Annotated in this window: 58 protein-coding genes and 1 pseudogene (1 of these 59 running past the window's edge); 36 read left to right on the forward strand and 23 right to left on the reverse strand. The window is 70.9% G+C overall.

Translation table 11 applies throughout. The annotated features are described in order from the left end of the window. Nucleotides 1-202: 202 nt before the first annotated feature. Nucleotides 203-769, reverse strand: a complete 567-nt coding sequence (locus F0L68_RS08340; RefSeq protein ID WP_149848902.1) for a DUF4245 domain-containing protein — start codon at nucleotides 767-769, stop codon at nucleotides 203-205. A 215-nt stretch (nucleotides 770-984) separates the two neighbouring features. Between F0L68_RS08340 and glpX the strand changes: the two genes are divergently transcribed. Both glpX and F0L68_RS08350 read left to right on the forward strand, forming a co-directional pair. Then, entirely contained in the window at nucleotides 985-2061 is a 1077-nt protein-coding gene (gene glpX, locus F0L68_RS08345) for a class II fructose-bisphosphatase (RefSeq protein ID WP_149848903.1), read from the forward strand. Between the two features lie 199 nt (nucleotides 2062-2260). Next, nucleotides 2261-3031, forward strand: a complete 771-nt coding sequence (locus tag F0L68_RS08350; RefSeq protein ID WP_149848904.1) for a S1 family peptidase — start codon at nucleotides 2261-2263, stop codon at nucleotides 3029-3031. A 247-nt stretch (nucleotides 3032-3278) separates the two neighbouring features. Here the strand turns inward: F0L68_RS08350 and F0L68_RS08355 are convergent, their stop codons facing one another. Further along, nucleotides 3279-4262 (reverse strand): NAD(P)/FAD-dependent oxidoreductase, encoded by a 984-nt coding sequence (locus F0L68_RS08355; protein WP_149848905.1) that lies wholly within the window; start codon nucleotides 4260-4262, stop codon nucleotides 3279-3281. Nucleotides 4263-4371: 109 nt separating this feature from the next. Here F0L68_RS08355 and F0L68_RS08360 point away from each other — a divergent pair, with 109 nt between their 5' ends. Beyond that, the gene (locus F0L68_RS08360; protein WP_149848906.1) at nucleotides 4372-5769 is read left to right on the forward strand and encodes a class II fumarate hydratase; all 1398 of its coding nucleotides are present in this window, start codon (nucleotides 4372-4374) and stop codon (nucleotides 5767-5769) included. Nucleotides 5770-5838: 69 nt separating this feature from the next. Here the strand turns inward: F0L68_RS08360 and F0L68_RS08365 are convergent, their stop codons facing one another. The 3 genes from F0L68_RS08365 to F0L68_RS08375 form a co-directional block, all read right to left on the reverse strand. Further along, nucleotides 5839-6327 (reverse strand): methylated-DNA--[protein]-cysteine S-methyltransferase, encoded by a 489-nt coding sequence (locus tag F0L68_RS08365; protein WP_149849005.1) that lies wholly within the window; start codon nucleotides 6325-6327, stop codon nucleotides 5839-5841. A gap of 11 nt (nucleotides 6328-6338) precedes the next feature. Further along, on the reverse strand, nucleotides 6339-7820 hold the full coding sequence (locus F0L68_RS08370) for an AlkA N-terminal domain-containing protein (protein WP_149848907.1): 1482 nt from the start codon (nucleotides 7818-7820) through the stop codon (nucleotides 6339-6341). Between the two features lie 83 nt (nucleotides 7821-7903). Then, nucleotides 7904-8413: a MarR family winged helix-turn-helix transcriptional regulator gene (locus tag F0L68_RS08375; protein ID WP_223198601.1), complete on the reverse strand. Its 510-nt coding sequence runs from the start codon at nucleotides 8411-8413 to the stop codon at nucleotides 7904-7906. A 60-nt stretch (nucleotides 8414-8473) separates the two neighbouring features. On the opposite strand from F0L68_RS08375, the gene F0L68_RS08380 reads away from it, so the two are divergent. Further along, entirely contained in the window at nucleotides 8474-9304 is an 831-nt protein-coding gene (locus tag F0L68_RS08380) for an NAD(P)H-binding protein (protein WP_223198602.1), read from the forward strand. A 169-nt stretch (nucleotides 9305-9473) separates the two neighbouring features. Then, on the forward strand, nucleotides 9474-10553 hold the full coding sequence (gene ychF / locus F0L68_RS08385; RefSeq protein WP_149848909.1) for a redox-regulated ATPase YchF: 1080 nt from the start codon (nucleotides 9474-9476) through the stop codon (nucleotides 10551-10553). On the opposite strand, the gene F0L68_RS08390 is transcribed toward ychF, so the two are convergent. Beyond that, complete coding sequence (locus F0L68_RS08390) at nucleotides 10550-11116, reverse strand: Uma2 family endonuclease (protein WP_149848910.1); 567 nt, start codon at nucleotides 11114-11116, stop codon at nucleotides 10550-10552. The genes ychF and F0L68_RS08390 overlap by 4 nt on opposite strands. A gap of 116 nt (nucleotides 11117-11232) precedes the next feature. Between F0L68_RS08390 and F0L68_RS08395 the strand changes: the two are divergent. Both F0L68_RS08395 and F0L68_RS43410 read left to right on the forward strand, forming a co-directional pair. After that, nucleotides 11233-11415 (forward strand): annotated as a pseudogene (locus F0L68_RS08395) (type II toxin-antitoxin system Phd/YefM family antitoxin); the annotation flags it as partial. After that, nucleotides 11394-11516, forward strand: a complete 123-nt coding sequence (locus tag F0L68_RS43410) for a type II toxin-antitoxin system YoeB family toxin (protein ID WP_223198616.1) — start codon at nucleotides 11394-11396, stop codon at nucleotides 11514-11516. The pseudogene F0L68_RS08395 and the gene F0L68_RS43410, both read left to right, overlap by 22 nt. A 7-nt stretch (nucleotides 11517-11523) precedes the next feature. Here F0L68_RS43410 and F0L68_RS08400 read toward each other — a convergent pair whose 3' ends face one another. Beyond that, nucleotides 11524-11838 (reverse strand): hypothetical protein, encoded by a 315-nt coding sequence (locus tag F0L68_RS08400; RefSeq protein ID WP_149848912.1) that lies wholly within the window; start codon nucleotides 11836-11838, stop codon nucleotides 11524-11526. Between the two features lie 54 nt (nucleotides 11839-11892). Between F0L68_RS08400 and F0L68_RS08405 the strand changes: the two genes are divergently transcribed. Continuing rightward, the gene (locus F0L68_RS08405) at nucleotides 11893-13254 is read left to right on the forward strand and encodes a mannosyltransferase (protein ID WP_276313840.1); all 1362 of its coding nucleotides are present in this window, start codon (nucleotides 11893-11895) and stop codon (nucleotides 13252-13254) included. Nucleotides 13255-13264: 10 nt separating this feature from the next. Here F0L68_RS08405 and F0L68_RS08410 read toward each other — a convergent pair whose 3' ends face one another. After that, nucleotides 13265-13558, reverse strand: a complete 294-nt coding sequence (locus tag F0L68_RS08410; protein ID WP_149848914.1) for a 4a-hydroxytetrahydrobiopterin dehydratase — start codon at nucleotides 13556-13558, stop codon at nucleotides 13265-13267. Between the two features lie 230 nt (nucleotides 13559-13788). On the opposite strand from F0L68_RS08410, the gene F0L68_RS08415 reads away from it, so the two are divergent. From F0L68_RS08415 to F0L68_RS08425, 3 genes are read left to right on the forward strand one after another with little or no spacing between them, the layout of a single operon-like run. Continuing rightward, nucleotides 13789-14862 carry a thiamine ABC transporter substrate-binding protein gene (locus tag F0L68_RS08415; RefSeq protein WP_438672256.1) on the forward strand — a complete coding sequence of 358 codons (1074 nt, stop codon included), beginning with the start codon at nucleotides 13789-13791 and terminating at the stop codon, nucleotides 14860-14862. Between the two features lie 25 nt (nucleotides 14863-14887). Further along, complete coding sequence (locus F0L68_RS08420) at nucleotides 14888-16498, forward strand: ABC transporter permease (RefSeq protein WP_223198603.1); 1611 nt, start codon at nucleotides 14888-14890, stop codon at nucleotides 16496-16498. Next, nucleotides 16498-17532 (forward strand): ABC transporter ATP-binding protein, encoded by a 1035-nt coding sequence (locus tag F0L68_RS08425; protein WP_149848915.1) that lies wholly within the window; start codon nucleotides 16498-16500, stop codon nucleotides 17530-17532. The genes F0L68_RS08420 and F0L68_RS08425 overlap by 1 nt, the downstream gene beginning before the upstream one ends. Before the next feature lie 52 nt (nucleotides 17533-17584). Here F0L68_RS08425 and F0L68_RS08430 read toward each other — a convergent pair whose 3' ends face one another. From F0L68_RS08430 to F0L68_RS08440, 3 genes are all read right to left on the reverse strand, one after another. Further along, complete coding sequence (locus F0L68_RS08430; RefSeq protein WP_149848916.1) at nucleotides 17585-18448, reverse strand: ABC transporter permease; 864 nt, start codon at nucleotides 18446-18448, stop codon at nucleotides 17585-17587. A 292-nt stretch (nucleotides 18449-18740) separates the two neighbouring features. Continuing rightward, nucleotides 18741-19745, reverse strand: a complete 1005-nt coding sequence (locus tag F0L68_RS08435) for an ABC transporter ATP-binding protein (RefSeq protein ID WP_149848917.1) — start codon at nucleotides 19743-19745, stop codon at nucleotides 18741-18743. Continuing rightward, entirely contained in the window at nucleotides 19742-20845 is a 1104-nt protein-coding gene (locus tag F0L68_RS08440) for a LolA family protein (protein WP_149848918.1), read from the reverse strand. The genes F0L68_RS08435 and F0L68_RS08440 overlap by 4 nt, the downstream gene beginning before the upstream one ends. A gap of 132 nt (nucleotides 20846-20977) precedes the next feature. Between F0L68_RS08440 and F0L68_RS08445 the strand changes: the two genes are divergently transcribed. Genes F0L68_RS08445 through F0L68_RS43415 form a run of 3 tightly spaced genes read left to right on the forward strand, consistent with a single transcriptional unit; the run spans nucleotide 20978 to nucleotide 23937 of the window. Further along, nucleotides 20978-21724 (forward strand): response regulator transcription factor, encoded by a 747-nt coding sequence (locus F0L68_RS08445; RefSeq protein WP_149848919.1) that lies wholly within the window; start codon nucleotides 20978-20980, stop codon nucleotides 21722-21724. Continuing rightward, complete coding sequence (locus F0L68_RS08450; RefSeq protein ID WP_149848920.1) at nucleotides 21721-23046, forward strand: sensor histidine kinase; 1326 nt, start codon at nucleotides 21721-21723, stop codon at nucleotides 23044-23046. Before F0L68_RS08445 ends, F0L68_RS08450 begins: the two co-directional genes overlap by 4 nt. Nucleotides 23047-23070: 24 nt before the next feature. Then, on the forward strand, nucleotides 23071-23937 hold the full coding sequence (locus tag F0L68_RS43415; RefSeq protein ID WP_149848921.1) for a (deoxy)nucleoside triphosphate pyrophosphohydrolase: 867 nt from the start codon (nucleotides 23071-23073) through the stop codon (nucleotides 23935-23937). 195 nt (nucleotides 23938-24132) lie between these two features. Here F0L68_RS43415 and trpS read toward each other — a convergent pair whose 3' ends face one another. Beyond that, nucleotides 24133-25098, reverse strand: coding sequence for a tryptophan--tRNA ligase (gene trpS / locus F0L68_RS08460; protein WP_149848922.1), 966 nt, complete (start codon nucleotides 25096-25098; stop codon nucleotides 24133-24135). A gap of 204 nt (nucleotides 25099-25302) precedes the next feature. Here trpS and F0L68_RS08465 point away from each other — a divergent pair, with 204 nt between their 5' ends. After that, the gene (locus F0L68_RS08465) at nucleotides 25303-25605 is read left to right on the forward strand and encodes a YciI family protein (RefSeq protein WP_149848923.1); all 303 of its coding nucleotides are present in this window, start codon (nucleotides 25303-25305) and stop codon (nucleotides 25603-25605) included. Between the two features lie 121 nt (nucleotides 25606-25726). Here the strand turns inward: F0L68_RS08465 and F0L68_RS42235 are convergent, their stop codons facing one another. Then, nucleotides 25727-25894 carry a hypothetical protein gene (locus F0L68_RS42235; protein WP_188316459.1) on the reverse strand — a complete coding sequence of 56 codons (168 nt, stop codon included), beginning with the start codon at nucleotides 25892-25894 and terminating at the stop codon, nucleotides 25727-25729. Nucleotides 25895-26079: 185 nt separating this feature from the next. On the opposite strand from F0L68_RS42235, the gene typA reads away from it, so the two are divergent. The 9 genes from typA (at nucleotide 26080) to F0L68_RS08510 (ending at nucleotide 37792) form a co-directional block, all read left to right on the forward strand. Continuing rightward, entirely contained in the window at nucleotides 26080-27993 is a 1914-nt protein-coding gene (typA, locus tag F0L68_RS08470; protein ID WP_149848924.1) for a translational GTPase TypA, read from the forward strand. 228 nt (nucleotides 27994-28221) lie between these two features. Continuing rightward, on the forward strand, nucleotides 28222-29979 hold the full coding sequence (locus F0L68_RS08475; RefSeq protein ID WP_223198604.1) for an ABC transporter family substrate-binding protein: 1758 nt from the start codon (nucleotides 28222-28224) through the stop codon (nucleotides 29977-29979). A gap of 286 nt (nucleotides 29980-30265) precedes the next feature. Continuing rightward, nucleotides 30266-32086, forward strand: coding sequence for an ABC transporter family substrate-binding protein (locus F0L68_RS08480; protein WP_149848925.1), 1821 nt, complete (start codon nucleotides 30266-30268; stop codon nucleotides 32084-32086). Nucleotides 32087-32214: 128 nt separating this feature from the next. Next, nucleotides 32215-33222: an ABC transporter permease gene (locus F0L68_RS08485; RefSeq protein WP_149848926.1), complete on the forward strand. Its 1008-nt coding sequence runs from the start codon at nucleotides 32215-32217 to the stop codon at nucleotides 33220-33222. After that, nucleotides 33215-34168, forward strand: a complete 954-nt coding sequence (locus F0L68_RS08490) for an ABC transporter permease (RefSeq protein ID WP_149848927.1) — start codon at nucleotides 33215-33217, stop codon at nucleotides 34166-34168. The genes F0L68_RS08485 and F0L68_RS08490 overlap by 8 nt, the downstream gene beginning before the upstream one ends. Continuing rightward, entirely contained in the window at nucleotides 34165-35343 is a 1179-nt protein-coding gene (locus F0L68_RS08495; RefSeq protein ID WP_149848928.1) for an ABC transporter ATP-binding protein, read from the forward strand. The genes F0L68_RS08490 and F0L68_RS08495 overlap by 4 nt, the downstream gene beginning before the upstream one ends. Continuing rightward, nucleotides 35340-36389 carry an ABC transporter ATP-binding protein gene (locus F0L68_RS08500; RefSeq protein ID WP_149848929.1) on the forward strand — a complete coding sequence of 350 codons (1050 nt, stop codon included), beginning with the start codon at nucleotides 35340-35342 and terminating at the stop codon, nucleotides 36387-36389. The genes F0L68_RS08495 and F0L68_RS08500 overlap by 4 nt, the downstream gene beginning before the upstream one ends. Nucleotides 36390-36467: 78 nt before the next feature. Further along, nucleotides 36468-37346, forward strand: coding sequence for an N-acetyl-1-D-myo-inositol-2-amino-2-deoxy-alpha-D-glucopyranoside deacetylase (gene mshB, locus F0L68_RS08505; RefSeq protein WP_149848930.1), 879 nt, complete (start codon nucleotides 36468-36470; stop codon nucleotides 37344-37346). Continuing rightward, on the forward strand, nucleotides 37343-37792 hold the full coding sequence (locus F0L68_RS08510; protein WP_149848931.1) for a hypothetical protein: 450 nt from the start codon (nucleotides 37343-37345) through the stop codon (nucleotides 37790-37792). Before mshB ends, F0L68_RS08510 begins: the two co-directional genes overlap by 4 nt. A gap of 30 nt (nucleotides 37793-37822) precedes the next feature. Here the strand turns inward: F0L68_RS08510 and F0L68_RS08515 are convergent, their stop codons facing one another. Then, the gene (locus F0L68_RS08515; protein ID WP_223198605.1) at nucleotides 37823-38605 is read right to left on the reverse strand and encodes a GNAT family N-acetyltransferase; all 783 of its coding nucleotides are present in this window, start codon (nucleotides 38603-38605) and stop codon (nucleotides 37823-37825) included. Between the two features lie 166 nt (nucleotides 38606-38771). On the opposite strand from F0L68_RS08515, the gene fdxA reads away from it, so the two are divergent. Both fdxA and dapC read left to right on the forward strand, forming a co-directional pair. Further along, entirely contained in the window at nucleotides 38772-39092 is a 321-nt protein-coding gene (gene fdxA / locus F0L68_RS08520; protein WP_149848933.1) for a ferredoxin, read from the forward strand. 21 nt (nucleotides 39093-39113) lie between these two features. Next, nucleotides 39114-40223: a succinyldiaminopimelate transaminase gene (dapC, locus tag F0L68_RS08525; protein ID WP_149848934.1), complete on the forward strand. Its 1110-nt coding sequence runs from the start codon at nucleotides 39114-39116 to the stop codon at nucleotides 40221-40223. A 22-nt stretch (nucleotides 40224-40245) separates the two neighbouring features. Here the strand turns inward: dapC and F0L68_RS08530 are convergent, their stop codons facing one another. The 4 genes from F0L68_RS08530 to F0L68_RS08545 all read right to left on the reverse strand — a co-directional run bounded on the left by F0L68_RS08530 (nucleotide 40246) and on the right by F0L68_RS08545 (nucleotide 42851). Beyond that, nucleotides 40246-41196: a CHAD domain-containing protein gene (locus F0L68_RS08530; RefSeq protein ID WP_149848935.1), complete on the reverse strand. Its 951-nt coding sequence runs from the start codon at nucleotides 41194-41196 to the stop codon at nucleotides 40246-40248. A gap of 85 nt (nucleotides 41197-41281) precedes the next feature. After that, nucleotides 41282-41536: a hypothetical protein gene (locus tag F0L68_RS08535; protein WP_149848936.1), complete on the reverse strand. Its 255-nt coding sequence runs from the start codon at nucleotides 41534-41536 to the stop codon at nucleotides 41282-41284. A 40-nt stretch (nucleotides 41537-41576) separates the two neighbouring features. Continuing rightward, nucleotides 41577-42266, reverse strand: coding sequence for a RelA/SpoT domain-containing protein (locus tag F0L68_RS08540; RefSeq protein WP_149848937.1), 690 nt, complete (start codon nucleotides 42264-42266; stop codon nucleotides 41577-41579). A 123-nt stretch (nucleotides 42267-42389) separates the two neighbouring features. Next, entirely contained in the window at nucleotides 42390-42851 is a 462-nt protein-coding gene (locus tag F0L68_RS08545; protein WP_149848938.1) for a DUF6640 family protein, read from the reverse strand. 96 nt (nucleotides 42852-42947) lie between these two features. On the opposite strand from F0L68_RS08545, the gene F0L68_RS08550 reads away from it, so the two are divergent. Next, complete coding sequence (locus tag F0L68_RS08550) at nucleotides 42948-43589, forward strand: TetR/AcrR family transcriptional regulator (protein ID WP_149848939.1); 642 nt, start codon at nucleotides 42948-42950, stop codon at nucleotides 43587-43589. Nucleotides 43590-43678: 89 nt separating this feature from the next. Here F0L68_RS08550 and dapD read toward each other — a convergent pair whose 3' ends face one another. Together dapD and F0L68_RS08560 are read right to left on the reverse strand one after the other, a co-directional pair. Further along, a complete protein-coding gene (gene dapD, locus F0L68_RS08555) occupies nucleotides 43679-44671 on the reverse strand; it encodes a 2,3,4,5-tetrahydropyridine-2,6-dicarboxylate N-succinyltransferase (protein ID WP_223198606.1) in 993 nt (330 codons plus the stop codon). Between the two features lie 47 nt (nucleotides 44672-44718). Then, complete coding sequence (locus tag F0L68_RS08560) at nucleotides 44719-45117, reverse strand: hypothetical protein (protein ID WP_149848940.1); 399 nt, start codon at nucleotides 45115-45117, stop codon at nucleotides 44719-44721. A 65-nt stretch (nucleotides 45118-45182) separates the two neighbouring features. On the opposite strand from F0L68_RS08560, the gene dapE reads away from it, so the two are divergent. Together dapE and F0L68_RS08570 are read left to right on the forward strand one after the other, a co-directional pair. Next, a complete protein-coding gene (gene dapE, locus F0L68_RS08565; protein ID WP_149848941.1) occupies nucleotides 45183-46262 on the forward strand; it encodes a succinyl-diaminopimelate desuccinylase in 1080 nt (359 codons plus the stop codon). A gap of 35 nt (nucleotides 46263-46297) precedes the next feature. Continuing rightward, nucleotides 46298-47089 (forward strand): LOG family protein, encoded by a 792-nt coding sequence (locus F0L68_RS08570; RefSeq protein ID WP_223198607.1) that lies wholly within the window; start codon nucleotides 46298-46300, stop codon nucleotides 47087-47089. Nucleotides 47090-47176: 87 nt separating this feature from the next. On the opposite strand, the gene F0L68_RS08575 is transcribed toward F0L68_RS08570, so the two are convergent. After that, a complete protein-coding gene (locus F0L68_RS08575) occupies nucleotides 47177-47512 on the reverse strand; it encodes a hypothetical protein (protein WP_149848942.1) in 336 nt (111 codons plus the stop codon). A 421-nt stretch (nucleotides 47513-47933) separates the two neighbouring features. On the opposite strand from F0L68_RS08575, the gene F0L68_RS08580 reads away from it, so the two are divergent. After that, nucleotides 47934-48482 (forward strand): LOG family protein, encoded by a 549-nt coding sequence (locus F0L68_RS08580; RefSeq protein WP_149848943.1) that lies wholly within the window; start codon nucleotides 47934-47936, stop codon nucleotides 48480-48482. Between the two features lie 116 nt (nucleotides 48483-48598). After that, a complete protein-coding gene (locus tag F0L68_RS08585) occupies nucleotides 48599-49876 on the forward strand; it encodes a S53 family peptidase (RefSeq protein WP_149848944.1) in 1278 nt (425 codons plus the stop codon). Nucleotides 49877-49936: 60 nt separating this feature from the next. Here the strand turns inward: F0L68_RS08585 and F0L68_RS08590 are convergent, their stop codons facing one another. After that, complete coding sequence (locus tag F0L68_RS08590) at nucleotides 49937-51535, reverse strand: CocE/NonD family hydrolase (protein ID WP_149848945.1); 1599 nt, start codon at nucleotides 51533-51535, stop codon at nucleotides 49937-49939. 159 nt (nucleotides 51536-51694) lie between these two features. On the opposite strand from F0L68_RS08590, the gene folP reads away from it, so the two are divergent. From folP to F0L68_RS08615, 5 genes are all read left to right on the forward strand, one after another. After that, nucleotides 51695-52564, forward strand: a complete 870-nt coding sequence (gene folP, locus F0L68_RS08595; protein ID WP_149848946.1) for a dihydropteroate synthase — start codon at nucleotides 51695-51697, stop codon at nucleotides 52562-52564. A 2-nt stretch (nucleotides 52565-52566) separates the two neighbouring features. Next, a complete protein-coding gene (locus F0L68_RS08600) occupies nucleotides 52567-53496 on the forward strand; it encodes a glucosyl-3-phosphoglycerate synthase (protein WP_149848947.1) in 930 nt (309 codons plus the stop codon). Between the two features lie 70 nt (nucleotides 53497-53566). After that, complete coding sequence (locus tag F0L68_RS08605; protein WP_149848948.1) at nucleotides 53567-53893, forward strand: PadR family transcriptional regulator; 327 nt, start codon at nucleotides 53567-53569, stop codon at nucleotides 53891-53893. A gap of 61 nt (nucleotides 53894-53954) precedes the next feature. Beyond that, a complete protein-coding gene (locus F0L68_RS08610; protein WP_149848949.1) occupies nucleotides 53955-54344 on the forward strand; it encodes a DivIVA domain-containing protein in 390 nt (129 codons plus the stop codon). A gap of 133 nt (nucleotides 54345-54477) precedes the next feature. Next, complete coding sequence (locus tag F0L68_RS08615) at nucleotides 54478-55056, forward strand: DNA-3-methyladenine glycosylase I (protein WP_149848950.1); 579 nt, start codon at nucleotides 54478-54480, stop codon at nucleotides 55054-55056. Between the two features lie 122 nt (nucleotides 55057-55178). Here F0L68_RS08615 and F0L68_RS08620 read toward each other — a convergent pair whose 3' ends face one another. Next, on the reverse strand, nucleotides 55179-55649 hold the 3' portion of the coding sequence (locus F0L68_RS08620) for an enoyl-CoA hydratase-related protein (protein WP_149848951.1). The gene runs 336 nt beyond the window's last position; only the last 471 of its 807 coding nucleotides appear in the window; its start codon lies beyond the right edge, outside the window; the stop codon is at nucleotides 55179-55181.

A 55649-nucleotide genomic window follows, 5' to 3' on the forward strand; every position in this document is an offset into this window, starting at 1 on the left:
GCTAAGTAAGTGGCATTGCCCTGGGGGGCCGTGCCCTTGGCCAGCCTATCGGCGATCATCGGCAGACGGCGGCGAAGTCCGGTCGGCTGTGGACAACCAGGTGTGTTGTGGACAACCACGCTGTGGACAAACCAAGCTGCGGATAGCCAACCAGTGGGCAAACCAACCAGTGGGCAAACCAAGCTGTGCGCGACCAAGCTGGCTACCGGGTGCTCGGCAGCACCGTGGAGTCCTGGACGGCCGAGGCGAGGGCCCGCACCTCGTCCTGCGTGCCGCTGCCGGTGATCAACACCCGCACGCCGTCCAGGTCGGTCGCCCAGGCGCGTTCGTCGTGCTGGCCCGGGTAGCCCGTCCAGGTCCGGCCGGCGACCTGGAGGCTGCCGTCGGCCGGCACGGCCGCGTTGCGGTCCAGGCCGCCCTCGAACCGCACCAGCTCGTCCAGCGGTGCCGAGGACTGCGCCAGCCGCAGGTAGCGGCCGCCCGCGGTCAGCCAGCCGACCTGCACCGAGGACGCGCCCGACGGGGTGGCGGCCGTCTGCGCGCTGTTGACCCGCCAGCCGGCGGGCGCGTTCGGGTCGCGCACCGGGAAGCCGACGATGCCGGCCGCGTCGCGCAGCTCCGCGTGCTGGTCGACGGTCGGCACCGCCTTCGGGTCGACCTTGGGGCCACCCGGGCTGAACGCGCAGCCACGGCCGAGGCTGCCGAGCGCGATGAGCACGACGATCAGCGCGACGAGCGACAACACCATGTCGCGCGCCGTTTTGGCCATCCGGCTGCGCGTCGGCGTAGGCGAACTCGGCTGGGGGGACTCGTCTGACGGCGCCTGAACCACCCGTACATCGTCTCAAGTCGTCTGGATCGGTGCTGCTCACCCCCGGGTGGGCGGACCCGTCCCTGGCAGGGACGATCTGGGAGGATTCCAATACGGTCCAGTACCGATCGAGCCGGTCAGCAGTGATCTGCCGAACCGACCCAGGAGGCGGAATGAGCACGTCCAGCAGTAGTTCCGAGGCCCGTTCCACGGGCGCCGAGCGCCGTAGGGAAGCGCCCGACAGGAACCTGGCGCTCGAACTCGTCCGGGTCACCGAGGCGGCCGCGATGGCCGCCGGCCGCTGGGTCGGCCGGGGCGACAAGATCGGCGGCGACGGCGCGGCCGTCGACGCGATGCGCAAGCTCATCGGCACGGTCTCGATGCGCGGCGTCGTGGTGATCGGCGAGGGCGAGAAGGACGACGCGCCGATGCTCTACAACGGCGAGCAGGTCGGCAACGGCGACGGCCCCGACTGCGACGTCGCGGTCGACCCGATCGACGGCACGACGCTGATGGCCAAGGGCATGCCGAACGCGCTCGCGGTGCTCGCGGTCGCCGAGCGGGGCGCCATGTTCGACCCGTCCGCAGTGTTCTACATGGAGAAGCTGGCCGTCGGGCCGGAGGCCGCCGACGTCATCGACCTGACCGCGCCGATCGCGGAGAACATCCGCAGGGTGGCCAAGGCCAAGCACAGCGGGGTCTCCGACGTGACGGTCTGCATCCTGGACCGGCCAAGGCACGAGCAGTTGGTCGCGGACGTGCGGGAGGCTGGCGCGCGGATCCACTTCGTGTCCGACGGCGACGTCGCTGGCGCGATCTCGGCCGCTCGGCCCGGCACCGGCGTCGACCTGCTGGTCGGCATCGGCGGCACCCCGGAGGGGATCATCGCCGCCGCCGCGCTGAAGTGCATGGGCGGCGCGATCCAGGGCAGGCTGTGGCCCAAGGACGCCGACGAGCGGCAGAAGGCGCTCGACGCCGGCCACGACCTCGACCGGGTGCTGGACACCAACGACCTGGTCGGCGGCGACAACGTGTTCTTCTGCGCCACCGGCGTGACCGACGGCGACCTGGTGCGCGGCGTGCACTACCGGGCGGGCGGCTGCACGACCCAGTCGATCGTGATGCGGTCCAAGTCGGGCACCGTGCGGATGATCGACGGGTTCCACCGGCTGACCAAGCTGCGCGAGTACGCCTCGGTGGACTTCGACCGGTTCAGCGAGGACGAGAACGCGCTGCCCCCGCTGCCGTAGGGCAGGGCTGCTGCCGTAGGGCAGGGAAGCGGCACAGTCAACGCCGGGTGAACAAGATCGTTCACCCGGCGTTGACTGTGTAAAGACAAGTAAAATTCAACATAACTTACCTACCAACGTAGGTTCACGTCCCGAAGGTCGGCTGAATATCTTTCTTGGCACCCGGCCACCCTGCGCCGGGCAGGAAAGGACAGTGACCATGCGGGCACGTTCTCTGGTAATCGGAGTCTTTGCGGCGGCGACCGCGATTCTCGGCCTCGCGGCGCCGGCCTCGGCGGCGGGCGGCAACCATCCGCACATCGTCGGCGGCAGCGACGCCGACCAGACGTATTCATTCATGGTGTCCCTACAGAACGCCAGCGGCGACCATTTCTGTGGCGGTTCCCTGATCAAACCGGACTGGGTGGTGACCGCGGCGCACTGCGTGGTCAACGAGTCCGCAGGCAACGTGCAGGTGCGGATCGGCAGCACGGACCGCACCCAGGGCGGCGAGGTCGCCCAGGTGTCCGACCTGATCCCGAACCCCAACTACGACGGCCAGGGCGCCGGCAACGACATCGCGCTGGTGCACCTCGCCGCGCCGGTGCAGGCCGCGCCGATCTCGATCGCAGGCAGCGCGCAGGTCGGCACGCAGTCGCGGATCATCGGCTGGGGCCAGACCTGCTCGCAGCCCGGAGCCTGCGGCGCCCCGCAAACCCTTCAGCAGCTGGACGTCTCGGTGCTGGACGCCGGTCAGTGCACCGGCATCGACGGCTCAGTCGAGCTGTGCACCAGCAACCCCGGCGGCACCGCGGGCGCCTGCTACGGCGACTCGGGCGGCCCGCAGATCGTGCAGGCAGGCGGCGGCTGGCAGCTGATCGGCGACACCAGCCGCAGCGGCAACGGCGACTCCACCTGCGCCACCGGTCCGTCGATCTACACCAACGTCACCGCCTACGTGGACTGGATCACCCAGACCACCGGCGGCTGAGTCCGACCGGCGGCCGGCCCGCGCCCCGTGCCGAAGCCGCCGGGCCTGCTCCATCGGACCTTCTCGGCAGACGGAAAGATCCCCGCACCACGGATAATCCCTGCACAACGGAAACCCTGCACGGTCGACCAGCCCGGACCAGTCGTCGGGCGGGTCGGCGTGCGCATTCTCCGTGTCGATTTCGGCACAGCATTTCGGTTGTCCTCGGCCGCGCGGTGGAAAGCCGCCGAAAATCCGGTCCGGTGCGCTATCCGGCGTTGCTGGAATGGCCGGGGAACAGGTGCGCCTCGGGATTGAGCGCGACGGCGATGTTGTTCACCGCGGTGGCCGCCTCGCCGAAACCCGTGGCGATCAGCTTCACCTTGCCGGGATAGGCGGCGACATCCCCGGCCGCGTAGACGCGGTCCCGCGCGGTCCGCATGGTGGTGTCCACCCGCACGGCGCGGTGGTCCAGTTCGATGCCCCAGGTCTCGATCGGCCCGAGGTCGGTGGTGAACCCGAGGGCGGCCACCACGGTCTGCGCCGGCAGCACCTTGTGGTCGGCGCCGCCGACCACGACCTCGACCTCGCGCAGGCCTGTGTCGTCGCCGCGCAGGGCCGTCACCTCGGCGTCGGTGATGATCGGCACGCCAAGCTCCCGCACCTGGCTCACCGTCGCCGGGTGTGCCCGGAACTTCGCCCGCCGGTGCACCAGGCTGACGCTGGCCGCGATCGGGTGCAGCGCCAGCGCCCAGTCGAACGCCGAGTCGCCGCCGCCGACCACCACGACGTGCTGGTCGCGGTGCGCCTCGAGGACGGGCACGAAGTTCACGACGCCCCGGCCGAGCCAGCCGTCGCCAGCCGGCAGCGGGCGGGGCGTGAACTCGCCCATGCCGGCGGTGATCAGCACCGCGCCGGTCCGGACCACGCTGCCGTCCGCGAGGCCGACGTGCAGCCGGTCGTCCACAGTGGACAGTGTGCGAGCTTGGCGGCCCAACAGATAGGTGGGGTCCCACTGGCTGGTCTGCTCGACCAGCGCGTCGATGAGATCTCGGCCACGCACGGCGGGGAAGCCGGCCACGTCGAGGATCATCTTCTCCGGGTACATCGCGGTGACCTGTCCGCCGGCCTCCGGCAGGGCGTCGACCAGCGCGACCGACAGCTCGCGGAACCCGGCGTAGTAGGCCGCGAACAGGCCGGTCGGCCCGGCGCCCACGATGAGCAGGTCCACATCCAGAGCCTCTGCGCCCACGAGGATCCGCCTTTCTGCCAAGCGGTGGATGGCAGTGCAGGAACAACATCGACCTTAGGTGGTCAAGGCCACCGCGCACAGCGGATTCGAAGGGTCCAAACTCGGAGGTATGGCTGAACAGGAGTACCGCGTCGAGCACGACACCATGGGCGAGGTCAGGGTGCCGGTCGACGCGCTGTGGCGGGCGCAGACCCAGCGCGCGGTGGAGAACTTCCCGATCTCCGGGCGCGGCCTGGAGCGGGCGCAGATCAGGGCGCTCGGGCTGCTCAAGTCCGCGGCCGCGCGGGTGAACGAGCGCCTCGGCGTGCTCGAACCCGAGCTGGCACAGGCGATCGCGGCCGCAGCCGACGAGGTGGCGCGGGGCGACCACGACGCGCACTTCCCGATCGACGTGTTCCAGACCGGCTCCGGCACCTCGTCGAACATGAACGCCAACGAGGTCATCGCGACCCTGGCCAGCAGGCGGCTCGGCCGCGAGGTGCACCCCAACGACCACGTCAACGCGTCGCAGTCGTCCAACGACACCTTCCCCACCACCATTCACGTCGCCGCGACCGAGGCCGTCGTGACCGACGTCGTGCCGGCGCTGCGGCACCTGGCCGACGTCCTGGCCGCGCGGGCGCTGGAGTGGGCCGAGGTGGTGAAGTCGGGCCGCACGCACCTGATGGACGCCGTGCCGATCACGCTCGGCCAGGAGGCGGGCGCGTGGGCGGCGCAGGTGCGCTACGGCGTGGAGCGCCTCGAGGGCACGCTCGGCAGGCTAGGCGAGCTGCCCATCGGCGGCACCGCCGTCGGCAGCGGCCTGAACGCGCCGGAGGGTTTCGGCGCCGCGGTCGCCGCGGAGCTGGCCGGGCTGACCGGCCTGCCGCTGACCGAGGCCCGCGACCACTTCGAGGCGCAGGCCGCGCAGGACGGGGTCGTCGAGGCGTCCGGTCAGCTGAAGACGGTCGCGGTGAGCCTGTTCAAGCTCGCGAACGACCTGCGCTGGCTGGGTTCCGGCCCGAGGACCGGGCTCGGCGAACTGGCGCTGCCCGACCTCCAGCCCGGCTCGTCGATCATGCCGGGCAAGGTGAACCCGGTGATCCCCGAGGCGACGATGATGGTGGTGGCTCAGGTGATCGGCAACGACGCCGCGGTCACCTTCGCCGGCACGCAGGGAAACTTCCAGCTCAACGTGATGCTGCCGGTGATCGCCCGCAACGTGCTGGAGTCGGCGCGGCTGCTGGCGGCGGTGGCGCGTCTGTTGGCGGACAAGGTGATCGAGGGCATGCAACCGCAGGTGGTGCGGATGCGTGAGCTGGCGGAGTCCTCGCCGTCGATCGTCACGCCGCTGAACCGCTACCTCGGCTACGAGGAGGCCGCGTCGATCGCGAAGCAGTCCCTCAAGGAGCGCAGGACGATTCGCGAGGTGGTGCTGGAGCGCGGTCACGTCGACGCAGGCCGGATCACCCTCGACCAGCTGGACACGGCACTGGACGTCCTGCGCATGGCGCACGGCGGCCGCTGAGCCGGCCCAAGGGTTTCGGCGGTCGACCGCGTGCCCGGGTCGACCGCCGAACCCCGTCGGCTACGCGGCCTATGCGGCGCTCTCGTGCGCGAGCAGCCACTGCTTCGCGTCCAGCCCCCACCGGAAGCCGCCCAGCTTGCCGCCGAGCCGCAGCACCCGGTGGCACGGCACGAACAGCGCGGCCGCGTTCCGCGCGCACGCCGAGGCCGCCGCGCGGATCGCCGAGGGCCGCCCGGCCAGCGCGGCGTAGTCCGAGTAGGTGATCGGCCGCCCGGCCGGCACGGTCCGCAGCACCGTCCAGGCGGCCTCCATGAACTCCCCGGACCGCTGCCGCACCTCGATGCCGTCCACCGCACCGAGATCGCCCGCGTGGTACTCCCGCACCGCCGTGGTCACCGCGCCGAGCTCGGGACGCACCGACAGCACCGAGGGTCGCAGCTTCGGGGACACCTGCGGCAGCAGCTCGTCCGCCGTGTCCGTCCAGCCGCTGGCCAGCACCGCGCCGTCCTCGGCGACGATCGCGGTGAACGGGCCGATCGGAGTGTCCACAGTGGACATACTTGCCTTGCTCACGCTGTCCTCCTGATGTCGGTGGCGGCGGCCGCGCCGGCCCGCCACAGATGCATGCCTGCGTAGGAACGCCACGGCCGCCAGCCGCGCGCGTGCCGCGCGAGACCGTCGGGGGTGGCCGGCAGGCCAAGTGTCTCGGCGCCCTTGCGCAGCGCCAGGTCCGAGGTCAACAACACGTCAGGGGCGCCGAGCACCCGCAGCTGCACGTACCCGGCCGTCCATGGGCCGATACCGGCGAAGGACACCAGGTCGGCCCGCAACTCGTCGGGATCCCGGCCGACGTGCACGGCCAGGCTGCCGTCCGCGATGGCGGAACTCACCGCCAGCACGGTATCGATGCGCCGCTTCGGCCCGCGCAGCACCTCCGCGCCGCGCTCCGCGATCGCCGCCGCGGTCGGGAACAGCGTGGTGAGCTGCCCCTCCGGTGTCTCCAGCTGCTCGCCGAGCGCCATGGTCAGGTGGGCGAGCGCCGTGCGCGCCGCCGCGACCGAGATCTGCTGCCCGATCATCGCGCGCAGCACGATCTCCTGGCCGTCCACGCTGCCGGGCACCCGGATGCCGGGCACGGCCGCGACCGACGGCGCCAGCGCGGGATCCCTGCCGAGCACCTCGTCGACGGCGGCCGGGTCGGCGTCCAGGTCGAGCAGCCTGCGCAGCCTGGACACGGCGCTGCCGAGATCGCGCAGGTCGTGCAGGCGCAGGGTGGTGTCGACGTGCCCGTCGACCGGGGTCAGCAGCGCGGTGGCCGGGCCGTGCGGCAGCCGCAGCGTCCTGCCGTAGCTGCCGTCCGCCACGTGCTCGACACCGGGCACCGCCCGCGCGGCCAGGAACGCCAGCAGCCCGTCCGCGTCCAGAGGCGGCCGGTAGGGCAGCCGCAGCGAGATCCGGCCGGCCGTCGGCCCCGGCCCGTGACCGCGCCGGCTCGCCGTGCTGCGCAGCTCAGACGGGCTCGCCGCGAACACCGCGCGGATGGTGTCGTTGAACTGCCGGATGCTGGCGAAGCCCGCGGCGAACGCCACGTCGCCGAAGGCAAGGTCGGTGGTCTCGATCAGCAGCCTGGCCGCGTGCGCGCGGTGCGCCCTGGCCAGCGCCAACGGTCCAGCGCCGAGTTCGGTGGTGAGCACCCTGGTGAGGTGCCGCTCGGAGTAGCCGAGCCTGGTGGCCAGGCCGGGCACGCCGTCGCGTTCCACCACGCCGTCGGAGATCAGCCGCATGGCGCGCGCGGCCAGGTCGGCGCGCAGGTCCCACTCCGGCGAGCCGGGCACGGCGTCGGGCAGGCAGCGTCGGCAGGCCCGGTAACCGGCGGACTGCGCCGCGGCGGCGGTCGGGTAGAACTCGACGTTGCGCTGCTTGGGTGTCACGGCGGGGCAGGACGGCCGGCAGTAGATCTTGGTGGTCCGCACCGCCGTGATGAAGCAGCCGTCGAAGCGGGCGTCGCGGGCGCTGACGGCCCGGTAGGCACGTTCGGTATCGACAAACACAACACGATCGTGCCAGCACCGACGCGGCCAGGCTGGCGGAAATCAGACACGGCGGTTTTGTGGCGGGGCGGCGACCGCCGCCGTCAGTCCGCGGGGCCGGGCGACTGCCAGTGCCGAACCTCGTGGGCCCAGGCGGTGAGGCCGGCGACGAACCCGGCGCGGTCCCTCGGCGACAGGTCAGCCAGGACGCGGATCAGCGGCGCTGCGCGCACCGCGACGAAGCCCTCGACGACGCCGCGCTGCGACTCGGCCAGGGACACCAGCGTGCGCCTGCGGTTGGCCGGGTCCTCGCGCCGTTCCACCAGCCCGGCCCGGCTGAGGTCGCCGACCAGCTCGCTGGTCGTCGACAGCGACAACCCCATGCGCTCGGCCAGTTCACCGACGCTCAGCCCGGCGTCGACCACGAGTTGCGGCAGCACCGCGCCGTGCCGCGCGGTGAGCCGGTGGCTCTGGAAGATCCCGGTCAGCTCCTCGGGCATGTCGCTGTGCGCGCGCCGGAAGTAGGCCGCCAGCAGCGGCACGAAGCCGATCGCCTCCCTGACCTCGTCGGGCCGGGGAACTCGGGGCTCGGCGGGGGAGTCGTCGGGCGTCACGGCGTCAGTGTAATGTTTCGGATATCCGAAGTGTTTGGATAGCCGAACATTGGAGCGATCGTGATCCTGGTGACTGGGGCGACCGGCAACGTCGGTCGGAACGTGCTGGCACAACTGCTCGACGCGGGCGAGACGGTCCGCGTGACCAGCCGGAACCCGGCGGGGGCCGAGTTCCCGAGCGGCGTCGAGGTGGTGCGCGCCGACCTGACCGAGCCCGCGACGCTGCCCGCCGCGCTGAACGGCGTCGACCGCGCCTTCCTGTTTCCCACGCCCGGCCACGCTGGCGGCTTCCTCGACGCGGCGACCGCCGCCGGGCTCGAGCGCGTCGTGCTGCTGTCCGCGGCTGCGGTGTCCGACCAGGACGGCGGCGCCCTCGGCGACCGGCACGCCGCCGTCGAGCAGGCCGTGACCGCGTCGGGGCTGGCGTGGACCTTCCTGCGGCCGGGGCCGTTCATGGTCAACGACCTGCGCTGGGCCCCGGCGATCAGGGCGACCGGCGTGGTCCGCGCGCCCTACGGCAGGGCGGTCAGCGCGCCGATCGACGAGCGAGACATCGCCGCCGTCGCCGTCCACGCGCTGCTGGAGGACGGGCACGAGGGCAGGGCGTACGAGCTGACCGGCGGGGAGCCGTTGAGCACGCAGGAGCGGGTGCGGATCCTCGGCGACGTGCTCGGCCGCGAGCTGACCTTCCAGGAGCAGCCGACCGAGGAGGCCAGGCAGGAGCTGCTGGACTCGCACGTGCCCGTCGAGGTGGCGAACGCCGTGCTGGCGCTGTTCGCCGCGATGGTGGACGCGACGCCGGAGCTGTCGCCGTGGGTCCGCGAGGTGACCGGCCGCGCGCCGCTCGGCTACGCGGACTGGGCGGCCAACCGCGCGGCGGACTTCCGCTGACCACGGCGCGAGCGGGGACGCCCAGCGGGGACGCCGGGCGGGACGCGCTGTCAGGCCGGGCCGGTGCCGGACCATCGGCATTGGCCCGGCCGCGTCCCAGGCCCCGGCGCGCCCCGAATCGCGGTCGCCTCGGCCGGCGGTCCCGGCCGACGCCGTAGACTCGCCCGACGTGAGCCTCACCCTCGGTATCGTCGGGCTGCCCAACGTGGGCAAGTCGACCCTGTTCAACGCGCTGACCCGCAACGACGTGCTGGCCGCGAACTACCCGTTCGCGACCATCGAGCCCAACGTCGGCGTCGTGCCGCTGCCCGACGAGCGGCTGGCCAAGCTGGCCGAGGTGTTCAGCTCGGAGAAGCTGGTGCCGGCCGTCGTGTCCTTCGTGGACATCGCCGGCATCGTCAAGGGCGCGTCCGAGGGGGCGGGGCTCGGCAACAAGTTCCTCGCCAACATCCGCGAGGCCAACGCGATCTGCCAGGTCATCCGGGTGTTCGACGACCCGGACGTGGTGCACGTCGACGGCAGGGTTGACCCGTCGAGCGACATCGAGACGATCAACACCGAGCTGATTCTCGCCGACCTCCAGACGCTGGAGAAGGCGATCCCGCGCATCGAGCGCGAGGCCCGCACGCAGAAGGACCGCCGTCCGATGCTGGAGGCGGCGCAGCAGGCGAAGGCGCTGCTGGACGCCGGCAGGACGATGTTCCAGGCGAGGTCCGAAGTGGACGGCGAGCTGCTGCGCGAGCTGAACCTGCTGACCACCAAGCCGTTCCTGTACGTGTTCAACGCCGACGAGGCCGTGCTCACCGACGAGGCCAGGCTCAAGGAGCTGCGCGAGCTGGTCGCCCCGGCCGACGCGGTGTTCCTGGACGCCAAGGTCGAGGCCGAGCTGCTGGAGCTGGACGAGGAGTCCGCGCGCGAGCTGCTCGAGTCGATCGGCCAGCACGAGCCGGGCCTGTACTCGCTGGCCAGGGCGGGCTTCCACACCCTCGGTCTCCAGACCTATCTGACCGCGGGCCCCAAGGAGTCGCGGGCCTGGACCATCCCGCAGGGCGCGACCGCCCCGCAGGCCGCCGGCGTGATCCACACCGACTTCGAGCGCGGTTTCATCAAGGCGGAGGTCGTCTCGTTCGCCGACCTGACGGAGGCCGGTTCCATGGCGGCGGCCCGCTCGGCCGGCAAGGTCCGCATGGAGGGCAAGGACTACGTGATGGCCGACGGCGACGTCGTCGAGTTCAGGTTCAACGTCTAGAGCAGCGCGTCCAGGTCCAGCCGCAGCGGGAACGGCACGGTGAGTTCCAGCATGCCGCGAACGATGGCGACCGGCACGTAGGAGCTGGTCGGGACATCCAACTCGTACACGTGCACTACTGGCCGGTCGTTCTCGTCCTCGACCAGCCAGTAGTGTGCGATGCCCGCCTCGGCGTACTTGCGCAGCTTGACGGTCCGGTCGCGGTGCTCTGATTCCGGCGAGATCACTTCCACGGCGAGGAGAACGTCAGCCGGGTCGAACCACGTGCGGTTGTAGTCGACCGAGGCGGTCGTCACGATGATGTCCGGCTCTGGTCGATTTCGTTCGTCCAGCCGGATGGTCACTTCCCTGTCGACCTCGACGCCGTCGGGCCGCTGAGCGGCAAGCGCAGTGGTGAGGGCGGTGACGACGCGGGCATGCCAGATCCGCTGCGGCGACATCATGAAGACGAGGGCTCCATCGATCAGCTCGGTGTGACGCGGCGCTTCCGGGAGGTGGTCGAGATCCTCCGCGAACCACCCTTCCTCGTGAGGAGGGCGCATCCAGTCCGGCAGTGCGGTCATGGCTAAACGATAGCGATTCGGGCGAGTCAGAGCACGAGGTCGGAGGTCGGCCGGTGGCTGGCCCGGCCGCTGCCAGAGTGGCACGGTATTAGGTGTCACTAGGTGGAGGTGTCGTCGTGTCCATTACCGCGAGCGAGGCGCGCAGGGAACTGTTCTCGCTACTCAAGAAGGTCAACGACGACCGCGAGGCTGTCGAGATCGTCTCCAAGCACGGGAACGCCGTCCTCGTCCCCGCCGAGGACTACGCCGCTCTGCGTGAGGGCTCCTACCTGTTGCGATCGCCGGCGAACGCGCGCCGCCTGCTCAAGGCGTACGAGAACGCACTCAGGAGGCCTGCCGCGATCCGTTCACCGGGATCGGCAAGCCGGAGCCGCTGAGGTACCACCTGCCCGGCGGCTGAGGCGCGCTCAGTGGTTGTGGCGGGTGCGGGCGGTGTGCCAGAGCACCGCGCCGGCGATGCTGAGCATCACGATGGCCGCGAGGCCGCCGACCACGATGTCCCCGTTGGAGCTGTGCACCGCCTTGACCGTGCCGTCGGCGACCTGACCCGGCGTGGTCGTGGTCGGCGCGGTGGTGTCGGCCATCGCGGGCAGCGCGGCGGCGCCAAGCAGCAGCGCGACCATCGCGACCATGAGCCCGAGCGTGGCGGCCAGGGCGGCGATCCGGCCGGCGCGCGGCTGGTCGACAACGTTGACATCGGCGGCGTTGACGGTGTTGATCATGTTTTCCCCTTGTTCACTGACTCCCACCTCTGAAGACGCCGCGGCCACCGCTTCGTGCTGCGAAAGTCGGCTACTTCACAGTTCCGGCATGTCGGACAACCCGCTGGCCACCGCCTGTGCCGGGGCGCCACCGCCCGGACCGGTACCGTGACACGCGTGAATCTGCGTGCCGTCGAAGCTCGCGTGCTCGCCGTCGCGCCGTGGCTGCTTGCCCTGTCCGTGCTCGGCCACCTCGTGATGGTGACGTTCCAACAGAAGATGACCATGGTCGACCTGATGGTCTACCGGAACGCCTCGCCCGAGATCTTCACCGGCCAGCTCTACGACTGGCGGCTGCGGGAGTTCTCCGACCAGTTCGCCCTCCCGTTCACCTACCCGCCGTTCGCGGCGCTGGTGTTCGTGCCGCTCTCCGTCGTCTCCTGGACGGTCGCGCGCTGGTTCTGGCAGCTCGTCTCGCTCGCCTGCCTGTGGTGGCTGGTGCGCTGCGCGCTTCGGCTGATCGCCAAGAGCACCGGGAGCACCGCGGACGTCGGGGACGTCGGGGACGTCGACCCCGACCTGTGGCGGCGGCGCGCGATGCTGTGGACCGGGCTGTCCGTCTGGATCGAGCCGGTCCGCACCACGCTGAACTACGGCCAGATCAACCTGGTGCTCGCCGCCGTGCTGCTCGCCACGATGGCCAGCAGGCGCGCGAGCCTGGCCGGGCTCGGCGTCGGCGTGACCGCCGGCATCAAGCTCACCCCGGCCATCTCGGGCCTGTACTTCCTGGTCACCAGGAGGTTCGCGGCCGCGGCCTGGTCCGTCGCGGCGTTCCTGCTCACCGTCGGGCTCGGCTACCTGGTCACGCCGGGGCAGTCCAACCGGTTCTGGTTCCAGCTGCTCGGCGACGCGACCAGGGTCGGACCGGTCGGCTCCGCGATCAACCAGTCGCTGCGCGGCGCGCTGTCCAGGACGCTGGGCTACGACGTCGACAGCGGACTGCCGTGGCTGCTCGCGGTCGCCGTGTCCGCCGTGCTGCTCGGCTGGGCGCTGCGCGCGGCGCTGCGGGTCGGCGACACCCTCGCCGGCATCGTGGCGGTGCAGATCTTCGGCCTGCTGGTCTCGCCGATCTCCTGGAGCCACCACTGGGTGTGGATGGTCCCCGGCCTGATGTGGCTGCTGTACGGGCGGGCGCGCGGACACCGGCTGGTCGCCTGGACCGCCGGCCTCTGGGTGCTCGCCGTCGGCAGCTACCTGATCTCGTTCCTGCTCAAGGCGCAGCCGTCGATCTGGATCATCCCGCGCCCCTGGTACTTCTCGGCGCTGGGCTGGGTGTACCCGGCGTGCGGCCTGCTGACGCTGGTCGCCGTCGCGGTCGGCCTGCGGGCCAGGACGTCCTCGGACCAGCAGGCCGCCGCCACGGTGTCTAGCGCCTAGCTGAGGGCGCCTAGCTGAGGGCGTCGAGCACGCCGTCGATCTCCTCGGCCAGCGAGACGTCCGACGCGGTCACCCCGCCGATCGAGTGGGTGCTGCACCGGAACACCAGGGTGCGCCAGCGGATGTCGATGTCAGGGTGGTGGTTGTCGTTCTCGGCGATCTCCGCGACCCGGTTCACCACGCGGATCGCGTCGGGGAAGCTCGCCAGCTCGGCGCTGCGCACCAGCGCTGCGTCCACGCACCGCCACTCCGGGAGCGCGCCGAGGGCGTCGTTGATCTGGTCGTCGCTCAGCAGTTCGGCCATGCGTTCATCCTGGCCCGACGCGCCCGCGCACGCGAGGCGTAAGCTGCCCGTTTGCCACGGGAGTCCGGTGCGCCGGGCTGAGAGGAAGGCGGCACGAGACCTGCTTGCAGGGTCGAGCCATTAAACGCGAGCCTTCGACCGTCCATACCTGATCCGGGTCATGCCGGTGTAGGGAGGGCTCGGTGTCGGTTCGCGCTGTCAGCGTTTGTTCACGACACCGGGAGGACCCCTTGATTCGTCGCACCATGATCGCCGCGGCTGCCGCGTCGGCGCTCGCGCTGGTCGCCGGCTGCTCGTTGTCAGGCGGTTCCGGTAGTTCCAGCAGCTCGGGGAACTCGCCGCAGAGCACCGACCACTCGGTCACGCTGGTCACGCACGACTCCTTCGTGGTCAAGCAGGAGGTGATCGACGAGTTCCAGCGCAGCTCGGGCATCAAGGTCACCGTGCTCAAGAGCGGCGACGCGGGCGCGCTGACCAACAAGCTCGTGCTCACCAAGGGCAATCCGATCGGCGACGCCGCCTACGGCGTGGACTCCACCTTCGCCTCCCGCGCGCTCGGCGAGGGCGTCTTCCAGGAGTACCAGAGCCCCGAGGGCGACAAGGGCCCGCAGCGCTACGCCGCCGACGGCAGCCACAAGCTGTCCGCCGTCGACGTCGGCGACGTCTGCGTGAACGTCGACACCGGGTGGTTCGCCGCGAAGAACCTGCCGGAGCCGAAGACCTACCAGGACCTGGCCGACCCGAAGTACCGCGACCTGCTCGTGGTCGAGGACCCGGCGACCTCCTCGCCCGGCCTGGCCTTCCTGTTCGGCAGCATCGGCAAGCTCGGCGAGTCCGGTTGGACGGACTACTGGACGAAGCTGAAGGCCAACGGCGTCAAGGTGGTCAGCGGCTGGGAGGAGGCCTACAACCAGGACTTCTCCGGCTCGGCTGGCAAGGGCCCCCGGCCGATCGTGGTGTCCTACGCGTCCTCGCCCGCCGCCGAGATCGGCCAGGACGGCACGCCGCGCACCAAGGCGCTGCTGGACACCTGCTACCGCCAGGTCGAGTACGCGGGCGTGCTGTCGGGCGCGAAGCACGTCGACGACGCGAAGAAGGTCGTGGACTTCCTGCTGTCGGAGAAGTTCCAGGCGCAGGTCGCCGACCAGATGTACGTCTACCCGGCGCGCGAGGGTGTCGCGCTGCCGGAGGCGTGGACCAAGGCGGCCCCGCTGCCCAAGGACTCCGCCGCGCTGCCGGCCGACAAGATCCAGGCCAACCGCGAGCACTGGGTCCAGCAGTGGCGAACCCTGGTCCAGGGCTGAGCGCGCCGCCGGAGGCGAGGCTCCGTTGACGCGACGAGCCGCCGTCGGCCTTGGCCTCGCGGCCCTGCTGCCGCTGGGTTTTCTCGGGGTGTTCTTCGCCTGGCCGGTGCTGGCGATCTTTCGGCTCGGGCTGGCGAAGGGCGGCGTGCTCGACGCGCTTGGCCAGTCCGAGACCTGGCGGCTGGTCGGGTTCACGCTCGGCCAGGCCGCCGCCTCGACGGTGTTGGCGCTGCTGGCCGGCCTGCCGGTGGCGTTCCTGCTGGCCCGCTGCGCGTTGCGCGGGATCGGGCTGGCCAGGACGGTCGTGATGGTGCCGTTCGTGCTGCCGACGGTCGTGGTTGGACTGGCCTTCCGGGCGCTGTGGCCGGACGGCGGCGTGCTGTCGATCGTGCTGGCGAACGCGTTCTTCAACGTGGCGGTGGTGGCCCGCACGGTCGGCGGCCTGTGGTCGCACACCGACCGCAGGGCCGAGGACGCGGCGCGGGCGCTCGGCGCGTCGCGGTGGCGGGCCTTCACCTCGGTGGTGCTGCCGGCGATCGCCCCGGCGGTCGCGTCGGCCGCCGCCGTGGTGTTCCTGTTCTGCGCCACCAGTTTCGGCGTGGTGCTGGTGCTCGGCGGCGGCCGGTTCCGCACCCTGGAGACCGAGATCTACCTGCGCACCGTGGAGCTGTTCGACCTGTCCGGAGCGGCGGCGCTGTCGCTGCTTCAGTTCGTCGCCGTCGTCGCGGTGCTGCTGCTCGGCGCGGCGGCGCGCAGGCGTCGGGAGACCGCGCTTCGGTTGCGCCGCAAGGCCGAGACCGCGCGCCGGCCGACCGGCGGGGAGTGGGCCGTTGTCGCGGCGGCCTTCGCCGTGGTCGCCGCGCTGCTCGTGCCGGTCGTCGGGCTGGTGCTGCGCTCACTGTCCACATCGGACGGTTGGAGTCTGGCGGGCTACCGGGCGCTGTCGGGCACCGGGCAGAACGGCACGCTCGCGGTGTCCGGGCTCGACGCCGCGATGAACTCGCTGCGCACCGCCACCGACGCCACGCTGTTGGCACTGTTCGTCGGGGTGTTCGCCGCGGTCGTGTTGGTCGGCCTGCGGCGGGGGAGGACCGGGCACGGCCTCGGCACCGCGCTGGACACCGCGCTGATGCTGCCGCTCGGCGTGTCCGCGGTGACGGTCGGCTTCGGCTACCTGATCACCATGGACGCGCTGCCCGGCGACCTGCGCACGTCCCCGCTGCTGGTGCCGTTCGCGCAGGCGCTGGTGGTGACGCCGCTGGTGGTGCGCATGGTGCTGCCGGTGCTGCGCGCCATCGACGAGCGGCTGCGCCAGGCCGCGGCCACGCTCGGCGCGAGCCCGCTGCGGGTGTGGCGCGAGGTGGACCTGCCGCTGGCCGGCCGGTCTCTGCTGGCCGCGGCCGGTTTCGGTTACGTGATCGCGCTCGGCGAGTTCGGCGCGACCAGCTTCCTGGTCCGGCCGGACGCGCCGACGCTGCCGGTCGTGGTGGCGAGGCTGATGGCCCGCCCCGGCGGGCTGAACGGGCAGATGGCCTATGCCGCCTGCACTCTGTTGATGGTGGTCACGATCGTCGCGGTCGTGGTGATCGAGAAGCTGCGGGTGCCGACCCGCGCCGGTGCGGTCGGGGAGTTCTGATGTCCTTGCAGATCGACGAGCTGACCGTGCGATACGGCTCATTCACCGCTGTGTCCACAGTGGACCTGACGGTCACCGACGGCGAGGTCGTCGCGCTGCTCGGGCCGTCCGGCTGCGGCAAGTCCACACTGTTGCGCGCGGTCGCCGGCCTGGAACGGCCCAGCGGCGGCGCGGTGCGCTGGGACGGGGCCGACCTGTCGGGTGTGCCGGTGCACCGGCGCGGGTTCGGGCTGGTGTTCCAGGACGGCCAACTGTTCCCGCACCGAGACGTCGCCGGCAACATCGCCTTCGGGCTGCGGATGCGGGGGGTGGGCGCGGAGGAGCGGTTGCGCAGGGTGGCCGAACTCCTTGCTCTGGTCGGGCTTTCCGGCTACGGGCGGCGGCGGGTCACCGAGCTGTCGGGCGGCGAGCAGCAGCGGGTCGCGCTGGCCAGAGCGCTTGCGCCGCGCCCGAGGCTGCTGTTGTTGGACGAGCCGCTGTCCGCGCTGGACCGGGCGCTGCGCGAGCAGCTGTCGGTGGACCTGGCCAGGGTGCTGCGGGCGGCCGGGGCCACCGCGCTGATGGTCACGCACGACCACGACGAGGCGTTCACGCTGGCCGACCGGGTCGCCGTGATGCAGGCGGGCCGGATCCGGCAGGTCGGCCCGCCCGCGCGGGTGTGGGCGCGGCCCGCCGACGAGGAGGTGGCCAGGTTCCTCGGTTGCGGCACGGTGCTGCCGGCCGAGGTCCGCGCGGGGATGGCGCGGTCGGCGCTCGGCGCGGTCCGGCTGCGGGACGTGCCGGACGGTCCGGTCGAGCTGGGCCTGCGGTCGGCCGCGCTGCGGGTGGACCCGTCCGGCGGGCTGACCGGCGAGGTGCGCGAGCGCGTGCACCGCAGGGACCACGTCCGCCTGCTGGTCCGGCTGGCCGGAGCCGGGGCCGGGCCGGAGCAGGTGGAGGCGGTCGCCGCCGTGGCGGGCGCGCCGGGTCCTGGCGACGTCGTCCGGCTCGCCCTCGATCCCGAGGGCATCGCCGTCCTGACCGCAGCCCCCTGATCGTTCCTGAACGCCGTTCCTTGATCACTTAACGACGTTAAGGAGCCCCGCGTCAGGCGTCCTTCGTCGCCATGCGGGCGGTGGCCAGCGACAGGCCGACCACGATGTAGCAGACCGCCCGCCACGTGCCGGTGGTCAGGCTCGACATGTCCAGCGGGTCGCGCACCAGGTCGACGATCGAGCCCCAGCTGTCCGGCAGCAGGTACGGCTGCAGCCAGCCAAGGCTGCTGATGCTCTCCAGCACCGTGCACACGATCAGCCCGGCCAGCGTGGACGCCATCGCGATCAGCGGGTGCTCGGTGCAGGCCGAGATCGCGAGCGCGATCGCGCCGACGGCCCAGATCTGCACGGTCACCCAGAGCACGGCGAGCAGGACGCGGCCGAGGCTCGGCAGCACTGTCAGCGTCGTCCCGGACAGCGTCAGCATCGACGTCCCGCCGAGCAGCAGCGGCCCCGCGATCGCGCCGACCACGGCGATGATCGCGACCGCGATCAGCGTGACCGTGGCCACCCCGAACGCCTTCACGCCGAGCAGCCGCACCCGGCTGACCGGGGCCAACAGCAGCCCGCGCAGCGTCCCGTTGGCCGACTCGCCGGCCAGCGCGTCCGCCGCCGACATCGCGCCGACCAGCGGCAGCAACAGCGGCATCGACAGGAACAGCGTGAGCAGCGGCAGCAGCAGGCCGTTGCCCTTCAACAGCCCGAACAGCGCGTCCGGTCCGTTCCGGCCGGAACCGGTGGCGAGCGAGATGCCGATCCCGATCACCACCGGGGCCAGCCCGAGCAGGCCGAGCCCGATCAGCGTCCTCGGGCGGCGCAGCACCCACCGCAGCTCCGACCGCAGCAGCCGGGTCAGCGGCGCGCGCGGCGCGCGGCCCTCGGTCGGGGCCGACGCCTCGGCCAATGTCGCCGTCATGCTGGCTCCCCTGAATCGATGGCGGCTGGTGTCCGGTGGGTGGTCCGCGCCGATGTGACGGTGGCCGATATGGCCGATGTGACGGTCGCAGATATGTCAGCCGCAGATGTGTGAGCCGCGGATGTGTGAGCCGCACATGTGTAGGCCGCAGATGTGTCAGCCGCCGATGTGTGAGCTGCGGATGTGTCAGCTGCGGATGTGTCAGTCGCGGATGTGTGAGCCGCAGATGTGTAGGCCGCAGATGTGTAAGCCACAGATGTGTCAGTCGCCGGTGTGCCGGCCAATGTCGCCGTCATCTCGGCTCCTCCGCGTCGATGGCGGCCGGCTCCGACTCGGTCAGCCTGGCGAACAGCTCCTCGAGCCCGGCCCGGTGCCGGCGGGCCTCCTGCACCGCGACCCCCGCCTGCACCAGCGTCCGCAGCACCTCCGGCGCGGTCGTGCCGGTCAGCTCCACCCGCAGGCCATCGCCCTCGGCGCGGGCCGAGACCTTGGCCGCCCGCAGGGCGTTGAGCGCCGTCGAGATGTCCTCGGTGGACACCTGGAGCGCGGGACTGCCCGCCTGCAACAGCTCGGCCAGCTCGCCCTGCGCGACGACGGTGCCCTGGTGCAGCACGGCGACGTGCGTGCAGGTCGCCTCCACCTCGGCGAGCAGGTGCGAGGAGACCAGCACCGTGGCGCCTGCCGCGTGCAGGTCGGCGATCACCTGGCGGACCTCGCGGGTGCCGGACGGGTCGAGGCCGTTGGTCGGCTCGTCGAGCACGATCAGCCTGCGCGGCACCAACAACGCGGCGGCGAGGCCGAGTCGTTGTTTCATGCCGAGCGAGTAACCCCGGTAGTTACGGCCGGCCGCGGCGGCCAGCCCGACCCGTTCGAGCGCATCGTCCACAGCCTTGCGGATCGAGCCGGTGGCGAGCAGCGGTTCCGCCGCCCCCACCCGGCGCAGGTTCTCCCTGCCGGACAGGAACGGGTGGAAGCCGGGCCCCTCGACCAGCGCGCCGACGTGCGGCAGCGCGTGCCCCGCCCCGCCGGGCAGCGCGTGCCCGAGCAGCTCGACCTCGCCCGCCGTCGGCTGGGTCAGCCCGAGCAGCATCCGGATCGTGGTGGTCTTGCCCGAGCCGTTGGGGCCGAGCATGCCGAGCACCGCGCCCTCCGGCAGGTCGAGATCGACCCGGTCGACCGCGACCGTCCTGCCGTAGGTCTTGCGCAGCCCCCTGGTCCGCGCAGCGAGCACGCGGGCGGGGGTGGAGCCGGCGACCGCCGACTCCACCCCCGCCCGCTCGTTGGCCTCGACGGTCACTTGACCTGTCCAATGGCCTCGTACAGCACCTGCTCCGGCACCGCACCGACGGCGAACCGGCCGTCGTCGGTGAGCAGTCCGGTGCCCACCTTGGTGCTGATCTTGATGCCGCTGCCCCACGCGCCGCTGACCGGCATGCCGAACTGCTTGAGCAGCGCGGCCGGGTTCTGGCCGTTGTGCTTGGTCGACCCGTTGGGCGCCGTGGCGTTCCCGGACAGGAGGCCCGCCGGCACGCGGCCGACCAGCGTGGTGTCCCAGCCGTCGCCGACGACCTGCGGCGACACCTGGTCCTTCGCTTCCTCTGCGGTCTTGCGGTCCTTCGCGGTGAGGTTCTTGTCCTCGACCTTCGTGCCGGCAGGGGGCGTGAACGTGAACAGGCTCGCGTCCTGGCTCCCGACGGTCAGATCCGCGAACGCCACCTGCACGGCGGGCTCGTTGGTGCCGTTGGTCAGCACCTCGGCGCGCAGCGGGATCCGCAGCTCCGAGTCGACCGCGACGCGCACCTCACGCAGCAGCGTCCGCTCGTCCGGCTTCGGCGACAGCACCAGCTCGTAGGCGGGACGACCCGCCACCGTCGCCGTGCCGTCGACCGCGATGTTGCTGGTCTTGCGCAGCTCGGTGATCAGGTCGGCGGCCGCCGTCACCGGGTTCGCCGCGCGGTCGCCGTGCTGGTCGAGCGGCGTCTTGCCGGCGCCATCCTTGGCGGCGTCCTTGGTCGACTTGGTGGCCGTCTTCTTGGCCGAGTCGTAGGACCACACGGTCTTGCCGTCCTCGACGAAGACCTGCTCGGACTGCGCCGACGGCAGCGACAGCCGCGCCCTGCCCTGGCCGTCCGACCACACCCGCGCCTTGTTGACGCCGTCGGCGGTCAGCGGGATGCCGGGAAGCGCCGGCAGCCCAAGGTTGTTGGTCACCTCGACGGAGCCGGCGAACGCGGCCGGCTTCGCGGTGAGCACCGACTGCACCAGCGACTCGGCACTGACGCTCGGCAGCGTCGGAGCCGGGCCCGCGCCGGCCGGGTTGGCCACGATGCCGAGCCCGACGACCCCGGCGACCACACCCGCGGCCGTCACGGCCAGCGTCACCTTCCTGTTGTTCATCCGTTTGTCCCCTCCTCCTGTCGGCCGGCTCGATGCCGCCGACATCACAAAGCCTGCCCACCCCAAGCTGAGATGGCGCTGAGAAGCTGAGATCGCGCTGAGAGGGCGCGCGGATTCGAGGTGGTGGGCGGCATGCTGTGGGGCGTGAGGCCACGGGTGCTCGTTGTAGACGATGAGGTCGGAGTGCGCAGGGCGCTTGAGCGCGGCCTCGCCGCGGAGGGCATGGAGGTGGTCACCGCCGCCGACGGACCCAACGCGCTGCGCGTGGCGCTGACCGGCGCGTTCGATGTCGTGCTGTTGGACATCATGCTGCCGGGCCTGTCCGGATACCGCGTGCTGCAACGGATGCGCGCCGACGGCGTGCGCACCCCGGTGCTGATGCTCTCGGCCAAGGACGGCGAGGTCGACCAGGCCGACGGCCTCGACCTCGGCGCGGACGGCTACCTCGTCAAGCCGTTCTCCTTCGTCGTGCTGGTCGCGCAGGTCAGGGCGCTGCTGCGGCGGCACTCCACCGGCGGCGGCCGGCGGCGGCTGCGGCTCGGCGAGCTGGTCGTCGACCAGTCCGTGCGCGAGGTCAGCTGGGGCGGCGCGCCCGTGGCGCTGAGCCCCCGCGAGTACGCGGTGCTCGACGTCCTCGCCGGCCGGGCGGGGTCCGTGGTCACCAAGGACGAGCTGCTGCGCATCGTGTGGGGCGACGAGCAGGCGGCCACCCGCAACGCCGTCGAGGTCTACGTCGGCTACCTGCGGCGCAAGCTGGAGGCGGTCGGCGCAGGCGAGGTCGTGCGCACGGTCCGGGGGCACGGCTACATCGCGTCCACCCCCGAACTGGACGCCGCGCTCGGCGGGGCGACGCGGCTCGGCGGGGCACCGCGACGATGAGGCAATCACCGAGGGGCTGGTGGCTGCGCCGCACCCTCCGGTTCCGCATCACCGTCGTGGCGACCGGCGCGACGCTGCTGTGCCTGCTCGCGGTGACCGGTCTCAACGGCAGCATCATCGGCACGGTCATGATCGACGCGACGGACGACGTGCTCCAGCCCAACCTGGCCGCGGCCGTCGCCAGCGTCGAGGCGGGCCAGCCGCTGCCGCAGGAGCAGTTCGGCGGCCAGCTGCGGCTGCTGAACACGGCGGGCGAGCCGCTGGACGGCAGGCCGAGCCCGCCGCTGGAGCCGAGGGAGGTGCGCGCGCTGCTGGCCGGCGAGTCGGTGCTCAAGGACGTCGGCAACACCCGTTACCGCTGGCTCGGCCGGGTGGCGATCGCCCAGAACGGCACGCCGAGGCTGGTCGCCGCGGGAGCCGGGGTGGTCGGTTTCTACGGCTCGATCGACCGCGGCACCCGCTGGCTGGCGCTGGCCGCGATGCTGGTCGCGGCGCTGGTCGGCCTCGCGACCTGGCTGGCCGTGCGGTCCTCGCTGCGGCCGGTCGAGCGCATGCGCGTGGCGGCAGGTGCGCTGCCGACCGGCCAGCGGCTGCCGATTCCCGAGGCGCGCGACGAGCTGCGGGCGTTGGCCGAGGAACTCAACGCCCTGCTGATCCGCCGGGACGTGGCCACCGAGCGGCTCCGGCGGTTCACCGGGGACGCCGCGCACGAGCTGCGCAACCCGGTCGCCTCGGTGCGCGCGCAGGCGGAGGTGGCGGTCGCGCATCCCGACCCGGACTTCTCCCTCGAGGTGCTCGAGTCGGTGGTCGAGGAGTCGGAGCGGCTGTCCGACCTGGTCGACGCGTTGCTGAGGCTGGCGCGCGCCGACGCGGGCGAGCTGCCGAGGGCGGAGCCGGTCGACCTGGTGCTGATCGCCACGGCCGTGATCGAGCGGCAGGACGCGGCGAGCGTCCGGCTGGACGCGCCGCTGTCGGCGTGCCTGGTGCAGGCGACCCCGGCCGAGGTCGAGCTGGTGGTGACCAACCTGCTGCGCAACGCCGTCCGCTACGCCGAGGCGACCGTCCGGGTGTCGGTGCTGCCGGCGGGGCGCGAGGTGCGGCTGCTGGTCGACGACGACGGCCACGGCGTGCCCTCGGAGCACCGCGAGCGAGTGTTCGACCGGTTCTACCGGGTCGAGGACGACCGGGGCAGGTCGACCGGCGGCTCGGGCCTCGGGCTCGCGCTGGTGGCGCAGATGGTGCGGCGCCGGGGCGGCACCGTCCGGGCCGGGGAGTCCCCGGAGGGCGGGGCCCGGTTCGAGGTGCGCTGGCCGGCGTTCTGACGCGATCCTGGAAAGATCGGTGAGGTGTCCGTCTTTCGATCGACCGCGCTGGTCGACGCCCCGCCGAGAACCGTCGCCGCCGCACTGCTCGACGGCGGGCAGGTGGTCGCCTCGGCTGCCCGCGCCGGCGTGCGGCTCCGGCTCGCCGACAGCGTTGGCGGCGGGGCCAACGGCAGCGGTGACGCGAACAGCACCGTCCTCGCGCCAGGCGACGAGCTGTCGGCGTGTCGGCTGCGGCTGCGGGTGGTGCGGGCGGACGAGCGGCAGGTCGCGCTGCGGCTGGTCGGCGGTCCGCTGCGGTCGCTCGACGTGCACGCCGAGCTGGTGCCGACCGGAGCCGACACGTTGCTGGTGTTGTCGGCGGAGTGGGTTTCCCCGGCGGGGGCGCTCGGCAGGCTGGCGAACATCACGGTGGTGCGGCGGGCAATGCTGCGGCTGCTGACCGAACTGGTCGCCGGCGCGCGGCGGCGCGCGGAAGACCTGGCGCTCGGCCGGGTCGTGGTCGGCGCGGCGATCGTCCGCGCGGGACGGTTGTTGGCGCAGCAGCGCGGTTTTCCCGCCGTCCACGCGGGACGGTGGGAGCTGCCGGGCGGCCGGGTCGAGCCGGGGGAGTCGGAGCGGGACGCGGTCGTCCGGGAGTGCGTCGAGGAACTGGGCGTGCGGGTGCGGCCCGGCGAGCCGGTCGGCCCGGATCTGCCGCTGCGGGAGGCGCTGTTGCTGCGCGTGTACGCGGCCGAGCTGGTGGACGACGCCGAGCCATCGGCGCGCGAACACCGCGCGGTGCGGTGGATCGACGCGGGCGAACTGTCCGAATTGGACTGGTTGCCCGCCGACCGGGTGCTGCTGCCCGCGCTGCGCGAACTCCTCGGAGCAAACTCCGGTCGCACCTGAGGCCCGTCCACCGAGCCGCGACGGGTTTCGGTGTCGTGGACCCGACGCTGGCAGATCCACGACACCGAAACCACCAGCAGACCTTCAGCCGATGCCGGACAGCCGCAGCGCGGCGGCGAGCCGGTGCTGCGACGGTGTTCGATGTCGCGGACCCGACGCTGGCAGATCCACGACACCGAAACCGCCAGCCGACCTTCAGCCGATGCCGGACAGCCGCAACGCGGCGGCGAGCCGGTGCTGCGATCGTTCCCGCGCCCGAACCGCCCCGGCAGCCCTGATCCGGTCCAGCTCCGCCGGATCGTCGAGCAACGCCATGGTCGCCGCCCGGATCGGGCGCAGCTCCTCGACCACGGCCTCGGCGACCGCGTTCTTCAGCTCGGCGTAGGACCCGACCGAGTCGGCCAGCTCGGCCGGCGCCTTGCCGGTGCACGCGGCCAGGATCTCCAACAGGTTGGCCAGTCCCGGCTGCGTTTGCGGCGCGTACCTGAGCTGCCCGAGGTTGTCGGTCACCGCCCGTCGGACCTTGCGCTCGACCAGCTCCGGCGGGTCGAGCACGAAGACCACCCCGGCCGAGTCCTCTGCCGACTTCGCCATCTTGCGGCTCGGGTCGGACAGGTCCCGCACCCGCGCGGCCGATGGCGGCGTGACCGGGTTCGGCACCACGAACACCTCTCCGTAGGTGCCGTTGAACCGCCTGGCCAGCGCCCTGGCCAACTCGACGTGCTGGGCCTGGTCCTCGCCGACGGGCACCTCGTCGGCCCCCTGCAACAGGATGTCCGCGGCCATCAGCACCGGATAGGTGAGCAGCCCGAGTCGCACCGAAGACTGCCCCGCCGCCTTCTCCCTGAACTGGATCATCCTGGCGGCCTCGCCGTAGGTGCAGGTGCACTCCAGCACCCAGGTGAGCGCGCCGAGTTCGCGCACGAGATCGGACTGCACGAACACGCTGCGCGGTTCGACGCCGGCCGCGAGCAGCACGGCAAGCTGTTCTCTGGTCAGCGATCGGAGCCGTTGCGGGTTGTGCGGTGTGGTCATGCCGTGCAGGTCGCTGATGAAGTACACGTCCTGCTCGGTGCCCTGCGTGGCCCAGCGGCGTACGGCCCCGAGGTAGTTGCCCAACTGCACGTGGCCGGACGGGGTGATGGCGGACAGGCGGGTCATTGGAAGGTCCTTCCGGGCTGGTTCGCGACCACCCGAGGGAGCTGCCCCGCAGAAACACCACAGGCCGCCTCATCGGGCGGCCTGTGGTCGAGTCAGAGCACAGTCTCAGGGCCGCCGGTCGACGGCCCACCAGAACGTGTGAAGACTGCGCATAGCCAAGCAGCATACCGTGTTTCGGGGCCGGCACGGGGCTACCGTCGAACCATGTACATCGTGCTGATCACCTACACCAAGCCGCTCGACGAGATCGACTACGCGCTGCCTGACCACGTCGAGTGGCTCAAGCGCCAGTACGACGCGGGGTACTTCCTTGCCTCGGGTCGGCGGCAACCCAGGGTCGGCGGCGTGATCATCGCCAGGCCCATGGCCAGGGGGAAGCTGGATGCCCTGCTGGCGACCGACCCCTTCGCCGTCCAGCACCTCGCCGACTACGAGGTGATCGAGTTCCACGCGACGATGACGGCCGCGGAGCTGGCCAGGGTCAACGAGGCCTCGCCCGTGGTGTGAACGGACCGGATCGACGAACCAGTGCCCGCTTACCGATCACCCGGCCGCGGCTCACGTCCTCGGTAGGCGGGCCCCGAACCACCGGCAGGCGTTCGCACCGGTAGGCGTTCGCAACCGAAGGTCAGTGCGACTTCTTGCCCGCTTTGTGCTTCTTCGCGGCTTTCTTATCGGCCTTCTTGGCCGCCTTCCGAGCGGCCTTGTCCCTCGTCGCCTTCAGCGCGAGCACCGGGCACCGTGCGCAGCGCGGCTGGGACCGGCAGCACTTCTTCTTCACTTTGATCTTGCCCACTGCCTGGCTCCTGAGGGGTTGACTGCCCTGTCAGGATAGGTGAGGCTGGCCTCACAAACGGGTGAGGCTGACCTCACTGCGGCAACTGCGTGATAACGGTCGCCAAACCGGTACCCTTGGTAGGGCCACGAGCGGTGTTTCCGCCGGAGCCCCCTCTTCCTGTCTTCCAGTTCTAGGAGTCCCGCGTGCCCACGGCCACCGCGTCGGTCCAGGCATCATCCGCGCAGCTTCGGACCGACCTGCGCAACGTCGCGATCGTCGCGCACGTCGACCACGGCAAGACGACCCTGGTCGATGCCATGCTGCGGCAGTCCGGTGCGTTCGCCGCCCGGGCCGAGCTGGTCGACCGGGTGATGGACTCCGGCGAGCTCGAACGCGAGAAGGGCATCACCATTCTCGCCAAGAACACCGCCGTGCGTCGCCAGACGCCCGACGGTGTGGTCACCATCAACGTGGTCGACACCCCGGGCCACGCCGACTTCGGCGGCGAGGTGGAGCGCGCGCTGTCGATGGTGGACGGCGTGGTGCTGCTCGTCGACGCCAGCGAGGGCCCGCTGCCGCAGACCCGGTTCGTGCTGCGCAAGACCCTGGCCGCCGGCCTGCCGGTGATGCTCGTGGTGAACAAGGTCGACCGACCCGACGCCCGCATCGCCGAGGTCGTCGAGGAGGCCCACGACCTGCTGCTCGACCTGGCCACCGAGGTCGGCGCCGACGAGTCCGTGCTCGACCTCCCGGTCGTCTACGCCTCGGCCCGCGCCGGCAAGGCCAGCCTGAGCCAGCCCGACGACGGCGGCATGCCCGACAGCGAGAACCTCGACCCGCTGTTCGACACCATCCTCCGCCACGTGCCGCCGCCCACCGGCGACCCGAAGGCCCCGCTGCGCGCCCTGGTCACCAACCTGGACGCGTCCTCGTTCCTCGGCCGTATCGCGCTGTGCCGGATCCACGCCGGCCAGATGCGCAAGGGCCAGACCGTGGCCTGGTGCCGCGAGGACGGCTCCACCCAGCGCGTCCGCATCACCGAGCTGCTGATCACCGAGGCGCTCGAGCGGATCCCGGCCGAGGAGGCGCACGCTGGCGACCTGGTCGCCATCGCGGGCATCCCGGATATCACCATCGGCGACACGCTGGCCGACGCGGAGAACCCCGAGCCGCTGCCCAGGATCACCGTGGACGAGCCGGCGATCTCGATGACCATGGGTGTGAACACCTCGCCGCTGGCCGGTCGCGGCGGCGGCACCAAGCTGACCGCCCGCCTGCTCAAGTCCCGGCTGGACTCGGAGCTGATCGGTAACGTCAGCGTCCGCGTGCTGCCGACCGAGCGCCCGGACACCTGGGAGGTGCAGGGCCGAGGCGAGCTGGCCCTGGCCATCCTGGTCGAGCAGATGCGCCGCGAGGGCTTCGAGCTCACCGTCGGCAAGCCGCAGGTGGTCACCCGCACCATCGACGGCAAGCTGTGCGAGCCGTTCGAGCGGCTGACCGTGGACGCCCCCGAGGAGCACCTCGGCGGCCTCACCCAGCTGCTGGCCGCCCGCAAGGGCCGCATGGAGCACATGGACGGGCACGGCACCGGCCGCGTCAAGCTGGACTACGTCGTGCCGTCGCGCGGCCTGATCGGCTTCCGCACGGAGTTCCTCACCGAGACCAGGGGCACCGGCATCGCCAACGCGGTGTTCGACGGCTACTTCCCGTGGGCCGGCGAGATCCGCACCCGGCACACCGGCTCGCTGGTGTCCGACCGGGCGGGCGCGATCACCAGCTACGCGATGATCCAGCTGGCCGACCGAGGCACCTTCTTCGTCGAACCGACCGCCCAGGCGTACGAGGGCATGGTCGTCGGCGAGAACCCCAGGTCCGAGGACCTGGACGTGAACGTCTGCCGCGAGAAGAAGCTCACCAACATGCGCTCCTCCTCCGCCGACGTGACGGAGGTGCTGGCCCGTCCCCGCAAGCTGTCGCTTGAGGAGGCCCTGGAGTTCTGTGCCTCCGACGAGTGCGTCGAGGTGGCCCCCGAGGTCATCCGCGTGCGCAAGCTCGTGCTGGACAGCAACCTGCGCGGCCGCGAGCGCGCCAGGTCCAAGGTCCGCGACGCCAAGTAGGGCTCGCTGGCTGAGAGCTGCGTTACGTAACAAAGCCGGAACCCGGACCGGGGCCCGCACGTCCACTTACCTGGACGGGCGGGCCCCGTCCGTTTTGGGCCGTGCGCTCCTGCCGAGGGGCCGCGGATGCGCTTTCGACGCTGTCTGGCAATCTCGTGGTGACATCACGGTTGCCTGTCCCGCGCGCGGGCGGCATTGCCGGGGTGATCACGACGGGAGGTGGCCTGCGTGGGCTGGTCCGGGGGGACGGCTGCACGACCGGGACGAACGACGCGTGGGGGCAGGCACAGGCTGGCCCCGATCGCGGCGCTCCTGACCGCGCTGGCCGTCGCGGGCTGCTCCAACGCGCCGCCACCGCCGCTGGTGTCCTCGCCGGTGGCGCGGACCACGCCGACCAAGGCGTCCGAGCTCAACCAGATCGTCGTCGGCATGGACTCGGTGGTCGGCGGCTACAACCCGCACACCCTGGCTGATCAGTCCACCGTCACCACCGCGCTGTCCTCGCTGCTGCTGCCCTCGGTGTTCCGCATCGCCCCCGACGGCAACCCCCAGCTCGACACCACCCTGATGCTGTCCGCCCAGGTCACCAAGACCGAGCCGTACACGGTCAGCTACACGCTGCGCAGGGAGGCGGCGTGGTCGGACAGCGCGCCGATCGCCGCCGAGGACTTCGTCTACCTCTGGCAGCACATGCGCAGCGAACCCGGCGTGGTCGACCCGGCCGGCTACCGGCTCATCTCCAACATCGCCTCGCGGGACAGCGGCAAGACCGTCGAGGTGTCCTTCGCCAAGCCCTACCCGGGCTGGCGGTCGCTGTTCGGCGGCCTGATGCCGGCGCACCTGCTCAAGGACGCCCCCGGCGGCTGGCCCGCGGTGCTGGCGGACTCCTTCCCGGCGACCGGCGGCCCGTTCGCGGTCCGCACCCTCGACCGGGACCGGGGCGAGATCCAGCTGGAGCGCAACGACCGCTACTGGGACAAGCCCGTGCCACTCGATCGGGTGGTTCTGCGCAAGGCTGACCCGAGGCAGACGGCGGACGCGCTCGGCAACGGCGACAACCAGGCCGCGGTGGTGTGGGCCGACGCCATCGCCGTGAACCTGATCAACAGCGCGAAGGCGCCCTTGACCGTCAAGCCGGTGCCGAGGCCGGAGGTCGCCAGGCTGGTGTTGCGGCCGGTCAGCCCGAGGCTGACGGACCTGCGGGTCCGCTCGGCGATCGTCGCCGCGCTGGACCGCAACTCGCTGATCGCCGTCGGCACCGGCAACGGGCCGTCCGCGCAGCTGCGGGCCGACGCCCAGGTCGCGTTCCCGTCCAGGTCGGGCTACGCGGCGACGATCCCGCAGGGCGCGCCGCCCGCCGCCCAGGACCTCGCCGCCGTGGACCGGCTGATGACGGAGGCCGGATACGCCAGGCTGGACGGCCTGTGGGCCAAGGACGGCAAGGTGTTGACCCTCAACCTCGCCGTGCAGTCGGATCGGGTGCCCTACGCCAGCCTGGCGGCCCAGGTGCAGCACCAGCTCGCCGCGGTCGGCATCCAGGCGAAGCTGAACGCCGTCTCCGGCGACCAGCTCTACGGCCAGCAGCTGGCCAGGACCCAGGCGGACAACGGCGTCGACGGCGACGGGTCGGTCGACCTCGCCGTCGTCCCGTCCGTCGACGCTGGCGATCCCGCCGCGCTGCTGGCCACCGAGTTCGGCTGCCGGGCCGCGTTGCCGGACGCCTCGACGCAGGTGCCTGGCAACCTCTCCGGCTCCTGTGACCAGGCCCTTCAACCCACCATCGACGCCGCCCTGACCGGCGAGATGCTGCTGTCCGACGCGCTGGCGAAGGTCGAGCCGGTGCTGTGGCAGCAGGCCGTTTCGGTGCCGTTGTTCCAAATCGCCGACCTGCTCGCGGTGCGGCAGGATGTGTCCGGTGTGGACACTGGAGCACCCCTCGCCGGCGTGTTCAGCGGAGCCCCGAACTGGCGGCGTGCCAACCGCTGAGCCGTTGTCTGGGCTCGTTGGCGGGCGATGCTCGGTGTCCTCATCGTTGACAGTATTCTCGGCGTCCGGTGAACGAACGCTCCCGGCCGGTAACCAGGGTGTTGCAAGCTGCTACCAGCGTGTCACCCTTTGGTCACGATCGGCCTAGGACCAGTGACCCGCCTGGCAGGAGCTTCCTACCGTGCTGCCACGGTGTGTCGCTCGGGGCGCGTTTGGCACACCACGGTTTCGGGTGGACGAAGTCAAACCGACTGACGTCCACCGTGTGCTAGGAGGGCACGTGTCGATGAGGAGATCCAAAGCAGCCTCCGGGCTGGCGTTGTTGGCTGGCGCCGCGCTCTTGCTGAGCGCGTGTGGCAGCGGCGGGAGCGGCGGCAGCGGGTCAGGTGGTTCGTCGCAGAACCTGAACCCCGGACAGATCGGTGGTGCGGACCAGGTCTTCAAGCGGCCGACGGTGTCCGACATCGGTGACGTCGCTGTGGCCGTGGAGGAGAACTTCCACAACTACAACAACTACACCGGCGCCGCGAACAACGTGTCGAGCGTCTACATCCTGAACCAGGTTCTGCCGTCGCCGTTCGTGGTGAACGTCGTGGACGGCAAGCAGGTCATCATGCTCGACGGCGACCTGATGGACTCGGTGACCGTCAAGTCCAAGGACCCGATGGTCGTCGAGTGGAAGGTCCGCAAGGAGGCGGTCTGGTCCGACGGCCAGCCGATCGACGGCAAGGACTTCTACCTGCGGTGGTTCGCCGCCACCAGCAAGGTGAAGACCAGCACCAGCACCAGCACGGGTGACGCCGGCACGAGCTTCGACTCCGCGCCGACCGGCTACGACCAGGTCAGCAAGTTCGAGTTGGCCGACAACAACAAGACGATCACGACGACCTTCAGCAAGCCCTACGCTGACTACCGGTCGCTGTTCTCGATCATCGGCAACGACGCGATCCTGCCGGCGCATGTCCTCGAGGCCAAGACCGGCATCCCGGACATCACCAAGGTGACCGACGCCGACCAGCCCTCCGTGGACAAGGCCGCGAAGTTCTGGACCGATGGCTGGAAGGGCTTCAGCAAGGACGTCGACCTCTCCGGCGGCCCGTACATGATCGACTCCTCGGACCTGAAGGATCAGACGGTCCTGGTGCGCAACCCGAAGTACTTCGGTGCCAAGCCCGGTCCGGCCAAGCTGACCATCCGCACCAACTCCGACTCGCAGGCCGCGATTCAGCAGCTCCAGAACAAGGAGGTGCAGGTCGCCGCTCCGCAGGCGGAGTCAGCGGTGGTGCAGGCCGTCCGCAACGACGGTTCGCTCCAGGCCTACGTCGACGCCGGCTTGACCTACGAGCACATCGACCTGAACATGTCCCGCCCGCTGTTCAAGGACGCCGCGGTGCGTAAGGCCATCTTCCAGTGCGTGCCTCGCCAGAGCCTGATCGACAACCTGGTCAAGGACGTCAACCCGAACGCCAAGCCGCTGGGCAACTTCATGTTCATGCCCAACGAGCAGGGCTACCAGGACCACTACTCGGACGTGGGCAACGGTGACACCGCCGCGGCCAAGAAGACCCTCGAGGACGCCGGCTACAAGCAGGGCGGCGACGGCGTCTACGCGAAGGGCGACCAGAAGGTCTCCTTCAAGCTCGGCCACAAGGTCGTGCCGCGTCGTGCCGACACCGTTCGCCTCGTCCAGGCGAAGTGCAAGGAAGCCGGCATCGACATCCAGGACGACCAGTCCGCCGACTTCAACGACAAGCGCCTCCCGGCCAGCGAGTTCGACGCCGCGCTGTTCGCGTGGGTCGGCAACCCGGTCAAGTCGTCCTCGTACGGCAACTACGCCACCAAGTCCGCCGGTGGCACGTCGAACTACAACAACTACTCCAACCCCGAGGTGGACAAGGAGTACGCGGCGGCGAACGGCGAGCTGGACTTCCAGAAGCGCGTCGACATGCTGAACGACGTCGACAAGAAGATGCACGACGACTACCACAGCCTGCCGCTGTTCCAGCTGTCCGACTTTGCCGCGAACGTTCCCAACTTCGGGCCGGTCAGCTACATCGGTTACGCGGGTGGCGTCACCTGGAACGCCGAGACCTGGCAGAAGAAGTAACTTTCGTCAGGGTCAGCACAACAGCATGACTCGGCTGGGGGGCTGGTGCCACGAGCACCAGCCCCCTTGCTCGATGTCCGGCTCGCTAAGGTCAATCCCCGCTGGCGGGCGTTGAGGAGGCCTCCCCCGTGTTTCGTTATATTATTCGCCGCATCCTGATTTCCATCCCGATGCTGATCGTCGCTTCTTTCCTCTGCTTCGCGCTCACCTCGGTGATGGGTGACCCGCTGGGTGAGTGGAAGCTACAGAAGCCACGCACCCCGGCCGAGATCTCGGCCGCCTACGCCCGTACCGGCTACGACAAGCCGCTGATTCCCCGCTACGTGAACTGGGCCGAGCACTTCGTGCAGGGCGACTGGGGCGAGACCGTGACCCCCGGCAACGCCGGCGAGAAGGTCAAGCCCAAGGTCATCGACGCGTTCTGGACGACGAGCAAGCTGGTGATCGGCTCGGAGATCATCGCGCTCATCCTCGGCATGCTGATCGGTGTGATCGGCGCGGTCCGACAGTATTCGATATTCGACTACGGGGCGACCGGTTTTGCGTTCACGATGTTCTCGATGCCGTTGTTCTGTATCGCCCTCATCCTGAAGAACGGGGGCATCCAGCTCAACAACTGGCTGGAGAGCGTCACCGGGGACGCCTCGAACAGATGGATCGTGACCTCGGGGCCGCCTGTCGGCGGGTTCACCGGCGGTATAGGCCAACAGATATTCCAGTACACCGGCGCGTACATCCTGCCGACCATCTGCCTGGTGTCGGTCCAGTTCGCGCTCTACAGCCGCTTCCAGCGTGCCTCGATGCTGGACGTGCTGAACCAGGACTACGTGCGCACCGCGCAGGCGAAGGGCATCTCCCAGGCGCGGGTCGTCTTCAAGCACGCGTACCGCAACGCGCTGATCCCGATCGCCACCGTGGCCTCGCTGAACTTCGGCGCCCTCGTCGGCGGCGCGGTGATCACCGAGACGGTGTTCGGCTGGTCCGGCATGGGCAAGCTGCTCGTCGACTCCATCACCAAGCTCGAGCCGTACATGGTGCTCGGCCTGATGATGTCGACGGCCGTGTTCGTCGTTCTGTTCAACCTGATCGCGGACGTGCTGTACGCGTTCCTTGACCCGAGGATCCGCCTTGACTGACGTCATCTCGCCCGTCGCGCAGCCGCCGGCGAGTCCGGAGGCGAGCCAGTTCGACACCACCACGGCGCGCAAGCAGTGGCAGGTCATCCTGCGCCGCTTCTTCCGGCACAAGGCCGCCGTGTTCGGCATGATCGTGTTCGTCGCGTTGGTGCTGCTGGCCTTCATCGGCGGCTCGGTGTGGAAGTACAGCTACACCGACCTGAACCTCGGCCGGTACGTGACGCCGGGCGGCGACCACCCGTTCGGCACCGGTCACATCGGTGAGGACATGTTCGCGCAGGTGATGCGCGGCATGCAGTTCTCGCTCCAGATCGCCATGGTGGTCGCGGTGATCGCCACCGGGCTCGGCGTGGTGCTCGGCGCGCTCGCCGGGTACCTGCGGGGTTGGGTCGACGCGCTGATCAGCCGGTTCATCGACCTGATGCTCGTGCTGCCGGCGCTGGTCATCGCCGCCGCGATGACCAGGAGCACCTTCCTGCTGGAAGCCACCAAGACCGGCTCGCAGGGCAGCAACTGGTTGCTCGTCGCGCTCTACATCGGCTTCACCAGTTGGATGAGCGTGGCCAGGACGATCCGCGGCATGGTGCTGTCGCTGCGGGAGAAGGAGTTCGTCGAGGCCGCCCGCGCTCTGGGCGCGCCGACCAGGCGGATCGTGTTCAAGCACATCCTGCCCAACACCATCGACGTGATCATCGTGAACGCGACGCTGGCGATCGCGCAGGCCGTGCTGCTGGAAGCGGCGCTGTCGTTCATCGGCCTCGGCGTGCAGACGCCCGACACCTCGCTCGGCCTGCTGATCAGCCAGAACAAGAACGAGTTCACCATCCACCCGTGGCTGTTCTTCATCCCGTTCGTGTTCATCGTGTTGATCTCGCTGTCGGTGAACTTCATTGGTGATGGTCTTCGGGACGCCTTCGACCCGAGGCAGAAGAGGGTGAAGGCATGACGGAGCTGGATGTGATGGGCTCGCCGCAGTCTGGCGACCACACCTACACCGACGACAAGCTGCTCGTCGTCGACGACCTCTCGGTCGAGTTCCCCACCGACGACGGCGTGGTCCGCGCGGTCCGCAAGGTGTCCTTCTCGCTCGGCGCTCGCGAGGTGCTCGGCGTCGTCGGCGAGTCGGGCTCCGGCAAGTCGGTGTCGTCGATGGCGATCATGGGCCTGCTGCCCAAGACCGCGCGGATCGGCGGCTCGATCAAGTTCAAGGACCGCGAGCTGGTCGGCCTGAGCTACAAGCAGATGCAGTCGGTCCGCGGCAACGGCATCTCGATGATCTTCCAGGACCCGATGTCCTCGCTGAACCCGGTCTACACGGTGGGCTGGCAGCTCGCCGAGGCCTACCGGGCGCACCACGACGTCTCCAAGAAGGCGGCGTGGGCGAAGGCGGTCGAGGCGCTCGAACTGGTGGACATCCCGCAGCCGGACCGTCGTGCGGCGCAGTATCCGCACGAGTTCTCCGGCGGCATGCGGCAGCGGGTGATGATCGCGATGTCGATCATCAACGACCCCGAGGTGATCATCGCCGACGAGCCGACCACGGCCCTCGACGTGACCGTCCAGGCGCAGATCCTGGACACGCTGCTGAAGATCAGGGACGAGACGAACGCCGGCATCGTGATCATCACGCACGACCTCGGCGTCGTCGCCGGCATGGTCGACCGCGTGCAGGTCATGTACGGCGGCACGGTCGTCGAGCAGGGCCCCGTCGTCGAGGTCTTCGAGGCGCCGAGGATGCCCTACACCGTCGGGCTGCTCGGGTCGATCCCCAACCCGAGCCTGCTCGGCAAGCGGCTCACCCCGATCCAGGGCGCGCCGCCCTCGCTGATGAACCTCCCGCAGGGCTGCGCCTTCTCGCCGAGGTGCCCGCTGGTCGTCGACGAGTGCAAGGCGGTCGAACCCGAGCTGGTGGAGACCGACCGGCTCGGCCACTTCAGCCGCTGCCACCGCTCGGCGCACCTGGCCACCATCGAGAATCCGCAGAAGCTGTTCGCGCACGAGGAGATCGGCATCGTGGAGAACCCCGCCGCGTTGACCATCGCCAACCCGGACATGCCCGTCGCCGAGAAGACCGCCGACGTGGAAGCGCGGATGCAGGAAGAGGAGAAGCCGACCTCATGAGCACGTCGACGCACAGCGCGGCCACCGCGAAGAGCCGGGAGCCAGGGGAGCAGCCCCTGCTCCAGGTCACCGACCTGGTGAAGTCCTTCCCGGTGCGTGGCGGCGGGATCATCCCGCGCACCATCGGCCAGGTGCAGGCCGTCTCCGGGATCAGCCTGGACCTGTTCCAGGGGGAGACCCTCGGCCTGGTCGGCGAGTCCGGCTGCGGCAAGTCCACGACCGGACGCGCCATCCTCCAGCTGCACAAGCCGACCTCGGGCTCGGTGAAGTTCCAGGGCAAGGAGCTGACCGGGCTGCGCGGCAAGCAGCTGCGCGGGATCCGCAGGGACATGCAGATCGTGTTCCAGGACCCCTACGCCTCGCTGAACCCGAGGTGGCAGGTCAACGAGATCATCTCGGAGCCGTTCCGGATCCACGGCAGCGCCGCGTACAAGGGCTCCGCGAGCATCCAGCACCGGGTGAACGAGCTGATGGAGCTCGTCGGGCTCAACCCGGAGCACCGCAACCGGTACGCACACGAGTTCTCCGGCGGCCAGCGGCAGCGCATCGGCATCGCGCGGGCCCTCGCGCTCAACCCCAAGCTCGTCGTGCTCGACGAGCCGGTGTCGGCGCTGGACGTCTCGGTGCAGGCCGGTGTGGTGAACCTGCTCGAGGAGCTACAGGAACGGCTCGGGCTGGCCTACCTGTTCGTCGCGCACGACCTGTCCGTCGTCCGGCACATCTCGGACCGTGTCGCGGTGATGTACCTGGGCAAGATCGTGGAGATCGGCGAGCGCGAGGACATCTACAACCGGCCGATGCACCCCTACACCCAGGCGTTGCTGTCGGCCGTTCCGGTGCCGGACCCGAAGCAGGAGCGCAGCCGGCAGCGCGTCGTCCTCACCGGTGACGTGCCAAGCCCGGTCAACCCGCCGTCGGGCTGCCGGTTCCGGACGCGGTGCTGGAAGGCGCAGGACATCTGCGCCGCCGAGGAGCCCAAGCTCGAACAGCACGGCGACGGCACGTTCTCGGCGTGCCACTTCGCCGAGGAGCGTTCGGTCCTCTGATCACGCGGGGGCGGGCCCACGGCGCCGTGAACTACAGGCACCATGGGCCCGCCCCGGCCAGGGAACTACGCTGATCCGGTGACGCTCACCGCCCCGCCCAGGTTGCTCCTGGTGCACGCGCATCCCGACGACGAGAGCCTGTGGACGGGCGGCACGATCGCCCGTTACGCGGCGCAGGGCGTGCACGTCACGGTGGTCACCTGCACCCTCGGCGAAGAGGGCGAGATCATTCCCGACGGCCTGCGCGAACTGGCCGCCGACTCGGCCGACCAGCTCGGCGGCTACCGGGTCGCCGAACTGCGCTCCGCCTGCGCCGCGCTCGGCGTCACCGACCACCGGTTTCTCGGCGGCATCGGCCGCTGGCGCGACTCCGGCATGGCCGGTGTCCCGGCCAACCGGCACCAGCGGGCCTTCGTCGCAGGCGGGATCGAGCAGCAGGTCGCCGAGCTGACGGTGATCCTGCGGGAGGTCCGCCCGCAGGTCGTGGTGACCTACGACGCCTTCGGCGGCTACGGCCATCCCGACCACATCCGGGCCCACGACATCACCACGGCCGCCGCGGCCGACTGCGCCGACGTCGACCGCGTGTTCCACGCCGTGACCTCCAAGCGGGCCACCGAGGACGGCGCGGCCGCGCTCGCCGACCTGGCCGGCCTCCCGTTCCGGCTGCCGGAGCCCGGCGAGCTGCCGGTCGTGGAGGACGAGCAGATCACCACCGTGATCGACATCGTCGGGCACCTGTCGGCCAAGCTGCGCGCCCTGCGCGCGCACGCGACGCAGATCAGCGTGTGGCAGGACGACACCGGCGGCGCGAGCTACGCGCTGTCCAACGGGATCGCCCAGCCGGTCGTCGACGCCGAGTACTACGTGCTGGCCAGGGGGCCCGTCGAGGGCACCTCGGCCGACCTGTTCGGCGGGCTCGGCCTGCCGGGCGGTGAGCCGGCCCAGGACCGATGACCGTCGTCAGGGCGGTACGCGAGATCCGCCGGTACCCGGACTGGGCGCTGTTCGTGCTCCTCCTGGTCGACGCCGCGGCGCTCGCCACCATCGAGCTGTTCTTCCTGCCGCTGCGGCTGGACGGCACGTTGTTGCCGAAGATCGGCGACCTGCCCTTCCCGATCACCGCGCTGCTCGCCGCCGTCACCACGCCGTGGATGGTGGTCAGCGCGGCCAAGGCCGCGCCGAGGCTCGCGGTGGCCGGCGCGCCGTTGTTCGTCTGGCTGCTGACCCTCGGGGTGCTCGGCTTCGTCGGGCCGAGCGCGAACACCATGCTGCTCGCCGACTGGCGGACGCTGCTGCTGCTCGGCGGGGGCGCGCTGCCCGGCGCGATCGCGCTCGGCGGCGCCATCGGCAAGGCCACGCCCCCGACGCGTAAGGCCACTGCGCCTATTCGCCGTGAATAGCTCTCGGGGCACAGCCACGCCCCAGACGCGTCAGGCGCCCGCCGGCGACCAGTAGCGGTAGCGGTGGTGCTCGATGCAGCCGAGCGAGACGTAGAGCCGCATGGCGGCGTCGTTCGGGTCAGCCACCTGGAGCACGCACCGCGACGCGCCCAGCGCCAGCGCCCAGCCGGCGAGCGCCGCGAGCAGCGTCCTGGCCAGGCCCCGCCTGCGGTGGTCCGCGCGCACCGCCAGCCTGCTGATGTGCAGGAGGTCGCCGACGATCGCGCCGCGCACCACGCCGACCGTCTCGCCTCCCACCGCCATCGAGCCGAAGCCCACGGTGGTCCCGCCGGTCAGCACGTGCAGCGCGGCCGCGCTCGGCTCGCCGCCCTCGGCCAGCGCCAGCCAGCCCTCCGACGCCGTGCCGCGCACGATCGCGCCGCTCGGGTGGGTGCCGGTCGGGTCGATGCCGGTCAGATCGGCACCGGCCGGGTCCGCGTCGCGCAGTCCGGCGAGGCCGCCGGTCAGCACCGCGACACCGGGCTCGCCGGGGTCGTGCGCGCTCATCCGCCACCCCGCGTCGGCGATCTCCTTCTCTGTGACGGAGTCCAGGACCGCCATCGCCAGCGGGGCGATGCCGTGCCCATCGGCGAATCCGATGGCCAGCCGCAGCGCCTCGGGCACCGGGATCCCGGGGTCGCCCGTGGCCAGGGCGCTGTTCGCACGCCCGGTGAAGCCGCCAGCCGCGCGCAGTCGCCACTGGCCAAGGGGCTGGTCCACCAGGGCGGGCCACGCGTCGGCGCAGTGGTGTTCGAGAAGCACGGTCGGGTCCACGCCCCGCATGGTGCCCGGTGAGCCGTTCGGCCAGCTTGTGATTTACCGCACGACTCCGATATCACTGGGTCGGGGGAGGGATCCGCTCGGCGAGAGGGATACTGAAGAGCGTGCCGCGTACCCTCCCGCTTGCGCGGCCGGACCGGAACAGGAGCAGGAGAGCCCAGTGACCTATGTGATCGCCGAGCCCTGCGTCGACGTACTCGACAAGGCGTGCATCGAAGAGTGCCCCGTCGACTGCATCTACGAGGGCGACAGGATGCTCTACATCCACCCCGACGAGTGTGTCGACTGCGGTGCCTGTGAGCCGGTCTGTCCGGTCGAGGCCATCTACTACGAGGACGACGTCCCCGACCAGTGGAAGGACTACACCAAGGCCAACGTCGACTTCTTCAACGAGCTCGGTTCGCCGGGTGGTGCTTCCAAGGTCGGCAAGGTCAGCGCCGACCCGGAGCTGATCAAGAACCTCCCGCCCCAGGGCGAGTGACCTAACCGCAGCGAGGGCACGATTTTCGACCGCACAGCAGTACGCAGGGGGCCGGCGCTGCCGGACTTCCCCTGGGACTCGTTGGCCGACCAGGCCGCCAGGGCGCGTTCGCACCCCGACGGCCTGGTCGACCTGTCCGTCGGCACCCCGGTCGACCCGGTTCCCCAGCTCCTCCAGGACGCGCTGGGTTCCGTCGCCGACCAGCCCGGCTACCCGGCCACCCACGGCACCCCGCAGCTGCGCGCCGCGGTCGTCGAGGGGTTGCGGCGGCGGCACGGGATCGACGGGCTGGACGAGGCTGCGGTGCTGCCGACCATCGGCTCCAAGGAACTGGTCGCCTGGCTGCCCACCCTGCTCGGGGTCGGCAGGGGCGACATCGTCGCCATCCCCGAGCTGGCCTACCCGACCTACGAGGTCGGCGCGCGGCTGGCCGGGGCCGAGGTCGTGCGGCTCGCCGACGGGGAGGCCCCGCCTGCCGGCACCGCGCTGGTCTGGCTGAACTCGCCGTCCAACCCGACGGGCCGGGTGCTCGACGCCGAGGCCATGGCCGCCTCGGTCGAGGCGGCCCGTTCGGTCGGCGCGGTGGTCGCCTCGGACGAGTGCTACCTGGCACTCGGCTGGTCGGCCGATCCGGTGTCCGTGCTGCACTCGTCCATCCACAGTGGACGGATCGACGGCCTGCTCGCGGTGCACTCGCTGTCCAAGTCCTCCAGCCTCGCCGGTTATCGGGCCGGCTTCGTCACCGGCGATCCCGGGCTGGTCGCCGGCCTGCTTGAGGTGCGCAAGCACGCCGGGATGATCGTGCCCCGGCCAGTGCAGGCCGCGATCACCTCGGCGATGGCCGACGACGTGCACGTCGCCGAGCAGCGGGACCGCTACTTCGCGCGCCGAGCCGTGCTGCTGCCGGCGCTGCGGGCCGCGGGTTTCACCGTGCGGCACTCCGAGGCCGGGCTGTACCTGTGGGCGACCCGGTCCGAGGGCGCGTGGCAGACCATCGACTGGCTCGCCGAGCGCGGCATCCTGGCCGCGCCTGGCACGTTCTACGGCCCGGCGGGCGCGGAGTTCGTCCGGATCGCGCTGACCGCGTCGGACGAGCGGGTCGCGGCGGCGGCCGTACGTCTCACCAGCTAGCTGTCCGGATCGCGCCGACGTCTCACCGAGTCGCTGTCCTGCCCTTGCGGGCGAGTCGCGAGTTCAGCAGCGGGGTCGTGAGTTCGGACCTGCCCAGCACCAGCCGGGCCCGCCGATCCACCTCCGTCCACGCGGCAGGCCAGTCCGCCACGTACACCGAGCGGCGCGCGCAGGCCCGCTCGACCAGCCGGCCCGCCACGAACGCGGTCGCGTCGGCGCGCCTAGCCGAGTTGGAGGCAGAGACAGAGGCGGTCAACAGTCTCCGCACCTCGGCCTCGGCGACCACCGAGTCCTGGTGCGCGCCGAGCACCTCCTGGAGCGCGCGGGTCGCGGCGACCAGCTCCCGCGCGGCCTTTCCCCCGACCGGCGCCACCAGCTCGGCCGTGTAGCGCAGCCGCTTGCCCTTGATCCGGATCTCGTGCAGCGCCTCGTCCGACGGATGCTCGCCAGCCCGGTCGACGGCCCGCCGCAGCGCGCGCAACGGCCGGTCGAGGATGTGCAGCGGGGGAGCGTCCGGGGTGCCGAGCACACCGGCCTCGGCCGAGGCGACCGACCGCAACAGGCGGGTGTAGCGGGGACTGCGCAGGGCCAGCCGCAGCCGTTTCCTTGCCTGCTTTCGTTCGGTCCGCAGGGTCGCCAGCAGCGACTCGACCGCGGCCTGCTCCTTGGGCGGGAAACCGGCGGCCTCGGTCAGCAGGGCGTCGAGCAGGACGTCCGCGTCCCGCACCGGCCCGAGCGTCTGGCCGAGCCACCGCAGCTCGGCGCGCAGCCCGGCTGCCCAGTCCGCGGCCAGTTCGTCCGAGGCCACCGCGAGCACCGCCCGAAGCCGCCGAACGGCCACCCGCATCTGGTGCAGGTCCTCGGGATCGTCCCCGAACGCCGCGCCGTCCTCGTAGTGGCGGAGCGCCGCGAGGCGCTCCCGAACAGCCGCGCGGACCAGCTGCGGCACGGCCGTCGACTCGCCGGTTTCCATGGCACACCAGTCTAGGTGCCGTGAGGCAGATCACGCCCAGGGCAATTGGGCGGTACTTCCGGTATGTCCGCTGGACTTCAGCAGCTCAGGCCGCCGCGACGACGTCCCTGAACCGCTGGATCAGCTCAGCCGAGCTGAGGAAGTAGCGGCCATGGGTTTCGCGCAGTGTCTCTGTGGAGTCGGCGCTGAGGACAACGATTTCCATGTCGTCGTACTCGGACGTGCGCTCCAGCGCGAACCGACGGCGCATGGCTGTGTGAAGGTCGTCGTACGGCTCTTCCAGCAGGAGCCGACCGGCTTCCCGCTGATAGACGAGCACGACATGCACCATGTCAGTCATCGTAGCGACTCCAGCATCGTTTGGACGTCATTGAGTCTGCTCAGGACCTCGCTACGGGACTTCCCGGTGGCAGGTGTCCCTGTCGCGGTTTCAGCCTCGGCCCGTTCGATGGCGTCAATCTGACCAGCGAGCATGCGGAGCAGATGGACCAGGGGCTGGGCACTGGAGACCGCAGCCGAGTCGGCAGGCCATTCGCCATATCGAAGGCCCTGCCGAGCTTGTCGGACGTTTGCTCGAACTGTTCAGCCCAGCGGTGTTGCAGCTCTGTCCTGACCTGCACCTCGATCAGAATCCCGTCGCGCTGCACCTCCAGGTGCACGGCGCGGTATCCCTCACGCGGATCAATGCGGCGGTCGATCAGCTTGGGCGTATGTGCCTCGGTGGTGAACAGTTCTGCTGTCTGGCGGACCACCTCGTCCTGGTCGGTACGGGGGCCGTGCACGACAACGCGCAGGCCGGCGAGATCCCTGATCTGGGCGATGGAGTGGAGATGCGCGTGGCGGTCGAGCTTCTCCAGCGTGGTTTTCAGGGTCTTCACTCGCGGTGCCATCGGGCGCGCGTGAGGCAGGTCCGCGCACAGGGCTTCGACATCGTGATATGCCCTGGCCGGAACGTCGGCGTAGTAGAGCAGCACCTCGTCAAGCGCGCTCCGGTCGGCAGGCTGAGCAGTCCTGTCGCGGAGTCGTCGGGTCAGTTTCTTCAGTTGGTTGCCTGACAGCGGCAAGGTCATGTCTGCGACGCTATGGACCGTCACCGACAGGAATTGGCTCGGTGGCGGTCCACGCTCGATTCTTAGCTCGATGGTGCGAACTGTTGCAACGGCCGCCGTCGGGACGGCCGAACGGCGACGGCCTCAGGCGGCGGCCCTTCGCCGACCCGCGGTGGCGAGCAGTACCGCGACGGCGAGGAGCACCAGCGTCAGCAGCGCCTCGAAAACCTGGCCGTGCATGCCGAGCACGAACCGGGTCGCGCCTCGGAACTCCGGGTCGTAGGTGGCGGTGCCGGGAAACAGCATGGCGGGCAGCATGCTCGCCCACGGGATCGCCGAGATGCCGGCCGCCAGCAGCAGGTTCGTATGCGTGTCGCCCCGCCTCCTGGCGAGCAGCACGAGCGCGAGGGCGCCGATCAGCAGCGACATCACGATGTACTGCGCGTCGTGGAACTTGGCGTGCGGGGGCCAGTTGCCGTTGAACATGTGCTGGTCGGCCGTGTCGGGCAGGACCAGGTCGAAGACGAGTGCGCCGAGCCCGGTCTCGACGGCCATGACGGCGACCAGGATCCGGGCCGGGCTCCAGTGCCGGAACGATGCGTTCATGTCACGAGACTGTAGTCACTACATTTTTATGGTTGCTACATGACTGGTGTCACACCAATCGTGTAGTCGAGGGAGCCGCGACCTACGCTCTGCGCCATGGCAGAGACGACGACCGGCCGGCGGGATCGGAAGAAGCAGCAGACCCGGCAGGCCATCGGCGCGGCGGCCATGCGGCTGTTCCTGGCCAGGGGCTTCGACGCGGTCACCGTCGCCGATGTCGCCAGGGAGGCCGACGTGGCCGTCCAGACGGTGTTCAACCACTTCCCCACCAAGGAGGACCTGTTCCTCCAGGAACGCGCCGACTTCGTGGCGCTGCCCAGCACCGCCGTCCGCGACCGTCGGCCGGGCGAGTCGGTCGCGCAGGCCCTGGCCGACGGCTACCTGCGGCTGCTCGACGGCTACCAGGCCGTCGGCCTGCTCCCGCAGAGCGTCGAGTACCTCAGGGCGCTGGACGCCAGCCCCGCGCTGCGCGGGCGCGAACTCGAGCTGCGCCGGGAGCGCGAGGAGCTGCTCGCCGCGACGCTCGCCGAGCGCGAGCCGACGCCGGGAGACCCGCTGCGCCCGAGGCTGGTCGCCGCGCTCGCCTCCGCCGTCGACCGCGTGCTCGACCAGGAGGCCCGCCGCCTGCTGGTCGCGGGCGAACCGGCCGACTCGATCCGCGCGGCGATGACCCCGTTGGCGCGCAGGCTGTTTGGCGCGCTCGACGCCGCCGCAGCCCACTGGGACAGCGGCGCGTAGCCGGGGCAGCGTGAGACGAGAACGGGACCGTCGCCGAGCCTGGGCAGGCTCGGCGACGGTCCCGGGATCGTCGGCGGGGCGGTGGAACGTCAGTCGTTGGAGTGCAGCGCGGCGTTGAGTTCGATGCCGGTTCCCTTGCGGGACACCGCTTCCACGGCGCCCGTGGTGGAGTTGCGGCGCAGCAGGAAGCCCGAGGCCCCGGACAGCTCGCGCGCCTTGACCACGCGGCCGTCGGCGAGCGCGACCTTGGTGCCCGCCGTCACGTACAGGCCGGCCTCCACCACGCAGTCGTCGCCGAGCGAGATACCGACCCCGGCGTTCGCGCCGAGCAGGCAGCGCTCGCCGAGCGAGATGGTCTCCTTGCCGCCACCGGACAACGTGCCCATGATCGACGCGCCGCCGCCGACGTCGGATCCGTCGCCGACCACCACGCCTGCCGAGATCCGGCCCTCGACCATCGAGGCGCCCAGCGTGCCGGCGTTGAAGTTGACGAAGCCCTCGTGCATCACGGTCGTGCCGGCGGCCAGGTGCGCGCCGAGCCGCACCCGGTCGGCGTCGGCGATGCGGACCCCGGTCGGCAGCACGTAGTCGACCATCCTCGGGAACTTGTCCACGCCGTACACGGTCACCTGCCCGCGCGACCGCAGCCGCAGCCTGGTCGCCTCGAAGCCGTCCACCGCGCACGGGCCGTGGTTGGTCCACACCACGTTGGCGAGCAGGCCGAAGATGCCGTCGAGGCTCTGACCGTGCGGCCGGATCAGCCTGTGCGACAACAGGTGTAGCCGCAGCCACACGTCGTGGGTGTCGGCGGGCACGTCGGCCAGCTTGGCGATCCCGGTCCGCACCGCGACGACCTCGACGCCGCGCGCCGGATCGGGGCCGAGCAGCCCGGCCACGTCCGCACCGAGCGCGGCGACGGCGTCCTCGGTGGACAGCCGCTCGGTGCCATGGGCAGGCGGATCGCCGAGTTCGGGCGCCGGGAACCAGGTGTCCAGCACCGTGCCGTCGGGGGTCAGGGTGGCGAGGCCGACGGCGTGCGCGCCGGTGCTCGTGGGGTCGATGTCCACAACTGCGCTGCTCACGGCACCACGGTAGCCGGGCCGCCCGCCGCGGCGTCGCCGGAGTGCGGCTACTTGGTGGTGAGGCCGGTCTCGACGCGGGGTAGCGCGGTGCGCATGGCGTTCAGGGCCTGCGTGCAGGTCGGCACCGGCGCGTCGGACGCGTCGCACGAATTCTGCTGGTAGGCGTCCGCGCCGGCCTGGAGCGCCTGCACCGCGTCGAGGCCCGCGCTGTTGCCGGCCAGCTGGGCGCGCAGGTCACCGGTCGCGATGGCGACCTGGGCGACGTACCTCGCGCAGTCGTGCACCACCCGCTCGGCGGCGACCGTCTGGCACTGGTCGGCCTCCAGCGCCCTGACCTTCACCAGGAGCCGCTCGGCCTGCACCGGGTCGGCCGAGTGGGTAGGGGTGGTCTGCGGACCATCCGACCCGGACGAGCATCCCGCAACCAGCGTCAGGAACACAGCCACCGCGACAACACCCCGGCCAATCACACCGCGAGGCTAGCCCCCTCGCCGATGGGTACGGTGCGTGCGTGTCCGTTGAACTGAACCTCTCCGCCGATCCCGTCGAGCTGACCGTCGCGCTGGTGAACACCCCCAGCGTCTCCGGCGAGGAGGCGGAGCTGGCTGACGCGGTGCAGCGCGCGCTCGTCGAGCAGGCCCCGCACCTGGAGGTCGTCCGCTCCGGCAACACCGTGCTCGCCCGCACCAACCTCGGCCTGCCGGCCCGCGTGGTGCTCGCCGGGCACCTGGACACCGTGCCGCTGAACGACAATCTGCCGTTGCGGCGCACCGGTTCCGGCGAGGACGAGCTGCTGCACGGCTGTGGCACCGTCGACATGAAGGGCGGCGACGCGGTGTTCCTGCACCTCGCCGCGACGCTCACCGCGCCACGGCACGACCTGACCTTCGTGTTCTACGACTGCGAGGAGATCGAGGCGACGCGCAACGGCCTCGGCCGCATCGAACGGGACCTGCCGGACTGGCTGGCAGGCGACCTGGCGATCGTCGGCGAGCCGTCCAACGGCGTGGTCGAGGCCGGCTGCCAGGGCACCATGCGGATCGAGCTGCGCACCACGGGCGTGCGGGCGCACCCCGCGCGGGCCTGGATGGGCGTGAACGCGATCCACGCGGCGGGCGAGGCGTTGCGGCGGCTGGAGTCCTACGAGCCGCGCAGGGTGGAGATCGACGGCTGCCACTACCGGGAGGGCCTCCAGGCGGTGCGGATCGCGGGCGGCGTCGCGGGGAACGTGGTGCCGGACGAGTGCGTGGTCACCATCAACCACCGGTTCGCGCCGGACCGCTCGGTCGCCGACGCCGAGGCGCACCTGCGCGAGGTGTTCGACGGCTTCGACGTCACCGTGGTCGACTTCGCCGGGGGCGCGCTGCCAGGACTCGGCGCGCCGGCCGCGCGGGAGCTCGTGGCGGCGGCCGGCGGCGAGCCGGTGGCCAAGCTCGGCTGGACGGACGTGGCCAGGTTCGCCGCGCTCGGCGTACCGGCGGTGAACTACGGACCTGGCGACCCGCTGTTGGCGCACAAGCAGAACGAGTACGCGCCTGCCGCGCAGATCCGCCGCTGCGCGGACGTGTTGCGCCGCTTCCTGACGGGCTGAGTCGCCGGGTTTCCGGCAGCTCTACACTCCCCGGGGTGAGCCCCGAGAACGATCAGTCGGCGAGCAACCACATCGACGAGCACCCCAAGGAGAAGCAGCGCGGACCCGTGGTCCTGCGCCGGTCCCCTCGGGCCGACGAGACCACGACGACCGACCAGCGGCTGCTCGACTCGCGCGGGCCGTCCGACTGGGTGCACACCGACCCGTGGCGGGTGCTGCGGATCCAGGCCGAGTTCGTGGAGGGCTTCGGCGCGCTGGCGGAGGTGCCCAGTGCTGTGACGGTGTTCGGCTCGGCCCGCACCCAGCGCGACCATCCCGAGTACGAGACGGGCCGCGAGCTGGGGGCCGCGCTGGCCAGGGCGGGCTTCGCGGTGATCACCGGCGGCGGGCCCGGCGCGATGGAGGCGGTGAACCGGGGCTGCTCGGAGGCCGGCGGGCTGTCCATCGGCCTCGGCATCGAGCTGCCGTTCGAGCAGGGCCTGAACCCGTGGGTCGACCTCGGGGTGAACTTCCGCTACTTCTTCGCCCGCAAGACGATGTTCATCAAGTACGCGCAGGCGTTCATCTGCCTGCCTGGCGGCTTCGGCACGCTCGACGAGCTGTTCGAGGCGCTGACCTTGGTGCAGACGAAGAAGGTCACCAAGTTCCCGGTGGTGCTGTTCGGCACGGAGTACTGGGGCGGCCTCTACGAGTGGCTGCGGGCGTCGGTGTTCGGCGGCGGCAAGCTCAACGAGAAGGACATGGAGCTGCTGCACCTCACCGACGACATCGACGACGCGGTGCGGGTCGTCCAGGACGCCCACCGGGCCTGGGGCGACACGCACTGAAATGAGGCGCCGGGAGTTGTGCTCCCGGCGCCTCATTGCGTTCGTTCCGGCCGAGTGGAGGTGCCCTTCGGTCGGCACGGACAATGGTCAGCCTAGCAGGGCGCGAAAGGGCCAGTGCACGTTTCCGTTGCCGCCGCCACCGTTACCGGCGCCGACGTTGTTCCCGTTACCGCCGTTGCTGTTGGCGTTTCCACCGTTGTTGTTGTTACCGACGTTGTTGCCGTTTCCGCCCGTATTGCCGGAACCGTTGATGTTGCCGTTTCCGTCCTGGCGCTGGTTGTGGCTCAACACGTCGACGGACACGAGATGGGTGTCGAGCACGTCGCGGCTGGGCGCGCTCTGGGCGGTGGTGGCGAATGCGGGCGCACCGATCAGGGTGAGACCTGCGACTGCGGCGGCGACGGTGAATGCCTTCTTCAGCATCAGTTGTTCTCCTCGTCGATGGTCAATCGAGCTCGCCCTCGGCGGGACATCGCCTGCGGTGAATTGGTGTTTCTCCGCTGTCTGCTCCGGACAATCGCAAGGTACCAACGAAATCGTGGTTAAGGTAAATTACTAACGCGATCGGGTGGTCACTCCTTCGTGCTTGACGCGTAACTCACAGGTGGCTTTCCGTATTTGGATTTCCGCAAAAGCGCTGATCGGACACCTGGTCGTGGGTCGGGTAGTTGTGTCGGCGACGAAATCGCACCGTAATGATCACATCGCGTAGCGTGACCGGTGGCGAGGGTGGGTGCCCCGGGTGCCGTAGCGGCCTCACGCGCCCGTGTCGCCGACCCACACGCAGACGACCACCCGCCGATTCGTACGCTGGGGCGCCGCGACGGATCCGGGGGTGCTGGCCATGGTCAACAGAGAGTTCACCGTTTGTGTCTACTGCGGGTCCCTCGACACGGTTCCGCAGAGTTACCTCGACCTCGCCACGGCGGTCGGCGAGGGCATCGCCGCGCGCGGATGGTCGCTGGTCTGGGGCGGTGCGACCGCGTCGATGATGGGGGCGGTCGCCAGGGCCGCCCGCGCTGGCGGCGCGCGCACGATCGGGGTGATTCCGCAGGCCCTGGTCGACCGCGAGATCGCCGACCGGGACGCCGACGAGCTGATCGTGGTCAGCGGCATGCGGGACCGCAAGGCGCGGATGGACGAGCGCGCCGACGCCTTCCTCACGCTGCCCGGCGGCCTCGGCACGTGCGAGGAGCTGTTCGAGATGTGGACCTCGCGCTACCTCGACATGCACCGGCGCCCGGTCGTGCTGCTCGACGTCGACGACCACTACAAGGGGATACTGGCCTGGATCGACGAACTGCGGTCGCGCGGTTTCGTCTCCGATGTCGCGCTCGGCGCGCTGACCGTGGCCGCCGACGTCGACGCCGCCCTGGCCGCCTGCGCTGGATAACGCAGCCAAGAACAGCCGTTCGACCCTGTCGAGGGACTTCGTCGAGACAGTTCAATCGGTAGCCGATCACACACGCCCCGCGATCGGTTCGTCCGGTGTGTCCCGAAGGAGACGACATGACGTCACGTAGACGCGGCCACGTGCTGTTGGCCGCGGTCCTCGCGTTAGGCACGTGCCAGCTGGTCGCGGTGGCGCAGGCCGGCGCCGCTCCGGCGCCGCAGGCCGCCCAGCGACCAGCCAGGCACGTGTTCAGCACGGCCGCGGCCTCGTTCCGGGGCGCGGTGACCCCGGAGCAACGGGCCACCCGCCTCGAGGCCGCCGCGGCCGGCCTACCCCGGTTGACCCAGGTGTACAACGTCCCCGCGCTGTGGAACAACGGCATCACCGGCGCCGGCAGTACGGTGGCCGCCATCGACTCCTACGGCGACCCGGACATCAAGAAGGTCATCGACACCTACGACCAGGCGCACAACCTGCCGCCGGCCGACATCTCCATCCTCGCGCCCGCTGGCGCGGTGCCGGGCTGCACCGACCAGGGCGTCGACACGGCGACCTGCGAGAGCTGGCGCGGCGAGACCGACCTCGACGTGCTGATGATCCACATCATGGCCCCGGCCGCGCACATCATCATCGCGGCGACCCCGGTCGCGGAGACCGAGGGCTTCACCGGCCTGCCCGAGATGATGTACGCGATCGACTACCTGCGCGAGCACAAACTCGCCGACGTCATCTCGATGAGCCTCGGCGCGACCGAGGAGACGTTCCCGTCGTTCGGCTCGATCAAGGTCCTCGACCCCGCGCTGACCAGGGCCAACAACGCGGGCATCACCATCGTGACGTCCACCGGCGACCAGGGCGCCACCAGCCCGGTGCTGACCGGCGACGGCCTCTACCCCTACCGGGTGGTCCAGTGGCCCGCCTCCGACCCGAGGGTCACCGCGGTCGGCGGCACCGTGCTGCACCTTGACGCGAACTACCACCGGACCTCGCCCGACACCCTGTGGCCCGACTCCGGCGGCGGGCTCTCCAAGGCGTACGCGCGGCCCAGCTGGCAGAACGGCGTCGCGAAGATCACCGGCAGCTCGATGCGCTCCCTGCCCGACCTCACCATGGAGGGCATCAGCGGCACCTCCGAGTCGGCTCCGCTGTTCGCCGGCGTGCTCGCCCTCGCCGTGCAGCTGCACCACGGGCCGCTCGGCCAGATCAACCCCGCGCTCTACCGGATGGGCCCGCGCGGCACCGAGGCCGGCATCGTGGACGTGACCACCGGCGACAACTCCTACGGCGGGGTCACCGGCTACACCGCCAGCAAGGGCTTCGACGTGGTCAGCGGCTGGGGCACCATCGACGCGGCGCGCTTCGTGCCCGCCCTCGTCGACACCCTCCGCCACTGACGTGATGAAGGGCCTCTGCAAGACATCCAGTGTCTTGCAGAGGCCCTTCAGGTCACCGCTCTAGAAGCGCAGCCAGGACGGGTCGGCTGCCGGCGAGCTGAACGACACGGTCGAGCCGATGGTGCTGGTGCTGCGGTACCGGGCGTCCATGGTGTCCACCGCGAGGACGAGGTGGTGGCCGGCCGGCACGTTCCAGTAGATCGGCTCCAACGCGAGGTCGACCGCCTGTGCGACACCGGGTTTCGCGTCGCGGAGGCTGATCGGCTTGTGCGTGATCAGCGAGCCGAGGCCGATCGCGTCCACGTCGTAGAGGTAGCCGAACAGCGAGGTGTTCGCCGCGCTCGGGGTGACCGTGACGTGCAGCCGGGGCGCGCCGCTGACGGTGGTCGCGGTCGGGTAGTCGGGGCTCGACCAGACGCCGGCCGCGCCCCGGTCGATGAACGGCACCGACACGCCGGTCGGGACGTTCAGGAAACCCTGGAGCGTGCCGGCGACGAACGCGGTGCCGCTCTCGGCGATGGTCGGCCAGCCCGCGTTGATCCGGTAGTTCCAGTTGCCGGCCGGGGCCGCGCCGAGCGCGCCGGTCGGCGGGTCGACGAAGAACTGCGACACCGGCTTGCCCAGGTACCGCGTGCTCTGCTGCGCGGACACCGACGGCCAGTCCGGGAAGCCGCGCCAGTCGCCGCCGTTGGCGGGCTTGAGGCTGACCGGGCTCTCCCGGTCGATGCCGTTGTCGACGCCGCGCAGGTAGTGGTCGAACCACCGGCCGGCCGACGCCCAGATGTCGTTGGGCAGGCCGGCCGCGCCGAACAGCTCGGGGGTCGCGTGGTCGCCTGGCGAGAGCATCAGGCGCTTCGGGCCGGTCAGCTTCTGGTAGAAGTCGGTGAGCTGGCTCGGCGGGAAGAACGAGTCCTCCCAGGCGTTGCCGAGCATGATCGCCGGGTGGTTCGCGTTGATCGCGTCGATCCGGTTGGCCGCGGAGCGGGTGGCGGCCAGCGGCAGCGCGTGCGCGAAGTCGTTGGCCAGGTAGTCGTTCTGGATGGACTTCAGGTCGGCGCCGGGCCTGCCGGTCAGGTTGCCGAGCGCGAGCAGCAGCGCGGCGCCCTGCTCGTTGACGGTCGTGTTCGGGTACATCGAGGCGATGAGGTCGGTCCAGCCGCTGAGCGCGGCGACGGCCTTGACCCGCCGGTCGGCCGCCGAGGTGAGCAGGCTGATGCCGGCGCCGTAGGAGATGCCGCCCATGCCGATCTTGGCCGGGTCGGCCTTGGTGTTGGCCAGCGCCCAGTCGATGACCTTGCTGGCGTCGGCGATGTCGGGCGCGCCAGCCACCTCGATCTGGCCGCCGGAGTCCCAGAACCCCCGGCTGGTGTAGCTGACCACGACGTAGCCGGACTCGTAGGCGAGCTTGGCGGCGGCCCCGACGTACTCGATGTCCAGGACGCCCCAGCTCGACGGCATGACCAGCACGGGGAACGGGCCGTCGCCCCGGCCGGTCGGCTGGACGACGAACGCCCGGATCGGCGTGCCGCCGTCGCCGAGGATGGTCTGGTAGCTGACGGTGAAGCCGGGTGTCGCGGCCGTGGCGGCGGTCGGGCTGACCAGGGTCAGTCCGAGTATCGCCGCGAGCGCGGTGCCGAGCAGGGTCATCCAGCTGCGCACGGAGGTGCCTCCGAAACATGACGTGGGTCACAGGGGTTACCGGTGAGTAAACGAGTGCTACTCGGAAGTAGCAACGCGCTGTGACGCAGTTCACACGATGGTGACGCGAGTTTCACCACTCGGGGTGAGCGGCCGGCCGGCGTGGCACGATCGGATGTTGTGACCCCGCTCCGGTTCGGCAAGCGCGACGTGCCGCAGGACCGCGCCCTGGTGATGGCGATCGTCAACCGCACCAGGGACTCCTTCTACGACCGCGGCGCGACCTTCGCCGACGACGCGGCCATGGCCGCGGTGGACCGCGCGGTCGCGGGCGGCGCCGACATCGTCGACATCGGCGGCGTGCGGGCGGGCTCGCACGGCGAGGTCGTGGACGCCGAGGAGGAGGCGCGCCGGGTCGTGCCGTTCGTGGCCGCCGTCCGCGAACGCCACCCCGACCTCGTGATCAGCGTGGACACCTGGCGGCACGAGGTCGGCAGGCAGGTCTGTGCGGCCGGCGCCGACCTGCTCAACGACACCTGGGCCGGCGCGGACCCCCGGCTCGCCGAGGTGGCCGCCGAGTTCGGCGTCGGGATCGTCTGCTCGCACACCGGGGGCCTGCCGCCGAGGACCGACCCGCACCGCGTGCGCTACTCGGACGTCGTCGCCGAGGTCGTCGAGGAACTGGTCACGCGCGCCGAGCGGATGGTCGCGCTCGGCGTGCCGGCCGAGGGCGTGCTGATCGACCCGACCCACGACTTCGGCAAGAACACCTGGCACGGGCTCGAACTGTTGCGCAGGCTGGACGAACTCGTCGGCACCGGCTGGCCCGTGCTGATGGCGCTGTCCAACAAGGACTTCGTCGGCGAGACGCTCGGCGTCGAGCTGCACGACCGGGTCGACGGCACGCTCGCCGCGACCTCGGTCGCCGCCTGGACCGGCGCGCGGGTGTTCCGCGCGCACGAGGTGCGGCAGACCAGGAAGGTGCTGGAGATGGTCGCCAGCATCGCGGGCGCCCGGCCGCCGGCCCGCGTGCTGCGAGCGCTGGCCTGACCGTGCTCCCCGAGACCGAACGTTGGTTCGCCGACCACACCTGGCACGGTCCACAGTGGACTGTCGAGGAACTGGTGCGTGCCAAGGGCTCCCGCACGGTCAGCGTCGTGCTGCCCGCGCTGAACGAGGAGCGGACGGTGGCCGCCGTGGTCGCCGTGGTGCGCCCGCTGCTCGGCACGCTCGTCGACGAGCTCGTCGTCGTCGACTCCGGCTCGACCGACCGGACCGCCGCCGAGGCGGCCGGTGCCGGCGCGCGGGTGGTGCGCAGGACCGACGTGCTCACCGACCTGGAACCCGTGCCGGGTAAGGGAGAGGTGCTCTGGCGCTCGCTCGCCGCGACCACCGGGGACCTGCTGGTGTTCCTCGACTCCGACCTGGTCGACCCCGATCCCGGGTTCGTGCCGGCGCTGCTCGGGCCGCTGCTGTGCGGGCGGGGCACCCACCTGGTGAAGGGCTTCTACCGCAGGCCGTTGCGGCTGGAGAGCGCCGAGGTCGGCACGGGCGGCGGTCGGGTCACCGAGCTGGTCGCCAGGCCGCTGCTCGCCGCGCTGCGGCCCGAACTCGCCGGCATCGTGCAGCCGCTCGGCGGCGAGTACGCCGGCACCAGGGAGTTCCTCGAGTCGGTGCCGTTCGCGGCGGGCTACGGCGTGGAGATCGGCCTGCTGCTCGACGCGCACAGCCGGCACGGCCTCGCCGGCCTCGCGCAGGTGAACCTCGGCGTGCGCAAGCACCGCAACCGCTCGCTGCTGCAACTCGGCGTGATGGCCAGCCAGATCCTGGGCGCCGCGCTGGCGCGCTGCGGCGTGCCGAGACAGTCGGACAGCCTGACCCAGTTCAGCCAGGTGGCCGGCGAATGGCTGCCGGACACCGTCGAGGTCGCGGTGGCCGACCGCCCGCCGATGCGCGAGGTCCTCGGCCGCGCGTTGCCCTAGCCGCGCCCTGCCCTAGTCGCCTGCCGTTCTGGCCCGCCCGCTGTTGCCAGCATCCATACACTTGCGACGCATGAAGTCGGATGCGTTGCGCGGACATCTGGACGCGCTGCTGCTGGCCACGCTGGAGGGCGGGCAGCTGCACGGCTACGCGATCATCGACGCGCTCCAGGCACACAGCGGCGGCGTCCTCGACCTGCCGACGGGCACCGTCTACCCGGCACTGCGCCGGCTGGAACGGGCCGGGTGCGTGTGCAGCGAGTGGAGCACCGTGTCCGGCCGGGAGCGGCGCACCTACCGGCTGACCGGCGTCGGCCAGCGGGTGCTCGCGCAGGAACGGGTCGCGTGGCGCGAGTTCACCTCGGCCATCGAGGGCGTGCTGCACCCGAGCGCGTCGTGACGGTCATCGCGAAGCGACGGCGGCCTGCGAGGCACGGGCGACTTCTGCCACGATCGTTCCCGTGACCACCGCGCTGATCTACCTCGTCGTCATGATCCTCGTGGCGGCTGTGGTGTTCCTGTTGGCCTCGGTCGTCTTCGGGCGGGGCGAGGAGCTGGCCCCGCTGCCGCCGGGCGCCTCGCCGACCAGGCTGCCCTCGTCCGGGGTGACCTCGGACGACGTGCGCGGCCTCCGGTTCCAGCAGGTGCTCAGGGGCTACAAGATGACCGAGGTCGACTGGGTGCTCGAGCGGCTCGGCGGCGAACTGGACGAGCTGCGGGCGAGGGTGGCCGAGCTGGAGGACAGGCTCGATGACCCGGTCGAAGGCGGGTCCGACGGCGTGGTGACCTCGCCGAACGGCGCCCAGGAGGTGCCGGTCGCGCCGGAGCCCGATCGGGGCGGTCCGGCCTGACCCGACCGACCTTCGATGTGAGGTGCGCCACACAAGTGCCTCCGTTTGCCGCGTCGAGGTGTTCCAGACAGAGCAGCGTGGTGTCGATCGCCGCGCCGGTGCACGTTCACGAGAAACGCGAAGGGATACGCAGGTGGCTGACGGCGAGCTGGTCGGTGCGGACGGCCGGCCCCGCTGCGCGTGGGGCAACACGGCGGAGATCTACTGGGCCTACCACGACGAGGAGTGGGGCGTTCCGCTGCGCGGCGAGGTGGAGTTGTTCGAGCGGCTGTCGCTTGAGGCGTTCCAGTCGGGGCTGTCCTGGCTGACGATCCTGCGCAAGCGGGAGGGGTTCCGCCGCGCGTTCGCGGGGTTCGAGCCGGCCAGGGTCGCGGAGTTCGGGCAGGCGGACTTCGATCGGCTGATGGCCGACGTCGAGATCGTCCGCAACCGGGCCAAGATCGACGCGGTGCTGCGCAACGCCAAGGTGGTCGTCGAGCTGGACGAGCCGCTCGACGAGTTCCTGTGGTCCTTCGCGCCGGACAACTCCGGCAGGGTCCGCCCGGCCACCATGGCGGACGTGCCCGCGGTGACCCCGGAGTCCACCGCGATGGCCAAGGCCTTGAAGAAACGCGGATTCGCCTTCGTCGGGCCGACCACGTGCTACGCGCTCATGCAGGCCACCGGGATGGTCGACGACCACATCGCGTCCTGCTGGCGCGCCACGGCCTAAGAGCTCCTAACACGATGGCGTTCGACTGGGAGTCACTCCGTCGGACAGTCATTGTGTTAGGAGCTCTAAGGCTGACCGGTCGGCAGTGGGCGAGCGCTCGACACGCCCACCGCCGAACCGCCTCAGCGTCCGGTGAACTCCGGCTTGCGCTTGGCGACGAACGCCTCGACGGCCTCGCGGTGATCCGCGGTCACGCCCGCCTCGGCCTGCGTGCGGGCCTCCACGTCCAGCGCGCCGTCCAGCGGCTCGCCGGCAGCGGCCAGCATCGCCTCCTTGATCTTGGCGTAGGCCGTGGTCGGGCCTGCGGCCATCCGGCCGGCCAACTCCTGCGCGGTGGCCAGCACCTGCTCGTCGGGCACCACCACGTTCACCATGCCGATCCGCAGCGCCTCCTCGGCCCCGACCGGCTGGGCGAGCAGCATCATCTCCATCGCCCGCCCGTACCCGATCAACCTCGGCAGCGTCCAGGACGCGCCCGAGTCGGCCGTCAGCCCGACGTTCGCGAACGCCATCAGGAACTTGGCCGACTGGGCGGCGATCCGGATGTCGCTGGCGTACGCGAGCGACGCGCCCGCCCCCGCCGCCGTGCCGTT

Source organism: Solihabitans fulvus (assembly GCF_008386585.1).
Classification (GTDB): Bacteria; Actinomycetota; Actinomycetes; order Mycobacteriales; family Pseudonocardiaceae; genus Solihabitans; species Solihabitans fulvus.

What these genes read in the sequence shown, in the direction of transcription:
- F0L68_RS08480 (WP_149848925.1), top strand. Translation starts at nt 30,266, where the DNA reads ATGAGGAGATCCAAAGCAGCCTCCGGGCTGGCGTTGTTGGCTGGCGCC.
- F0L68_RS08535 (WP_149848936.1), bottom strand. Translation starts at nt 41,536, where the DNA reads ATGACTGACATGGTGCATGTCGTGCTCGTCTATCAGCGGGAAGCCGGT.
- F0L68_RS08495 (WP_149848928.1), top strand. Translation starts at nt 34,165, where the DNA reads ATGACGGAGCTGGATGTGATGGGCTCGCCGCAGTCTGGCGACCACACC.
- F0L68_RS08550 (WP_149848939.1), top strand. Translation starts at nt 42,948, where the DNA reads ATGGCAGAGACGACGACCGGCCGGCGGGATCGGAAGAAGCAGCAGACC.
- F0L68_RS08465 (WP_149848923.1), top strand. Translation starts at nt 25,303, where the DNA reads ATGTACATCGTGCTGATCACCTACACCAAGCCGCTCGACGAGATCGAC.
- F0L68_RS08440 (WP_149848918.1), bottom strand. Translation starts at nt 20,845, where the DNA reads ATGAACAACAGGAAGGTGACGCTGGCCGTGACGGCCGCGGGTGTGGTC.
- F0L68_RS08575 (WP_149848942.1), bottom strand. Translation starts at nt 47,512, where the DNA reads ATGCTGAAGAAGGCATTCACCGTCGCCGCCGCAGTCGCAGGTCTCACC.
- F0L68_RS08510 (WP_149848931.1), top strand. Translation starts at nt 37,343, where the DNA reads ATGACCGTCGTCAGGGCGGTACGCGAGATCCGCCGGTACCCGGACTGG.
- F0L68_RS08580 (WP_149848943.1), top strand. Translation starts at nt 47,934, where the DNA reads ATGGTCAACAGAGAGTTCACCGTTTGTGTCTACTGCGGGTCCCTCGAC.
- F0L68_RS08430 (WP_149848916.1), bottom strand. Translation starts at nt 18,448, where the DNA reads ATGACGGCGACATTGGCCGAGGCGTCGGCCCCGACCGAGGGCCGCGCG.
- F0L68_RS08585 (WP_149848944.1), top strand. Translation starts at nt 48,599, where the DNA reads ATGACGTCACGTAGACGCGGCCACGTGCTGTTGGCCGCGGTCCTCGCG.
- F0L68_RS08545 (WP_149848938.1), bottom strand. Translation starts at nt 42,851, where the DNA reads ATGAACGCATCGTTCCGGCACTGGAGCCCGGCCCGGATCCTGGTCGCC.
- F0L68_RS08410 (WP_149848914.1), bottom strand. Translation starts at nt 13,558, where the DNA reads ATGGCCGAACTGCTGAGCGACGACCAGATCAACGACGCCCTCGGCGCG.
- glpX (WP_149848903.1), top strand. Translation starts at nt 985, where the DNA reads ATGAGCACGTCCAGCAGTAGTTCCGAGGCCCGTTCCACGGGCGCCGAG.
- F0L68_RS08360 (WP_149848906.1), top strand. Translation starts at nt 4,372, where the DNA reads ATGGCTGAACAGGAGTACCGCGTCGAGCACGACACCATGGGCGAGGTC.
- F0L68_RS08500 (WP_149848929.1), top strand. Translation starts at nt 35,340, where the DNA reads ATGAGCACGTCGACGCACAGCGCGGCCACCGCGAAGAGCCGGGAGCCA.
- F0L68_RS08365 (WP_149849005.1), bottom strand. Translation starts at nt 6,327, where the DNA reads ATGTCCACTGTGGACACTCCGATCGGCCCGTTCACCGCGATCGTCGCC.
- F0L68_RS08605 (WP_149848948.1), top strand. Translation starts at nt 53,567, where the DNA reads ATGAAGTCGGATGCGTTGCGCGGACATCTGGACGCGCTGCTGCTGGCC.
- F0L68_RS08400 (WP_149848912.1), bottom strand. Translation starts at nt 11,838, where the DNA reads ATGATCAACACCGTCAACGCCGCCGATGTCAACGTTGTCGACCAGCCG.
- F0L68_RS08540 (WP_149848937.1), bottom strand. Translation starts at nt 42,266, where the DNA reads ATGACCTTGCCGCTGTCAGGCAACCAACTGAAGAAACTGACCCGACGA.
- F0L68_RS08340 (WP_149848902.1), bottom strand. Translation starts at nt 769, where the DNA reads ATGGCCAAAACGGCGCGCGACATGGTGTTGTCGCTCGTCGCGCTGATC.
- F0L68_RS08350 (WP_149848904.1), top strand. Translation starts at nt 2,261, where the DNA reads ATGCGGGCACGTTCTCTGGTAATCGGAGTCTTTGCGGCGGCGACCGCG.
- F0L68_RS08390 (WP_149848910.1), bottom strand. Translation starts at nt 11,116, where the DNA reads ATGACCGCACTGCCGGACTGGATGCGCCCTCCTCACGAGGAAGGGTGG.
- F0L68_RS08530 (WP_149848935.1), bottom strand. Translation starts at nt 41,196, where the DNA reads ATGGAAACCGGCGAGTCGACGGCCGTGCCGCAGCTGGTCCGCGCGGCT.
- F0L68_RS08425 (WP_149848915.1), top strand. Translation starts at nt 16,498, where the DNA reads ATGTCCTTGCAGATCGACGAGCTGACCGTGCGATACGGCTCATTCACC.
- F0L68_RS08450 (WP_149848920.1), top strand. Translation starts at nt 21,721, where the DNA reads ATGAGGCAATCACCGAGGGGCTGGTGGCTGCGCCGCACCCTCCGGTTC.
- F0L68_RS08445 (WP_149848919.1), top strand. Translation starts at nt 20,978, where the DNA reads ATGCTGTGGGGCGTGAGGCCACGGGTGCTCGTTGTAGACGATGAGGTC.
- trpS (WP_149848922.1), bottom strand. Translation starts at nt 25,098, where the DNA reads ATGACCCGCCTGTCCGCCATCACCCCGTCCGGCCACGTGCAGTTGGGC.